Here is a 57,219-nt window from a genome sequence, read left to right on the forward strand (position 1 = left end):
CTGTCGTTAGTTCCTCGGAGATCCATCGCAGCCTCCATTCGACAGGAATCCCACAACTAACTGATTCTCTGAGACTTTAGTCCGTGACCTTCTGACTCAGTAATGAAAAACGAGTGGTTTATTGATAGAGGCAGGGAATGTTTCCTCAATGCCCGCCATCTCGTAGACGGTCGGATACAGGGAATTACAGGGAATTACAGGGAATTTTCGCAAAAACGGCAACAGCTCCGAAGAAAATCCAACTCTGTCAAAGTCTTGAGATTTTTGCATCGCCAGGAACAGGGAATTCCGTTTCGCTGCTACAGGGAAATATCCAAGCGGGGCTTGCGGATTTTAGGTTCGTCATAATTTCCTAGACATCTGCTTTAAACTCACAGGCCCGCGCGGGACGAGGCGCTTCGCTCAGTGGCGGCACGCATCAGTCGATCATGGATTTTTCCAAATCGCACGGCCTGGCCCGCAATCGCAAGGGTCTAATGCGCCGCGAAGATCCCGCGCGCGGCGCTGGTGACGTCACTGATGCCGGTGAATTTATCGGCTTCGATAATAAGCCGGTGTGCCAGGGTCAGCGCCTTGATCTCGCATCTGGCGCGCCTTGCCTCGTCCTGAATGCTTTCGAGATCCTCCGTATGGGCGAGGCCTAGTATGCGGCGGATCATCTTGATGCCGGCAAAGGAGACCGAATCGACGAAGAGCGCGCGCATGAAGCGGTCCTTCTCGGCGGCGAAGGCGGCGGCTCCCGGCGCATCGGTGAAGAGCTCGGGCATATAGGCATCGCCCGATTTGCTGGCGTCCCACAGCTCGCGGAAGCGCTTGGCGAAGAGCCGCCAGACCTGCTCGGTCTGGACCAGGATCCAGTGCCGGTAGGAGGTGCGTGATCCCGGTCGTCCCTCATGGCCTTCCTGCGAATAATAGGCGATCAGCAGGTTGCCGAGCACGGCGCCGACATCGAAGCCGATCGGGCCCATGAAGGCGAATTCCGGGTCGATGACGCGCGTATCCTCAGGGGTGAGCATGATCGAGCCGGTATGGAGATCGCCATGGATCATCGCCTCGGGCGAGGTGAGGAACTGCAGCTTGCGCCTCTGGACGGCGACCTTCAGCGCCGCATCGGCGCGGAACCGGGCAGCGATCTCGTCGAGATAGGGCGCCGTCCAGCGGTTGAGCTTCGCCACGCGATAGGGATCGGTGAAGACCAGGTCCTCGGTGATCTTGCACAATTCGATATTGTCGGCGAAGGCCCAGATGCGGCGCTTGTGCTCGGCCGCCGGCACCGCGAGGGCCGATGTCTTGAACAGGGTCTGCGCCATGAATTCGGCGATATGGCCGGCGAAACGCGGATATTCGATGCCGCGGATGAGGCCCTTGCGCATGATGATATGCGGGGTGAGATACTCCATCACGATCAGCGCCAGGTTGCGGTCGTAATGAAAGATCTTCGGCACCAGCTTCGGCACATGCTTGGTCTGCTCGACCAGCGCCAGATGCTCGTAATAGGACCGCGACAGCGGCAGAGGCCAGGAATCGCCGACCAGGCGCACATAGGGCAGAGCCTGCTTGACGATGACGGCACCCCGCGGGCCCCCGACGATGAAGACGAGATTGAGATTGCCGTCGCCGACCTCCTGCACCGACCATTGCGAGAAATCGCCGCCCAGCCGCTCGCTCACTTCTTTCAGCGGCGCCAGCACGCCCGGCAAGGTGCCGTCATTCAGGGGACGATAGGCTGTCGACATGGGCTCTCAGTCAGTTTCTGCTGCTGGGACGGAATGTGCGGCAAGGCCGGGAGATTCGGCAAGAGGTCTGAACCCGCCGGATCCGGCTCGGATTCAGGGCGCGGCCGAGCGCGAGACGCGCAGGCGCTCGGCATAGATGTTGATGATGAGGGCCGCCAGCAGGATGAGACCGCGGATCAGGATCTTGAGGAAGCTGTCGATATTGATGTGATCGAGGCCGTTATTGAGGACGCCGAGCACGAACAGGCCGATGATGGTGTTGCCGATGCCGCCGCGCCCGCCGAACAGGCTGGTGCCGCCGACCACGACGGCGGCGATGGCATCGAGCAGGTAGGTGCCGAACTCGTTCTGCTGGGCGCTGCCGAAATAGGCGACACCCAGCATGCCGGCCAAGCCTGAGCAGAAGGCCGAGATCATCAGGACGGCGGCGATGATGAGCTTGACATTGACGCCCGAATATTCGGCCGCCTCGCGATTGCCGCCCACCATATAGATATAGCGCCCGAAGCGGGTATAGGTGAGCACGACATGGCCGATGAGCAGCGCCAAGGCCGCGACGATGATCAGCCAGGGAATGCCGAAGATCGAGCCTGCACCCAGCTTGCCGATAAGCCAGGGCACGTTATAGGCGATCTGGCCCCTGACCAGCATGGCGCTGATGCCATCGCAGATCTGCATCATGGCGAGCGTCATGATGAAGGAGGGGATGCCGATCCGGGTGACGCCCATGGCGGTGATGCCGCCCAACGCCAGGCAGGTAAAGATCGCCAGGATGATGGCGAAGCCGCCGGCCAGCGGGATATTGGCGATGTTGACGCTCGCATCCTGCAAGGTGAAGAAGGCGACGACGATGCCGGTCGCATTGGCGACGCTCGCCACGCTCAGATCGATCTCGGCGGTGAGGATGACGAAGGTCAGGCCGACGGCGATGATGGCGGTGATCGACACCTGCTGCAGGATGTTCTGCATGTTGCCGAAGGACAGGAAGGACGACGAGGCAAAGCTGAAGAAGACGACGAGGAAGAGCAGCGTCAGGAAAGGCGCGATATTGCCCAGCTGGTTGCGGAACCAGTGGCCGGCCGTCAGCCGGGGCGCCTTTACTTCCGAAGTCGACGTCATGAACTCATCCTTCCAAACTCAGTCATCCCTACTGTGCGCCCAGGCGAGCCTTTTACCCTCGCCCTGCAAGCGAAGCGCAGCGGGGAGAGGGTAGGGGCCCACCGCGTAGCGGTGGGAAGGGTGAGGGGCAATGGGCGGCGCAGAACTGCATTTTCTTCTTGATCGAAGGATCGAGCCCACTTCCCAGCGGGCCCCTCACCTTCCCATTGCTTCGCAATGGGCCCCTTCCTCTCCCCGCTGAAGCGGGGCGAGGGGAGGGCGGCAATCCCGATACGATGTGCAACTTGCATGTAACAGTCTTCAATCATTCCAGATATCAAGCTGCCGCCAGCAGCTTGTCCTTGCTGATCGTCTCGTCGGCGAATTCCTGCGAGACCGTCCCTTTGCGCATCACGATGACCCGGTCGGCGAGGGAGAGCACCGTCTCGGGCTCGGTCGAGATTACTATGATCCCGACGCCCTGGTCGCGCAAATTCTTGACGATCCTGACCACATCCTCCTTGGCGCCGACATCCATGCCGCGGGTCGGCTCGCTGAGGATCAACACCTTGGGCAGGTAGGTCAGCCATTTGGCGACGGCGACCTTCTGCTGGTTGCCGCCCGAGAGATGGCCGAGCAGCGCCTCGGTTCCCGGCGTCTTGATGCTCAGCCGGTCGATATGACCGCGGGCGATCTCACGCTCGGCGTCGGGCTTGAGCCACAGCCTCGACAGGCGGTCGAGAATGGCGATCGAGACGTTCTTGTAGATGGGCTCGTGATGGAACAGCATGCTGCGCCGGCTTTCCGGCACATAGGCGATGCCGGCCTCGGCCGCCTGGGCGGTGTTCCTGAGCTTGCGCGCTTCGCCTGCGATGGTGAGGGAGCCATTGTCGCATTTGAGCTTGCCGAACAGAGCGCGGGCGAGCTCGATCTGGCCACAACCCATGAAGCCATAGATACCGAGAATCTCGCCTGCCTTGACGGTGAGGCTCACATCCTGGAAGCTGCCTTCCTTGCTCAAGCCCTGCGCCTCGAGAACGGTCTTCGCATCCTTGGGACTGGCCAGAGCGACATCGCCCAGATAGCTCGATTCCAGCTCCTCATGGCCCTTGCCGATCATGCGCTGGATGACCCAGGCCTTGTCGATCTCAGGCGTAACCTGCGCGGTGACGACCTTGCGGCCATTGCGGAAGACGGTGACCTGGTCGGCGATGGCGAGCACGTCCTCGAGGAAATGCGAGATGAAGATGATGCTGTTGCCCTCATCGCGCAATTTGCGCAGCGAGCGGAACAGGCGTTCGATCTCGGGCGGCGAGAGGGCCGAGGTCGGCTCGTCCAGGATGATGATGCTGGCGCCGGAGAACAGCACGCGCGAGAGCTCGACGAGCTGCTGGATGCCGATGGGGAGCTCGCCCAAAGTGATCCGGGGATCGAGCTCGAGGCCGAGCTTCTTCAATTGCTCGCGCGCACCCCTGGCCATTGCCGGCCAGTCGACGGCGCCGAGCCTGGTGACGGGCTGGACGCCGAGATAGACATTTTCCGCGACAGTGAGCTGCGGCACGACGCTCAATTCCTGATGCACCATGCCGATGCCGTGCCTGAGCGCATCGCGGGCGGAATGGAAATGGACGGGTGCGCCATCGAGCAGCATTTCGCCCTCGAAGCCCGCATGCACGCCGGCGATGATCTTCATCAGGGTGGACTTGCCGGCGCCGTTCTCGCCGACCAGCGCATGGATCTCGCCACGGCGCAAAGTGAAATCCACACCCCGAAGCGCTTCGACACCGCCGAAGGACTTCGAGATGTGGGACATTTTCAGCCTTATGTCGGCTTCAGTCATTTCCTACCTCCAGCATTCTCCTTCTCCTGCGCGGAGCGTGGGAGAAGGTGGCCGAAGGCCGGATGAGGGCTCTTTCGCGCAAAGTGTACTGATCTCAACGATTATTTCCTGCTGAAACAAAGAGCCCTCACCCACCCTCTCGCCTTCGCGAAGCCCAGGTTTCGACCCGACAGAGCAGATAATTTCTGCTTCGGCGGAGCAAGGTCGGGCACCCTCTCCCATTGCTTCGCAACAGGAGAGGGGGAAAATCGGAGAGGGCTCGCGCAATCCTCAGATCAGGAACTGCTCCTCCATCCAGGCCATGCCGGCGGCATTGTCCTTGGTGACGACCGGGCCGTCGGTGATGATGTGCTTCGGGATGCCTTCGCCGGTCTTGGTGCCATGCACGACGGCGGAGACGCCGGCAATGATGGCGCCGCCATGGATGCGGCAAGACGGGTTGCGCACGGTCGCGTACATGCGGCCGTCGGAAACCGCGGCGATGGCGGGCGGCATGGCATCGACGCCACCGATGAGGATGCCCTCACGGCCCTTGGCCTTCATCACATTGTGGGCGGCGAGCGCCATGTCGTCATTGTGGAAGAAAGCGGCATCGATCTGGGGATGCTTGGTAAGCAATGTCTCCCAGATGCGGGCGACCTTGGTCACGTCCCAATCGGCCGGCTGCTCGTCGAGAACCTCCATGTCGGGGAATTTCTCGATCACCGACTTGAAGCCCTTGGCACGGCCCTGCGCACCCGTATGCCCGAGCGCGCCCTGGGTCATGATGATCTTGCCCTTGCCGCCCAGCTTGTTGACGAGAGCCTGGGTCACCGAAGCGCCCATGAACTCGTTGTCGGGGGCGAGGAAGGTGTGGACATTGATCGTGTCGAGCGGGGCGATCAGCGTATCGAGATCCATGACCGGAATGCCGGCGTCGATCATCTTGTTGACGGGCGCCGTCAGCGTGCCGATGCCGAAAGCCTGGATGGCGACGAAATCCCACTGCTGGGAGGCCATGTTGTCGATGGCGGCGCGCTGCTTCACGGCGTCGAGCTGGCCGTCGAACCAGGTGACTTCGACATTGAAGAGCTTGCCCCAATATTCGGCCGCCTGCTTGCCCTGCGCGCACCAGGTGGCCTGGAGGCCGGCATTGGAGAAAGCCGCCTTCAGCGGCTTCTCGGATTTGCCCGCTTCCTTGGCGAGAGCCGCGAGAGACGGCGAGAACAGCCCGGCAGCACCCGCTACCGTGGCATATTTCAAGAGATCGCGACGGGACTGCACTGTTTTGTCCGACATAGGGGTTCCTCCATTTGGCGTCAGGGACATATTTGTCATACTTATTGTTTTGGTGATTTTATAAAGTGAGATTTCGGCTTTGCCTAGAGCGCGATGAGAAAAAAGAGATTGCCTGTTTTGGCGGCAATTCCGCGTCCTGCGCGATGAGTGCACACAATGCATGCGCGCACAAAGTCGCTCTTGAAAATCCTGACGCATTGGTCTATCTGTTCTGTAACTTTGTTTGTTACAAATTGGAGAGACCAGTGGCTGCGACGGAAAATGCACGCATTGCCGCGGGAACGCGCATCGGCCATGTGCATCTGAAAGTGGCGAATATCGACCGCGCGTTGCAATTCTATTGCGGCGTGCTCGGTTTCGAGCTCATGCAGAAATATGGCAGCCAGGCCGCCTTCATCTCGGCCGGCGGCTATCATCATCATATCGGCCTCAATAGCTGGGAGAGTGCGGGCGGATCGCCGCCGCCCCCCGGCACCACGGGCCTCTATCATCTTGCCATCCTCTATCCGACGCGCGCCGATCTGGCCGATGCGCTGAAGCGGCTCGCCGCTCATGGCATCGCGCTCGACGGGGCTTCCGATCATGGCGTCAGCGAGGCGCTTTATCTGCGCGATCCGGATGAGAACGGTGTCGAGCTCTATGTCGACCGGCCAGCCGACCAGTGGCCGCGCAATCAAGACGGCTCGCTCGCCATGGGAACACGGCGGCTCGACCTCGAAGACCTGCTGCGTTCCGCGAAGAACTGAATTTCAATCCAAAGGGGTTACAATGACCAAAGTCCTGGTGCTCTATTATTCCGCCTATGGCCATATCGAACAGATGGCCTATGCCGCCGCCGAAGGCGCCAAATCGGCCGGTGCAGAAGTCGACGTCAAGCGCGTGCCGGAGCTGGTGCCCGCCGATGTCGCCAAGTCATCCGGCTTCAAGCTCGACCAGAAGGCGCCGATCGCCTCGGTCGACGATCTGCCGAAATACGATGCCATCATCTTCGGCTCGGGAACGCGCTTCGGCAATGTCACCGCGCAACTGCGCAATTTCATGGACCAGACCGGCGGCCTGTGGGCCAAGGGGGCGCTGATCGGCAAGGTCGGCTCGGTCTTCACGTCCTCCGCCACCCAGCATGGCGGGCAGGAATCGACGATCCTCTCCTTCATCCCCACGCTCATGCATCAGGGCATGGTCATTGTCGGCCTGCCTTACTCCTTCGCCGGACAGTCGGGTGTCGATGAGATCAAGGGCGGCTCGCCCTATGGCGCCTCGACCATCACCCATTCGGATGGCAGCCGCCAGCCTTCGGCGGTCGAGCTCGAAGGGGCGCGGTTCCAGGGCCGGCATGTCGCGCAGATCGCGGCCAAGCTCGCGAAGTAAGCAGGCAAATCCTTGGTTGGCGCGTGATCGGACGGAAAACCGGCATCCACTTTTCCTGATCACGCGCTCTATCTCATCTCTTTGTTTGCGCATCGGGTTATCCGAAAACCGCTTCGCACTTTTCGGCCCGATGCTCTAAGGGTTGACCTCGGCGGTCAACCCCATGAAACTCGCCTCTCAAAAAGGGGAGTTTTTTTCATGGCGTCATATCTGCTTGCCGTCGACCAGGGCACCACATCGACGCGCAGCATCCTGTTCCGGCCCGACCTCTCGGTTGCCGCCGTCGGCCAGCAGGAATTCGCCCAGCATTTTCCGACCTCCGGCTGGGTGGAGCATGAGCCCGAAGACCTGTGGCGGACGACGGTCGAGACGATCAAGGCGGCCATCGCCAAGGCTTCGGCGCGGCTGGAAGAGGTGGCCGCCATCGGCATCACCAATCAGCGCGAGACTACGCTCATCTGGGAGCGCAAGACCGGCAAGCCCATCCACAAGGCGATCGTCTGGCAGGACCGGCGCACCGCCGATTTCTGCGCCGGTCTCAAGAGGGAAGGGCATGAATCAAGCTTCACGGCCAAGACGGGACTGCTGCTCGATCCTTATTTCTCCGGCACCAAGATCGCCTGGCTGCTCGATAACGTGCCCGATGCGCGCCGGAAGGCGGAAGCGGGCGAGCTGGCCTTCGGCACCGTCGACTGTTTCCTGCTGTGGCGGCTCACCGGCGGGCGCGTGCATGCGACCGATGCGACCAATGCCTCGCGCACTCTTCTGTTCGATATCCATCGCGGCCAATGGGATGACGAATTGTGCCGCCTGTTGCGGGTGCCCAGGTCGCTGCTGCCGGAGGTGCGCGATTCCTCGGGCGATTTCGGCGCGACCGAGGCTTCGCTCTTCGGGCGCTCCATTCCGATCAAGGGCATTGCCGGCGACCAGCAGGCGGCGACCGTCGGCCAGGCCTGCTTCACGCCCGGCATGCTCAAATCGACCTATGGCACGGGCTGCTTCGCGCTTCTCAATACAGGGGCTTCGCCCGTCGCGTCGCGCAACCGGCTCCTCACCACCATCGCCTATCAGCTCAACGGCAAGCGCAGCTATGCGCTCGAAGGGGCGATCTTCATTGCCGGCGCCGCGGTGCAGTGGCTGCGCGACGGGCTCAAGATCATCGACAGCGCGCAGAAGACCGGCACGCTTGCGGCGCAAGCCGATGACGAGCAGCAGGTCTATCTGGTTCCTGCCTTTGTCGGCCTGGGCGCGCCTTACTGGAAGCCCGAGCTGCGCGGCGCGCTCTTCGGGCTGACGCGCGCCACGGGGCCGGCGGAACTGGCCCGCGCCGCGCTCGAAGCCGTGTGCTACCAGACACGCGACCTCCTCGAAGCGATGCAGGGCGACTGGGGCGGCAAGGCCAGCACGATCCTCAGAGTCGATGGCGGCATGGTCGCTTCCGACTGGACCATGCAGTGCCTGGCCGACATCCTCGATGCGCCGGTCGACCGGCCGCAAGTGCTCGAGACGACGGCGGTGGGGGCGGCCTATCTCGCCGGCCTTGCGCAAGGCCTGTGTCCGGTCCCCGAAGAGTTCGCCAAGGGCTGGAAGCTCGAGAGGCGGTTCACGCCGAAGATGGCGGCAGGACTCAGGGAACAGAAATATGGCGGATGGAAAGAGGCGGTGCGGAAGCTGTTGAGCTAGCGCCGCATCTATCTGCCTCTCCCCCTGAGAGGAAAAATATCATAAGAATCATATAGTTGCGGTGGGATTCGGAGTCCCGCCCCGCGTCTTATACAGGTTGCTTGCAATCTCCTGATTTGAATAATATATTCTCCTAAACAGGAGAATATCAGATGGCTCTCGACTATGACTACCCGGCAACCGGTTACAAACTCTCGCCACTGGTGGACCTTACCGCAAAGTCGGAACGCGAAAGGCTGAGCCCATCGGCGGTGCGGGCCTTCTTCAACATAATGAACCGTTGGGGTGTCCGCGATGAAGACGCCCGGATGCTCCTCGGCGGTATCTCCAATGGGCCGTTTTATGAGATGAAGAAAAAGTCAGAGCGTGTGCTCGACATCGACCGGCTGCAGCGGGTTTCGTATCTCGTCGGCATTTTCAAGGCGCTCAATGTGCTCTATTCGGAGAAGCTGGCCGATGCCTGGATACAGCTTCCGAACAGCAATCGGATCTTCGGGGGCCAGACGCCGCTCGCCTATATGATCAGGGGTGGCCTTCCAGCCATGCAAATCGTGCGCCGCCTGCTCGATGCCCGTCGAGGCGGCATGTGAGCCTGCCTGCGATTTCTCTCCTTCGCCGGTACGACACGCACCGTCTAATCCCCTCCAAATACAGCCAGGGCGGCGACAGCGTACTGGCGCGGATCGCCGACGACGATGCGCATCTGCGCGATATCTTCGATCTCGATCATGCGACCAACGAGCGGCTTCTTGCGGAGAACGATCGTCTTCCCGGCATCGATACGCACGAACTTGTCTTTGGCGTGCCATATTATCGGATCGTCAATGCCGCCTTTTGTCATGCGCATCCTCTCGGCAGCCGGTTCAATGATCCCGATCGCGGTGCCTGGTACGCGGCATTCGAAGTGGAGAGCGCACGGGCGGAAGTGGCCTTTCACAAAGCGGTGGAGCTTGCCGAAGTCGGCTGGTTTCACGAAGAAGCGACATATGACGACTATCTCGCAGACTTCAGCGCTGACTTCCACGACATACGGGATGACAAGGCGTTTGCGGATTGTCTTGCGGCCGACAGCTATGTCGCGTCGCAAGGACTTGCGCGGCAGTTGCTCGCCGCCGGCTCCCTCGGCGTGGTCTATCCAAGCGTTCGAAAGCAAAGTGGAACCTGTCTCGCCTGCTTCCGCCCGGCGCTCGTCATGAATGTACGCAAGGACGCCACTCATGTTTTTCGTTGGGAAGGCAGGGCGGAGCCTGTCATCTCCACTGCGAAAGGGTGACGTAGCTTCTCTGTCATATGCCAGTCATGGAAACGCAGCATAGGCTTTTGCGGATCTGATGCCATGACGGAGAGAATCAGCGATGACTGCCATAACCGCCGACAGTGAGCTTTCCTCTGCCGACGCCCTCAAAGCAGCCGTCCACCAGCACCGGGCCATATCGCTCAATGGCATGCTCGAAAGGCTGTTCACCATGGCCTTTGGCGGGCTCGTCTATCCGCAGATCTGGGAAGACCCGGTCGTTGATCTCGATGCCATGGAGCTTCAGGAGAACCACCGCATCATCACCATCGCGTCGGGCGGCTGCAACGCGCTTTCCTACATGACCGCCAGGCCCGAAAGCCTCATCGCCGTCGATCTCAATCCCGCCCATATCGCGCTGACCCGGCTCAAGCTCGCCGCGGCCCGCCATCTGCCCGTCTATGAGCAGTTCCGCCGCTTCTTCGCCGATGCCGACAGCCATGCCAACACCTCCGCCTATCGCACCTGGCTCAGGCCCCATCTCGATGCCGACACGCAGCGTTATTGGGACAAGAAGCGGGTCAATGGCCGCCCGCGCATCGACATGTTCGCCAAGCGCTTCTACCGCCATGGCCTGCTCGGCCGCTTCATCGGCGTCGCCCATCTGGTGGCGCGCCTGTATGGCGTCCGCCCCGAGACCATCCTCAACATGGCCGATCTGGCCGAGCAGCGCATCTTCTTCGACGATCACATCGCGCCCATCTTCGACAAGCGCCTGGTGCGCTGGCTCACCGGCCGCAAGCTGTCGCTCTATGGCCTCGGCATCCCGCCGGCGCAGTATGAAAAGCTGGCCGGCGGGCGCACGATGTCGGAAGTGCTGATCGAGCGCCTGCGCAAGCTCGCCTGCGATTTTCCGCTGAACGAGAATTATTTCGCCTGGCAGGCCTTTGCCCGGCGCTACGATACGGGTGCGGAGGCGGCGCTGCCGCCCTATCTGCAGCGCGAGCATTTCTCCGCCATCAAGCGCGGCGCCGAGCGGATCACGCCCTTCCTCGGCTCGTTCACGGCCTGCCTTCAGGCCCATCCCGCTGAAAGCCTCGACCGCTATGTGCTGCTCGATGCGCAGGACTGGATGACGGACGAGCAGCTCACCGAGCTCTGGGGTGAGATCACCCGCACGGCGCGTCCCGGCGCCCGGGTCATCTTCCGCACCGCCGGCGAAGCGACGATCCTGCCCGGACGGGTCACGGCGGATATCCTCGACAAATGGACCTACGAGGCCGAGCGCTCGCGCATCCTGGGCTTCATGGACCGTTCCGCCATCTATGGCGGCTTCCATCTCTATCAGCTCAAGGCGCAAGACTGACATGGACGTCCGGCATGGCGACCTGATGGACCGCATCTATCGCCACCAGCGGCATATCTATGACCTGACGCGCAAATACTATCTGCTCGGGCGCGACGAGCTGATCGCGGCCCTGACGCCACCCGGCCAGGGCAGCGTGCTCGAGATCGGCTGCGGCACGGGACGCAATCTTCTGGCCGTGCGCCGGCGCTACCCGAAAGCGCATCTCTATGGCCTCGACATCTCGGAAGAGATGCTGGTCACGGCGCGGCAGAATTCTCTTGGCCGAAACATCGCCTATGCCAAGGCCGACGCGGCCGATTTCGACCCGATGGAGCTCTTCGGCGAGGCGAGCTTCGATCGCATCTTCATTTCCTACGCGCTATCGATGATCCCGTCCTGGCAGGCGGTGCTGGCCTCGGCCGCCAAGATGCTGGCGCCGGGGGGCGAGTTGCATGTGGTGGATTTCGGGCAACAGGAAAAGCTGCCGCGCGCGTTCCGTACCGCCTTGCGCGCATGGCTCGCCAAATTCCACGTGACGCCGAGAGCGCATTTGCGCGAGGTGGTCGAGCAACTGGCGCGGCAAAGCGGGGCCAAGGTCGAGTTCGCAGTCCTCAGGGGCGGCTATGCCTGGCGGCTCGTGCTGAGGCGGGCGACGATCGAAGAGCGTAGCGCGGCCTGAGGGGCACTCTCCTTAATTTCGTCACCCCGGCGAAAGCCGGGGCCCATTAAATGGGTGAAGCGCGGGCAGCGCCGCCCGGCTGATTCCAGTCAATGGGTCCCGGCTTTCGCCGGGATGACGGCACAAGTGCCGTCACTTGTAACTTCTCGCGAATTCATCTCTATTTGCCCCGCATGTGGGTGTTCAGCGGCACGATCGACAGTTTTCTCATCGCCTTTCCGGCGCTGTTCTCGATCGTCAATCCGCTCGGCATCGCGCTGATCTTCCACCAGGTGACGGCGGGCGCGAGCCCGTCCGAGCGGCGGGCGCTGGCCTGGCGGGTGGCGGCCTATTCACTGGGCGTCATGCTGGTCTCGCTGTGGGCGGGAGCGACGCTTATCGGCTTTTTCGGCGTGTCGCTTGCCGCACTCAGGGTCGCGGGCGGCCTCGTCGTGGCGGTGAGGGCCTGGGAGATGCTGTCGGCGCCGGAGCAGAATGAGGGCCGCAAGCAGGAGCAGGCGGCGAGCGCGCGCGGCACCAGCGATGAAGCCTTCTTTCCGCTGACCATGCCGCTCACCACCGGGCCCGGCACCATCTCGGTCGCCATTGCGCTGAGCGCCAACCAGCCCAAATACGCCCACACATTCGATCTCATACCGTTCTTTGCCGGCGTGTCCGGCGGCGCGCTGGCGGTCGCCCTCACTATCGGGCTCGTCTATGCTTCGGCCGACCGGGTCGTGTCACTGCTCGGCCAAGGCGGCTCGCGGGTGGTGACGCGCATGTCGGCCTTCCTGCTTCTGTGCATCGGCGTGCAGATCTGCCTCACCGGCGTGCAGGAGGCGCTGACACCGCTGTTCACCGCGCGCATCATGCCATCCCATGTGTAGGAGAGATGAATGATGTTTCCGGCCGTCACCGATTGGGATGATGCCTACACGAATGGCGCCCATATTGCGGGAGGCGACAGCTATCCGCCGCGCTGGGCGGAAGCGGCCGAAGGCTTCCGCCGGACCATGGCGGCGAGCGGACGGGCGCGGCTTGACCTCGCCTATGGTCCGAAGCCCCGCAACAAGCTCGATCTCTTCCTGCCGGAGGCCGCGCCGCGCGGTCTGTTCGTCTTCGTCCATGGCGGCTACTGGATGCGCTTCGACAAATCCTCCTGGTCGCATCTGGCCAAAGGCGCCGTCGAGCGCGGCTTCGCCGTGGCGATGCCGGCCTATACGCTGTGCCCGGAGATCCGCATCGGCGGCATCGTCCGCGAGATCGGCGATGCGATCGGCTTTGCGGCCAGGGAGATCGCAGGCCCGATCCATCTTGCCGGTCATTCGGCCGGCGGGCATCTCGTCTCGCGCATGCTGGCGGTGCCGAGCCCGCCTGGCGAAGAGGTCAGCTGGCGCATCGCCCATGTCGTGTCGATCTCGGGCGTGCATGATCTGCGACCGATCATGAAGACCCAGATGAACGCGACGCTGAAGATCGATGCGACAGAAGCCAAAGCGGAAAGCCCGTGCCTGCTCGAGCCCCGCCCCGATGCGAAGCTCACCTGCTGGGTAGGGGCGGGCGAGCGCGCCGAATTCATCCGGCAGAATGCGCTGCTGGCCAATGTCTGGCGCGGGCTGGGGGCCCAGACCGCCACCGTGGTCGAGGACAACCGCCACCATTTCAATGTGATCGACGGGCTTGCCGAAGCGGGCTCGCCGCTGACAAGAGCCTTATTCGCAACGTGATTGCCGCTTACACTGGTTTTCAGGAGGCGTTCATGACCAGCAACCCCAAACCGCAGGGCGTGCCGCCCAACGAGCCGCGCCCGATGCCGGCACCTGAGCCGCCGCGTCCTTCGCCCATACCTGGCAGCCAGCCGGAAGAGCCCAAGCCGCGGCCGAATTGAGCTTCGACCATTGCCGGGGAAGGCCCGGCAGGCCATTGCCTTTGCCCATTTCCTTGTTGTACATTCGTTCAACAAGGAAATGGCATGTTCAACCCCCGCTATGCAAGGCTGTTCGATGAGGTGAGGATCGGGCCGAAGACGGCGCCGAACCGCTTTTTCCAGACGCCGCATGCGAGCGGCATGGGCTGGCGGGCGCCCAAGGCCTCAGCCGCTCTGCGCGGCATCAAGGCAGAGGGTGGCTGGGGCGTGGTCTCGACCGAATATTGCTCGATCCACCCGTCGTCCGATGACTTTCCCTTCGGCTATCTCTCGCTGTGGGACGAGGACGATGTGCGGGCCCTGGCCAGGATCGCCGATGCCATCCATGAGCATGGCAGCCTCGCCGCGGTCGAGCTCTGGCATGGCGGCTTCCATGCCAATAACCGGCTGACGCGCGAGCCCTTGCTCTCGCCCTCCGGCCAGCGCGCCCATTTCATCCAGCCGATGGCGGCGCGTGCCATGGACAAGGCCGATATCGCCGAGTTCCGCGCCTGGCAGAGCGAGGCAGCGGCGCGCGCCAGGCGGGCAGGCTTCGATATCGTCTATGTCTATGCCGGCCATGATTATCTGCCGCTGCAGTTCCTGTCGCGGCGCACCAACCGGCGTCTCGACGAATATGGCGGCTCGATCGAGAACCGCACGCGGCTGATCAGCCAGATGATCGAGGATACGCGGGACGCCGTGAAGGGCGATTGCGCGGTGGCGCTTAGGCTCGCGGTCGATGAGCTGCACGGGCCCCGGGGCATCACCCATGACGGGGAAGCGCGCGACATCGTCGCCACGCTCGCCGAGCTTCCCGATCTCTGGGATGTGAATGTGGCGGGGGCACTCGGAAATGATTCCAGGAGCGCCCGCTTCTCGGATGAAGGTTTCCAGGAAAGCTATGTCGCCTTCGTCAAGAAGCTGACCACGAAGCCGGTCGTAGGCGTCGGGCGCTTCACCTCGCCCGACATGATGCTGAGCCAGCTCAGGCGCGGCATCCTCGATTTCATCGGGGCGGCGAGGCCCTCGATTGCCGATCCGTTCCTGCCCCTCAAGATCAGGGAGGGACGCGAGGACGAGATCCGCGAATGCATCGGCTGCAATATCTGCCGGGCGGCGAACAACGAGGCCGTGCCGATCCGCTGCACCCAGAATCCCACCATGGGCGAGGAATGGCGGCGCGGCTGGCATCCCGAGCAGATCGCGCCCGGACGCTCCGACAAGAGCGTGCTGGTGGTGGGCGCAGGTCCAGCCGGGCTTGAATGCGCCCTGGCGCTTGGCCGGCGCGGCCATCAGGTGGCGCTGGCCGAGGCCGGCCGGGAATTGGGCGGCCGCGTCCTGTTCGAGGCGCGCCTGCCGGGCCTCCAGAGCTGGATCCGGGTGCGCGACTGGCGCCAGCACATGATCGGCAAGCTCGCCAATATCTCGGTCTATCGCGAAAGCCCGATGACCGCGGGAGACATCGCGGATTTCGGGGCCGATCATGTCGTCCTCGCCACAGGCGGAAGCTGGCGGCGCGACGGCATTGGCGGAGCCGGCGAGGAACCGCTCGCGCTTGCCGATGATGAGATGATCTTCACCCCCGATGATCTCGACCGGCTGCCGGTGAAGCCTGCATCGATCGTCATTTATGACGATGATCACTATGCGGTGGGCAGCGCTTTGGCCGAGATGCTGCGGGCGAGGGGCCACAGAGTGACCTATGCCACGCCGCTGCCGGTCGTCTCGTCCTGGACGCAAATGACCGATGAGCAGGGATTCATCCAGGCACGGCTGATGACGATGGATGTCGGGCTCGTCCTGTCGCATCGTTTGATGGGTGTCGCCGGCGGAAAGCCGCAATTCGCCTGCATCCACACGGGACGGCCTTTGGAGCTTTCCTGCGATGCGCTGCTGCTGGTGACGGGCAGGGTGCCCCAGGATGCGCTCTATCACGCGCTCGCAGGCTTGATGCCCGACGGCGCGGTGAGCCGCATCGGCGACTGCCTGGCGCCGTCCCATATTGCCGATGCGGTGTTTTCCGGCCATCGCTTCGCGCGCGAATTCGGCGAGGACCGGACAGCCGTCCCCAGACGAGAAAGGCCAGAGCCATGAGCACGCCTGTGTCACGCCGCCGGCCGCGTCCGCAGCGGGTTCCGGGCGCGCTTCACCAGCGGCCCTGGAAGCAATTCACGCTGCCCTACCGGCCGATCGAAGTGCTGAGCGCCGACCAGGTGGAAGCGATCCATGACACGGCGCTCACCATCCTCGAAGAGATCGGCATGCGGGTGCTGGAACCCAAAGCGCGGGCGCTTTACGCCTCCGCCGGGGCGACAGTGGACGAGGCGGAGCTGCGTGTGCGCTTCGATCGCGCCATGATCACGGGGCTCGTCGCCAGGGCGCCGGCCGAATTCTCGCTCAAGGCGCGCAATCCCGCCAAGAATGTCAGGGTCGGCAACCGGCATGCGATCTTCTCCTCGGTCGGGGGACCTGCCTTTGTGAGCGATCTCGAGCGCGGCCGGCGCGCCGGCACCTATGCCGAGATGTGCGATTATCTCAGGCTCATCCAGTCGCTCGACATATTGCATCAGGAGGGCGGCGGTCCGTTCGAGCCGCTCGATCTGCCGGCCGAGACGCGCCATCTCGATCTCTACTATGCCGAGATCACTTTGCTCGACAAGAACTGGCAGCCGCAGGGGCTGGGCGCCGATCGCGCCATCGATGCGCTCGAAATGGCGGCGATCTCGTTCGGCACCACGCGCGAAGGGCTGATCGACGATCCGGTCTTCACCTGCGTGATCAACACCAACTCGCCGCTGCAACTCGACATACCGATGGCGGAAGGTCTCATGACCTTCGCCGAGCATGGGCAGTGCGTGATCGTGACGCCGTTCACGCTGGCGGGCGCCATGTCGCCGGTGACGCTGGCGGGCGCGCTCGCGCAGCAGCATGCCGAGGCGCTGGCCGGCATCGCGCTCACCCAGATCATCCGCCCCGGCGCTCCCGTGATGTATGGCGGCTTCACCTCCAATGTCGACATGAAGTCGGGCGCGCCCGCCTTCGGCACGCCCGAATATGCGCAGGCCGCGCAAGCCTCGGGCCAGCTGGCGCGCTTCATCGGCGTGCCCTTCCGCTCCAGCAATGTGACCGCCGCCAATGACGTCGATGCGCAGGCCGCCTATGAGAGCATGATGGCGCTGTGGGGCTCGATCATGGGCGGCGCCCATCTCGTGCTGCATGCGGCGGGCTGGCTCGGCGGCGGCCTCACCGCCTCCTTCGAGAAGCTGATCCTCGATGCCGACCTCCTGCAGATGATGGCGGCCTATTGCGAGCCTTTCCCGGTGACCGCCGAAACGCTGGCGCTCGATGCGGTGCGCGAGGTCGGCCCCGCCGGCCATTATTTCGGCACCGCCCACACGCTCGCGCGCTACGAGACGGCCTTCTACCAGCCGCTCATCTCGAACTGGGACAATCACGACACCTGGATCGAGCGCGGCCGCGAAACGGCGCCCGCCAAGGCCAACCGGATCTGGAAGCAGATGCTGAAGGAATATCAGCAGCCCGCCATCGACCCCGGAATAGACGAGGCGCTTCGCGAGTATGTAGCTCGACGCAAACGCGGATAGGACGAATTCCCGCCCTGATACCGCCCGCAAGTTCATTCAGATCCGGCCTGAACCCGGCGTGAACACGGCATAAATTCGCTGTTCATCGGGATTGCCGTATTGTCATGTTGTCCATTTGAAACATAGTGGAGAACGGTCGATGATTATCGCCATTTCCGGCGATGCCGACGGCGATGGCAATTCGGATTTCCGTATCGAAGCAGCGGAGTATTCGATCCCCATCGCGACAGATTTCGTCTTGTAACGCCTGTATGAGCGTTGCTCGTCCAGGCCCTCCGACGCGTCACTTTGGCTGCTAGCAACAGGAGGCAGACATGCTCGTGCTTGGAACTCCTACTGAAGGCCATGACTGGCTCATTGGCGATGAGGCGCCTGATTTCATTGGCGGTTGGGGCGGCGATGATCTGATCATGGGCGGTGGCGGCGATGACCTGCTGCTCGGCAATCACGGCAATGACATCATCGTGCCGGGCGCCGGCCTCGACAGCATCTGGGGCGGGTTCCTCACCGTCGATTCCGGCAGCGATACAGTATCCTACGTGTTCTATGGCAGCGGCGTCTTCGCCAGCCTCGAGCTCGGCTATGGCTACGAAATGTCCGCCGGAATGGCCGACAAGGACACCTATCACGGCTTCGAGAATCTCTCGGGATCAAGCCATAGCGATATTCTCGTCGGCGATGGCGGCGCCAACCGGCTCTATGGCAATGGCGGCGATGACTGGATCGTCGGCCGGGCGGGCGCAGATACGATGAGCGGCGGCACCGGCAATGACTTTCTCCATGGCGGCGCCGGCGGCGACAATCTCGATGGCGGCAGCGGCATCGATACCATCACCTATAGCGACTCGGCGTCCCATGTGCTCGTCAACCTGGCCAGCGGGACCGGGCTTTATGGCGATGCGCAAGGCGATGTCATCGAGGAAGTCGAGAATGTCCAGGGATCCGGCTACGATGATACGCTGATCGGCAATTCCGGCGCCAACAGGCTCATGGGCCTCAATGGCAGCGATACCCTGAACGGCTCGGGCGGCGATGACCGGCTCGAAGGCGGAAACGGCGCCGACACGCTCAATGGCGGTGCCAACAATGACACGCTGATCGGTGGCGCCAATCGCGACGTGATGACGGGCGGCAGCGGAGCCGACAAGTTTGCCTATTTCAGCACTAGCGAGACCGGCATCGGGCCCTCGGCGCGCGACCTGATCACCGATTTCAGCCGCGCTCAGGGCGACAAGATCGATCTTTCCGGCATCGATGCCAATGTGAACCTGGCCGGCAACCAGGCCTTCGTGTTCATCGGCGATGACGGTTTCAACGACGTTGCCGGCGAGCTGCATTATGGCCATGACGACGGCAACACCATCATTTCCGGCGACACGGATGGCGACGGCAATTCGGATTTCCGCATCGAAGTGGCGGGGATCTTCGATCCCATCGCATCAGATTTCGTCTTGTAGGTTGGCTGCTAGCAACACAGGAGGCAGATATGCTCGTATTCGGAACTCAAACGGAAGGCGCCGATTGGCTGATCGGCGATGACGCCGATGATTTCATCGGCGGCTGGGGCGGCGATGACCTGATCATGGGCGGCGGCGGCGATGACCTGCTGCTCGGCAATCACGGCAATGACGTGATTGTTCCGGGCGCCGGCCTCGACAGCATCTGGGGCGGATTCCTCAATGGCGATTCCGGCAATGACTCGGTGTCCTATGGCTTCTATGGCAGCGGCGTCTACGCCAATCTCGATCTTGGCTATGGCTACGAAATGTCGGTCGGAATGGCCGACAAGGACACCTATCACGGGATCGAGAATATCACCGGTTCCAACCATAACGACATCCTCGTCGGCGACGGTGGCGCCAACAAGCTGTGGGGCAATGGCGGCGATGACTGGATCGTCGGTCGCGGCGGCGCCGACAATCTGAATGGCCAGGGCGGCAATGACTTCCTCCATGGCGGCGCCGGCGCCGACAATATCAATGGCGGGTCCGGCACCGACACGGCGACGTATAGCGACTCGGCTTCCTATGTGGTCGTCAACCTGGCCAGCGGATCCGGGCTTCATGGCGATGCGCAAGGCGATGTCCTCGCCGAGGTGGAGAATGTGCAAGGGTCGGCCTTTGACGATACCCTGATCGGCAATTCCGGCGCCAACAAGCTCATGGGCCTCAATGGCAGCGATACCTTGATTGGTTCAGGCGGCGACGACCGGCTGGAAGGCGGGAACGGCACGGACACGCTCAATGGCGGCGCCAACAATGACATACTGGTCGGCGGCGCCAATCGCGATGTGATGACGGGTGGCACGGGTGCCGACAAGTTCGTCTATTTCAGCACCAGCGAGACCGGCATCGGGCCCTTGTCGCGCGACCTGATCACCGATTTCAGCCGCGCGCAGGGCGACAAGATCGATCTCTCCGGGATCGATGCCAATGAGAATCTCGCCGGCAACCAGGCCTTCGTCTTCATCGGCGATGACGGCTTCAACGACGTGGCCGGCGAGCTGCATTACGGCCATGACGACGGCAATACGATCATCTCCGGCGACACGGATGGCGACGGCAATTCGGATTTCCGCATCGAGGTGGCGGGGATTTTCGATCCGGTCGCGGCCGATTTCATCCTGTAGGGCCGGCGCCAAGCGAGATCAGGGGCGGGACATGGCCAGGACTTCCAGCAACCAGGATCACGGACGGCACCGCTCCTCTCTTGCGGCGGTGCTGTCCGGCTTCCGCAGCGCTCTTATCGGCATCGGGGCGATGAGCGGGGTGGTGAATATCCTCGCCCTCACCGGCTCGTTCTTCATGCTGCAGGTCTATGACCGGGTGGTGCCGGGGCGCAGCGTGCCGACACTTGTCGGCCTCATCCTCCTCGCAGGCCTGCTCTTCGCCTTTCAGGGACTTCTCGATTTCATCAGGTCACGCCTTCTGGTGCGCATCGGCATGGCCGTCGATGCCCGCATCAGCGCGCCGGTCCATGCCATGCTGATGCAGCTGCCGCTGCGGCAGCGATCGAGCGGCGACGGCCTGCAGCCGCTGCGCGATCTCGACCAGCTGCGCTCCTATCTCTCGGGCGCCGGACTCACGGCGCTGTTCGACCTGCCCTGGATGCCGCTCTATCTCGTCATCTGCTTCCTGTTCCATGTCTGGATCGGCGTCGCGGCGCTCCTCGGCGTGCTCCTCCTTTTCGGCCTTACGCTGCTTGCCGAATTGCGCACGCGGGAGCCGACGAAGATCGCCAATGTCCATTCGGCGGGCCGCAGCGCGCTTGCCGAGGCGAGCCGGCGCAATGCCGAGGCCGCCCGGGCCATGGGCTTTGCCGGCCGGATCGGCGAGCGCTGGGCGGCGATCAATGACGACTATCTCGCGGCCCATGCCCAGGCGAGCGATGTGGCGGGATCGCTCGGGACAGTCTCGAAGACCGTGCGCATCGCGCTGCAATCGGCGATGCTGGCGGTCGGCGCCTATCTCGTCATCCTTGGGGAAGCGAGCGGCGGCATCATGATCGCGAGCTCGATCATGATGAGCCGGGCGCTGGCGCCCATCGAGCTCGCCATCGCGCATTGGAAGAGCTTCATCTCGGCGCGCCAGAGCTGGGGCCGGCTGGCCGGCCTCGTGGCGGCGGCGCCGCAAAGCGAAGCGAGCGTCGCGTTGCCAGCGCCGCAGGCGACCCTCAGCGTCGAAGCTGTCAGCGTCACGCCGCCGGGCGACCGCCGCCTGGTGGTGCAAGAGGTGAGCTTCAGCCTCGCCAAAGGATCGGGACTCGGCGTCATCGGGGCCAGCGCCTCGGGAAAATCCTCGCTCATCCGCGCCATCACCGGCCTGTGGGTGCCGGCCCGTGGCGCCGTCCGGCTCGATGGTGCGGCCCTCGAGCAATGGGATGGCGAAGCGCTCGGCCGTCATGTCGGCTACCTGCCGCAGGACGTGCAGCTCTTCGACGGCACGATCGCCGAGAATATCGCGCGTTTCGAGACCGACGCGCCGGCCGAAAAGGTCCTGAAGGCGGCGCAGATGGCCGGCGTCCATGACCTCGTGGTGCATCTGCCCGAGGGCTATGGCACGCGGATCGGCGAGGCGGGCTCGCTGCTCTCGGCCGGCCAGCGCCAGCGCATCGCTTTGGCGCGCGCCCTTTATGGCGATCCCTTCCTGGTCGTGCTGGATGAGCCCAATTCCAATCTCGACGGCGAGGGCGAGGCGGCGCTGGCGCGCGCCATTGCCAGCGTGCGCGAACGACAGGGTATCGTGATCGTCGTGGCGCACCGGCCAAGCGCGCTGACGAGCCTCGATCAGCTGCTCGTCATGGCGCAGGGCCGCGCCCAGGCCTTTGGCCCAAAGGATGAGGTGTTGAGCCGGATGGCGCGGCCGAGGCCCGCCCCGATGTCACTGGTGGTCAATCCCGAACAGGAGAGGGCTGCGTCATGAAAAGATCCGTGCATCATGCCGAATGGGCGATCAGGCGGTATCTGCTGGCTGGCGTCGCGAGCCTCGGCCTCCTTGTCGGCGGTGTCGGCGGCCTTGCCGCGATGACCGAGCTTTCCGGCGCCGTCATCGCGCCGGGCCTCCTGGTGGTCGACACCAATGTCAAGAAAGTCCAGCATCCGACAGGCGGCGTCGTCGGCGCCATCATGGTGCGTGCCGGCGACCATGTGAAAGCCGGGCAATTGCTGGTCCGGCTCGACGCGACAATTACGCGAGCCAATCTCGCCGTGGTGGCCAAGAGCCTCGATGAGCTCGGCGCCAGGCTGGCGCGGCTCGAGGCCGAAAGGGACGGGGCGGCAGCCGTCATGTTTCCGGCAGCGCTGCTTGCCCGCCAGGATGATGCGAATGTGGCGCGCATCCTCGCCGGCGAACGCTCGCTCTTCGAGCTGAGGCGCAAGGCGCGCGAGGGCCAGCGGGCGCAGCTCAAGGAGCGCATCGCCCAGCTCGATGACGAAGTCGCGGGACTGACCCAGCAGAAGACCGCCAAGGCGCGCGAGATGGCACTGATTGCCGATGAGATCGACGGCATCCGCAAATTATGGAAGCAGAAGCTCGTCTCGATCGGACGGATCACGCTCCTGGAACGCGATGCGGCGCGCCTCGAGGGTGAGCATGGCCGCCTCGTCTCGGCGATCGCCCAGTCGAAAGGCCGCGCCAGCGAGATCGAATTGCAGATCCTGCAGATCGACCAGGATCTGCGCAGCGAGGTGGCGGGCGAGCTGCGCGAAGTCCAGGGCAAGATCTCGGAACTGGTGGAGCGCCAGGTGGCGGCCGAGGACCAGCTCAAGCGGATCGATATCACGAGCCCGCAGGACGGCGTCGTGCACCAGCTCGCCGTGCACACGATCGGCGGCGTGATCCAGGCGGGCGAGCCCATCATGCTGATCGTGCCGGTGAGCGATGATCTCACCGTCGAGGCGCGCGTGGCGCCCCAGGATATCGACCAGATCACCGCCGGGCAGAAGGCGACCCTGCGGCTTTCCGCCTTCAACCAGGCGACGACGCCCGAGCTCAATGGCCTGCTCGCGACCGTGGCGGCCGACCTCACGGTCGACCAGAAGACCGGCATCGGCTTCTACACCGCGCGCGTCACCTTGCCGAAGGCCGAGGTGGCGAGGCTCAAGGGGCTTTCGCTCACGCCCGGCATGCCGGCAGAAGTGTTCTTCCCGACGCATGAGCGCACCATCCTCTCCTATCTCGTCAAGCCATTCAGCGACCAGGTCGAGCGCGCCTTCCGGGAGGACTAAGCCGGCTGGATTGGCACGATGACGATGATGTGCGACGGCTATGCGAGCCCGGGATTGGCTCAGCGCTTGAGCGGCCCCAGTCGTGCTTCCAGCACATCAAAGACGGCGGCGCGCGCGGTGTCGCGGTTGACGACGGAGGAATCGAGGCACCATTCGATCCACAGGCCGTCGATGAGCGCGATGACGGTCATGGCGAGCGCCTCACTGTCGAGCCTGACCTTGCGGGTCTTGGCGATCTCGCTCAGCGCATCGCCGATCGCCTTGCGATAGGCGTCGTAGGATTTGCGGTGCGAAGCCTTGAGCTTAGGATTGGTGGCGACCTCGCCCCACAGCGCCAGCCAGGCCCGCAAGCTTGATTTGGAGAACATCGGCGGGCGGAACATGGTGTCGATGACGGCGGCAAGGCGATCCTCGGCGGTGCCTTCGAAGAACAGGGTCTCGCGGCCCGCCGCCAGCATCGACTGGGTCATCGCCTCATAGACCTCGATCAGGAGGCCTCCGATGCCGTCGAAATGATGGTTGATGAGCCCGCGCGAGACTTTCGCCTCGCGCGAGATGCGATCGACAGTGAAAGCCGCGATCCCGCCTTCGGCCAGGCAGCGGATCGCGGCATCGATGAGCATCTGCCGGCGCAGATCGGCCTCCACGCGCACGAAGCGCGGTTTCCTCCGAGCGGCAGTCGTCATGTCACCTCACAGTTTCTTGAAGCCGACGGGATTGGGATAGCCGTCGGCCAGGATTTCCGGCTCGAAAGTGTTCTTATGGATGGCGACGAAAGGCTCATGGCAGACGAAGATGAAGCCGCCCGATTCCTCCATCAAGTCTTCCATGCGGTTATACATCTCCTTGCGTTTGGCCTGATCGGGCTCCGACAAGGCCTTGTTGTAGAGCTCCTCGAACTCCGGGCTGTCGAAGGCTGACCAGTTATAGACGCCGATCTGATCGGGCCGGAACCAGACGAGATTCTCGGACGGGTCGATGCCGCCGGCAAAGGCCATCAGCACCAGCTCCAGGTTCTTGTAGCCATCGCCCTGGGTCTTGTCGCCCAGGACCCAGTAAGCGCCTTCATCATAGGGCTGGATCTCGATCGTTATTCCCGCCTGCGCCATCGTCGCCTGGATGACCTGGCAAGCGGTCATGTAGCGCGAGTCGTTGAGGGTGGCGAGGTTGAGCTTGAGGTCGCTCGCGCCCGCCTCGGCAAGAAGCGCCTTGGCCTTCTCATAGTCGGGCTTGTCGATGATGTTCTTCGCCCTGGTGAAAGCGGTGCCCGGCTGCACCACGCCGGTCGAGCGCGGCACCAGGCCCTCATAGGTGCCGGCGATGACCTGCTCGCCATCGAAGGCATATTGCAAGGCCTGGCGCACCTTGGGATCCTTGAGCCTGGGATTGTCGATATTGATGGTGAGCCAGACATAGCGGGTCGACTGCGCCTCGATGAGCGTCGTGTCGGGCAGGGGCTTTTCCTTCAGGCCCTTGGCGGCGGCGGCCGAGACGCGGCAATAGTCGAAGGCCTTGGCCTCATAGGCGAGCTGGGCGGCCTGGTCGTCCTCGACGATATTGACCTCGACGCTGCCGAATTCGGGCCTGGGGCCGGGCCAGTCGGGATTGGCCTTGAAGGTCATTTTCTGCTTGGGCTCCCATTTGTCGAGCAGATAGGGCCCGCATTGCGCCGGGATCTCGGTCGTATATTTGCCGCCGGCCTTCTCGACCGCCGCCTTGCACACGACATGGCCGCCATAATAGGGCAGCGACGCCAGCCAGATCGGCTGGAACGGCTCCTTCAGATGGATGATGCCGGTGCGCTCGTCCTTGACCTCGACCGAATCGAGCTTCTCGAACTGGTATTTCCACGGCGATTCATTCTTGGGATCGGCGATGCGCTCGAAGGAATATTTGACGTCTTCCGGCGTCACCGCGCCGAAGCCGCCGGTCCATTTGAGGCCCGGCCTCAGTGTAAAGGTGATGGTCTTCGGATCGGTCTGCTCGATCGTCTCGGCGCCCCAGGGCGAAATCGCATTGCCCTTGCGCATATCGGACAGGCGCACCAGCGAGATCAGCACGCAGCGATTGGTGATGTCCTCGAGATTGCCGATCTCGAAAGCGGGATCGAGCCTGGTGATGTCGCTGTCGCTTCTGATGCGCAGGAGATCGCCCTCCGCCGCGAAACTCAGGCGGGATTGCGGCAGCACCATTCCGGCGCTGAGAAAGGCCGAGAGCTGCAGGAAGCCACGCCGGTCGAAATGTCCTTTGATTTTCATTTTTAGTCCTCCCTTGTTTAGAGTTGGCGCGTTTCCTTGTCGCCAAAGTCGGACAACTTTGGCGGGAAACGCTCGTTGAGTGGAAAATGGCAGCGCACGCTGCGACCGCCTGTAGATTTGGTGAGAGATGGCGCCTCGCTGCGGCAGCGCGCTTGCGCATGCGGGCAGCGGGTGTGGAATTCGCAGCCCGAAGGCCTTCTGAGGATGCTCGGCACCTCGCCGGTGATGGCGAGCGATTGCCGGCGCCGGCGTGGATCGGGAATGGGCTCGGACGCAATGAGGGATGCCGTATAGGGATGGCGGGCGCCGGCGAAGACTTCCGCCGTCGGGCCCTCCTCGACGATGCGGCCCAGATACATGATGGCGATGCGGTCGGAGACGTGGCGGATCATCGCCAGATTGTGGGTAACGATGATGTAGGACAGCGAGAGCTCGGCCTTGAGCCTCGTCATCAGATTGAGAATCTCGCCCTGGATCGACACATCGAGGCCGGCGGTCGGCTCATCGGCGATGACGAGGGCGGGTCGCAGCGCCAAGGCGCGCGCCACGCCGGCGCGGCGCGCCTGGCCGCCCGACAATTCATGCGGATAGCGGCTGGCGAATTCCTTCGGAAGCCCGACCAGCGCCAGCAATTCCTCGGCCGCGGCACGCCGCGACGTCATGGCGACGCCGTGAATGAGGAAAGGCTCGGTGATGGCCGAGCCGATGGCAAGCCGCGGGCTCAGGGAGGCGATCGGATCCTGGAACATCATCGCCGTCTTGCGCCGCAGCCTGCGGAAACTGTCGACCGGCCTGCCCTCGAAGCGGATTTCCCCCCTGGCGCGCGACACGAGGCCGAGAAGGGCGCGCGCCAGGGTCGTCTTGCCCGATCCCGATTCGCCCACCAGGCCGAGCGTCTTGCCCGGGCGCACCGACACCGACACGTCCTCGAGGATGGCAAGACGATGATGGCCAAGGCCGAGGAAGCCGCCGGGGGCGCGGAAATTCACCGCCAGACCTTCGGCTTCGATGAGGGGCGTCATCGGGGCCTCGCCTGCATGAATGTGGCGCGCTCAGCATCGGTGATGACCGGCAAATAGCCGGCTCGCTCATGCAGCCGGGCTGGGTCGCAGGCGAGAAGGGCGCGTGTATAGGGGTGACGAGGCTCGTGGAAGATGTCGTCGACCGCGCCTTCCTCCACCACTTCGCCACGATACATCACATAGACGCGGTCGCAGAGCTCGGCGACGACGCCGAGATGATGGGTGACGATGAGGATGCCGCCGCCATAATCCTGGCGGAGCTCACGGAACAGATGAATGATCTGCGCCTCCATCGTCACATCGAGCGCTGTCGTCGGCTCGTCCGCGATGAGCAGGCTCGGATTGACGAGGAGGGCTGCGGCGATGGCGGCGCGCTGGCGCATGCCGCCCGACATTTCATGCGGGTAAGAGTTCGCCCGCAAGGCCGGATCGGGGATGCCGACGCGGGCCAGCATGGCGACGGCGCGGGCATATTTCTCGCGTGCCTTGCCCGGCATGCGGCTCTGGAAATCGACGAGCTGGTCGCCAATGGTGAGGACCGGATTGAAGGCGGTCATCGGGTCCTGAAACACCATGGCGATCTCATCGCCGCGCAGGATCTGCTGCGCCTGTTTGCGCCCGCTGGTGACGCTTTCATTCTTGAAGGCGATGTCGCCGCCGAGAATGCGGGCACCGATCGGCAGCAGGCCGGTGATGGCCGAGGCGAGGGTCGACTTGCCGCTGCCCGATTCGCCAACAAGGCCCACCGCCTCGCCCAGATGGACATCGAGATTGGCGCCGCGCACCGCCTGGACGTGGCCGGCGTAGTCGATGGTGAGGTCGCGGATGCTGAGGAGGGCCGTCATGAAGCTCTCCGCCCTTTGAGCTTGGGATCGAGCGCGTCGCGCAAGGCTTCACCGAAGAAGGTGAAGCCCAGTGTCGCTATGACAAGCGGAATGCCGGCGGCGATGACCAGCGAGGGATTGGTCCGCAGCGACACATAGCCGTCATTGAGGATGGTGCCCCAGCTCGGCGTCGGCGGCTTGACGCCCAGGCCCAGATAGGAGAGGGCCGCTTCCAGGGCAACCACGGTCGGAATGTCCATGCTGACCAGGATGACCAGCGGACCCAGTACATTGGGCAGAAGATGGATGCCGACGATGCGCGGCAGGCTGGCGCCCATGGACTGCTCGGCCAGGATGAATTCACTGCGCCTGAGAGAAAGTGTCTGAGCGCGCACGAGGCGGCCGTAGACGGGAATGGAGATGAGCGCGATGACGAAGATCAGCGTGCCGGTGCCTGGTCCCAAGATGACGATGACGGTGAGAGCGAACAGAATGAGCGGGATAGCGCTCAAGGAATCGAAGAAGAAGATCAGGACCGCATCGAGCCAGCGCGGCCCGTAGCCCGCCAGGATGCCGAGGATGAGGCCGATGAAGGCGCCGATGCCGATCGAGAACACCGCGATCCCCATGGCGACGCGGGCGCCATGGATGATGCGCGACAGCGTATCGCGGCCAAGCTGGTCGGTGCCGAGCCAGTGGGCGGCGGAGGGGCCCTGCAGCTTGTTGAGCACATCGATCCTGGCCGGATCATAAGGCGAGATCGCATCGGCGAAGAGGGCGGCGCCGATCACGATGACGACCAGCACCAGGCCCAGAAGGCCCAGGGGATCGCGCGTGACGCGCTTCAATATCTCAAGCACCCCGGAAGGCATCCCTGATCCTCGGATCGATCCGCGCGATCAGCAGATCGGCGGCAATGGTGAGCGTGACATAGATACCGGTCATCACCAGCACGGTGCCCATGACGACCGGATAGTTGCGCAAATTGACGGCGGCGGTGACGAGCTTGCCGATGCCGGGCCGGGAGAAGATCACCTCGACGAAGACGGCAGAGGAGATCAACCCGCCGAGGCTCACGGCCAGCAGCGAGAGCGTCGGGATGAGGGCAATGCGCAGGCCATATTTGGTGACGATCTTCCATTCCGGGACGCCGAAGGCGCGCGCGGTGCGGATATGGGGCTCACCCATGACGTCGAGCATGGAGGCGCGGACCAGGCGCGCCAGATACCCCACCCAGGTGAAGCCGATGGCGAAAGCAGGCAGGATCAGCGCACGGATTTGGCTGCCGATATCGCCCGGATCGCCATCGCCAATGGCGGGAAGCCAGTTGAGCTGCACCGCGAAGATCAAAAGCGCATAGATGGCGACGACATAATAGGGAAGCGAGATGACGCTGACCGAGAGCAGGCTTGCGGCGCGATCGACCCAGGTGCCGCGCTTGAGCACGGCGAGACAACCGAGCGGGATGGCAAGCAATGTCGCCCAGCCGAGGCCGACGAGGCACAGGATCAGCGTATTGGGCAGGACTTCCCAGATCTCGGTCGCGACCGGACGGTTGGAGATGACATCGATGCCGAGATTGCCCGACAGCACATTGACGAAGAAGTTATAGACCTGGACCAGATAGGGCTGGTCGAGGCCCATCTCGCGGGTCAGCCGGTCGATCATTTCCTGGGTGGCGCGGGGACCGAGGGCGGCGCGCGCCGGATTGCCCGGCACGATGAAGACCGCCGCATACATCGCGAACATCACACCGATGAGGATCAGAAGACCGAGACCTATGCGTTTGATCGTGTAAGCGAGCATGGCCGGTTCCTGGGCTTCAACAGAAATCGCGTTTTATGACGCGGGTGTCGCCCCTGCTGTGGACGAGGCGGCCCCGCTCGCGCGCCTCGATCAGCCAGGTGAGATAGAAATGGTCCTGATCGGCGGTAAGCTCGGTGCGGCTCTTCGCTTCCACGTCGCAGGGACCGCTTCTGATCGCCCAGGCATATTCGGTGACGATCTTGGCGGTCAGCGGATCATCGGGATGGATGGTGAAAGTGTCGGTGTTCCAGGAGGATGTCGTGATGGCGCGGTCATCGATCGAATGGGTGCCGTTATCGGTCCTGAGCCGGATCGTGCGGATGCCGGTTGCAAGGTCGTCCTCGACGGTTTTGGCCGTGCTGCCGGCAATGACCTCGGTCGATGCCACGGGCATCGAGATCTCCGCCGGCCCGAAGGCAACATGGCGGTCTTCATCGCCTGGCGGGCGGACCGGCAACTTGATTGTACAGACCCCGCTCCGGATCGTCGCGGTGGCGAGCGTCGGCTGCGGCCACAGAATGAACCAGTGCTGGGTGGCGAGCGCCAGCCTGATGCGATGGCCCTTGGGGATCGTCCTGGCGAAATCATTGAGCCTGATCGTTACCTTGAAGGGCTCATTCACCGGGCAAGCGGCCGGGAATTCGTGGCTGTCGCGATGGCTGAGATTGAGCACGCCATAGGTCATGAGCGCCGACGTGCCGTCCGGATAGACATCGCACAGGCGCGCGGCGAGATTGACCTTGGGCACATCGACGCTGAGCTCGAGCGTGATCTCGGGCGCGCCGACAAGCGTCAGGTCCTCGGCCAGCGGCTCGGTGTCGAAGCACAGAGCCTGGCCATCCTCGCGGCGCTGATCGATGGCGAGATCGGGCGAGGTGCCGCCATAGCCGCCCCAGCGGCCGCAATCAGTGCCGGCCGTGGCGGGCGACCGCACCGAGAGGATCGATCCGGTCTCGGGCCTGGCGCCCAGGCTGTTCGGGTTGAGCCAGCGCGTCTGCCACTGGATGCGCGGGCTTGGCCATGAGGCTTCGGCGATCCAGCGTCCTTCATGTGATTTGTACCAGGGACGCGGCCGCTCCTCGCCGATCGCATAGAGGCGGTATTGCGGCTCGTCCATGATGCCCGTCGCTTCACCGGCCAGCCAGTATCTCCACCAGCGCAGCGCCTCCTGCAGATAGCCGATCTGCGGGCCCGGATCGCCGCGGCACGGGAAGGCATGCGTCCATGGACCCATGATGGCAAGCCTGGGCGAGGTCAGTCCTTCGAGAAGGCGCGGCACCGAGTTCGAATAGCTGTCCTCCCAGCCGCATACCGCCAGCACGGCGCATTCGATCGCCGAGAAGTCCTCTGAGACCGAGCCTTGCTTCCAATAAGCATCGCGGCGCTGATGCAAAAGCCAGTGCTCCGACCAGGAGCGGTTGGCGTCAAGGCGCTTCAGCCACATGTCGCGCCAGGCACGCCCTACGATCTGCGGGTCGGGCGGCATGGCGTTCTTCACCAGCATGAAATTCGACCACATCTCATTCTCGGTGATGAGGGCGCCGCCCATATAGTGGACGTCATCGGCATAGCGGTCATCGCTCGAGCACAAAGTGATGATCGCCTTGAGCGCCGGGGGACGGCGTGCCGCCACCTGCAATGAGTTGAAGCCGCCCCAGGAAATGCCGGTCATGCCGACATGGCCGTTGCACCAGTTCTCGGCGGCCAGACGGGCAATGATCTCGCAGGCATCTTCCTGCTCGCGCGGAAGATATTCATCGGCAAGGAGGCCGCCCGAGTCGCCCGAGCCCCTGATATCGACGCGGCAGCAGGCGATGCCATAGCCCGCCCAATAGGGATGCATATCGAGATCGCGGAAGACGGTGCCGTCCCGCCTGCGATAGGGGATCATCTCGACGACGACCGGCACAAGGTCTTTCGTCTTCGGCTTCCACAAGGTAGCGGCGATGCGTGTGCCGTCGGCGAGCGTGATCCAGAAAGGATCGACGACCTCCACCGCGAAGGGGAATTCCTGCCTGATGACCGCCATGGCGTTTCCTTGTTGAACAATCGTACAACAAGGAACAAGATGCTTTCAACGGTTTTTGCGGATTATTTTTCCGTAGAAAAGTCAGTCGTATCGTCGGTGACGGGCTTCGCTGGGTGAGGGGGACGTGTGGATCTGCCCAGATCGATGTCCTTCAGCATGTGGTCATTCAGGCGGTGGAGGCGCGGATGCCGCGCGCGCGGCGGCCTGAGCCAGGTGACAAACGCCCGCAACAACCGCCGGATCGGGGGCTCACCGGAGACTGCCGGGGCGTCTGTCGTCCCCTGCCGGTCATCACTCCGGCAGGGAGACTCGCAAAGATCGCTCACAGGTAGAAATAGGGATCCAGAACGCGCACTTCGCTGATGCGGTCGACCGGCAAGCCGTTCTTCTCGGCAACCTTGCGGATCGCTTCGGGCGACGGCCCGTCATAGACGCAGAAGGTCTTCTTCTTGTCCTGGGTGACATAGGAATGGACCCAGGTGACGCCTTCCTCGGCATTGCGACGGACGACTTTGCGGGTGACTTCCGATCCTGTCGCATTCATCGGGATTGCGAGGCCGTCCGGAAAGGTTCTTTCGATGACATAGCGTGGCATTTGTGTCTCCTATGCAGTGAAGGCGACACCCTAGAAGAGCCGGCGCGACCGCACATCGGAGGCTCTCCCTATTTTGCCATCGGCGCTTCCCTATATTGGCCAGTCTGACCAATGAGGCCCTGCGCCATGGCGCGCGCGGCGGCCTCGCCGCGGGATTTCACGGCAAGCTTCGCCAATATGGCTGAAACGTGATGATCCACGGTCTTGGATGAAATATGAAGCCGCGCGCCGATCTCGCCATTGCTGAGGCCGGAGGCGAGGCAGCCCAGCACACCCATCTCGCGGCTGGTCAGGCCATGCGGGTTGGCCTGCGTCGAGGCGCGCGGGCCGCGCGGAATGCGTCTTGTGCCGGCATCGCGCATCTGCCGGCGCAAATGCGAAGCCGCCGGCGCAGCACCCAGCCGATCGAATATTTCGAGCGCCTTTATCCGTGCCGGCTCATCGCCTTCGGCCAATGCGCGCGCCTCCTCATAAGGACAGTCCAGCGCCCGCCAGGCTTGGGCGGCTCCCTGCCAATCGCCGGCGATCTGCAGGGCGAAAGGCTCGGCGCACCATCCGGGAAGAGTGACATCCTCGCCGGACCGCTTCAGCCAGAAGGAGAATTCCCCGACATGCCAGCGGTGGCGATGATCGACGGCGAGCTGATACGCGGCCCTGGCTTCGGCGACGACGCGCGCCATATCGCCCGCGAACCACGCCGCCTCGGCGCGGGCGGCGCGCACCGGCGCCAGGCGCTGCAAGGTGTTGGTCCTTGTCGCGAGCTCAAGTGCCTCATCGAGCACCGCCATCGTACCCGGATCGCCGCGCCTCGCCCGCAAGCGGCCGAGCGCCACCAGCGCCATGATCTTGCTGACGAGCGAGAAGTTGGGGCAATCGACGACCGCGAGCGCCTGATCGCCGGCTTCCGCCCAGCGGCCCTGATAGAGGAGCGTCAAGGCAAGCCAGGCCGACATGTAGTTGTTGGAATGATCGAGATCGCAGTCTTCGGCATAGGCGATGCCCCGGGTGAGCGCCGCCTCGGCCCTGGCGAATTGGTATTGCTCGCCATGGGAGGAGCCGAGATTGAGGTAAGCGAGCCCGACAAGGTCATCCATGCCATGAGCGCGCGCCAGCTCGAGGCAGCGGTTGAAATGGGCGAGACCCTCCTCATCGCCACTCACCAGCATCGCGGCACCCACCACCATCTCGGCCGAGGCGATGGTTGCCTTGTCGTCGAGGCGGGTGGCGAGCTCGATTGCCTTCGAGCCCCAATGCACGGCGGGGGCACGGTCACGATCGAGCATGCGCAAATGGGCCTGCATGCGATAGGCGGCCGCCAGCGCACGCGAAGGCGGCAAGGCCTCCAGCAATTCGATCGCCCGCCAGCTCGCGGCTTCCGCTTCGGCATTCCGGCCACTCCTGACGAGAGGCCAGGCGAGGCTCGACAGATTCTCCGCTTCCTTCACGCGATCGCCCGTCTCACGCCAGAGATCGATGGCGGCGCGATGGGCTTTGATAGCTTCGGCCTGGTCGTCAATGATGGCGCATTGCTGCGCATAGGCTTCGAGAAGGGCTGCGCGTTCGGCGGGCGATGTCGCGCCGGCGACAGCGAGGCTGCGGCGATATTGCGCCACCGCGGCGCGATGGGCGCCGGCGGCCGCCGCTTCCTCCGCTGCGGCCGGCCCATAGGTGAGGATGGCCTCGGTATCGCCGGCCCCTTCGGCGAAATGCGCCAGTTGCGCCAGGTCCTTCTGGCGCGTGGTGCATGACTTGAGGACGTTCAGCGCCGCGCGGCAGAGCTCACGGCGCCGGCCGGCGTCGATATCGGTCAGGATGGCGTCACGCACCAGCTCATGGCGGAAGGCGATCGTCTTCTCCGTCAGCTCGAGGAGACCGGATTGCAGGCAACCGGCGATGCCCGCTCCCTCGCCGCCGCCGATCATTTCCAAAAGCGCGTGATCCATGCGGCTCGCCAGAACGGCGGCGGTTTCGATCGCCCGGCGTCCTTGCGCGTCAAGACGGGCGACGCGCGCCAGCACGGAATCGCTCACCGTGCGGGGCACGCCGTGGTCCGTGCAGCTCAAGATCTCGGTAATGAAAAAGGGATTGCCCGAGGTCTGGCGATGCAGGGTTTCGGCATCGAAAGCGCGGTTGGCAATGAGCTGGCGCACCGCCGCCAATGTCAGCCGGGGAAGGTCGATGCGGATCGTCGCCGGCGAGGTGGCGAGATCGCCCAGCAGCGGGCGCAGGAGATGCCGGCTGCCGATCTCGTCATCGCGGTAGCTCAAAACGACCAGCGCATGGGTCTGGGCGATACGCCGGCCCAGATATTTGAGGAGATCGATGGTTGCTTCATCAGCCCAATGCATATCCTCGAAGACGATGATCGTTGGGCGCCTTCCGTCGCGCAGAAGATCGAGCATTGTGGAGAAGAGCTGGGCGCGCGGCGCCTCATTCTCGAGCTGCGCCAGGAGACGTCCGCCAAGGCTGCGCGCGATGTCATATAGGGGGCCAAGGGGGGAGGGTGTGAAGAGCGAATCGCAATTGCCGATGAGTACGCGGGCGCTCTTGCCATGAAGGCTGAGGAAGTGGGTGACGAAGCTGGTCTTGCCGATGCCCGCCTCGCCGGCAATGAGCGCAATCCGGCCCTGGCCGGCGGCAACCGCGGCGAGGGCTTCTGTGAGCGTGGCAAGCTCGGAGTCGCGTTCGAGCAGTTCCATCCGTCAGTCCTGATGCAGGCGGGCCAAGTCCATCGGCCCGGCGAGGTGCGGCGTCAATGGGTCAAATACGGAAGGAAACCTGCCGTTATTTCCCGGATCGGGAGCGGAATTTGTGTCTTCGCTCGGCGCCAGGAATGATTGCGCATGAAGCATGGGAGCGTCCATTGGTCATGTCTCGGAAGCAACTGTAACCCATGTCTCCGGAACGAGTTGTAACCTATGTCTTCGGAACAGCCCTCCTTCGCTAGCTTCGGAGGACTCCCTGCTTCGCGTGAAGCAGGATACCAATCCGGCGAGGTGTCTGAGCGATGTGAGCATTCTTTGCCGAGCGAGAACTAACGCCAGTTCCTCCTGATAAGACGTTTGAGGGCGATGGCCTTTCCGGAACCGGATTTGAAATAAATCTCAAGCTCTCGCGCGTGTTCTTCCGTCTCAACGGCGACATAAGATCTCAGCAAGACCGGTAAATGGGCCTTTGTTGAAAGAACGCGTCCTGCCTGGTGCGATGAAAGACGTCGCTTCAGGTCGTTAGTCGAGCCAACGTAGATATCGCGATTGTTCAACTGAAGAAAATAGACGTACCACACCCTGCGCCAGTCTCCCTGCGCTGCTTCGCAGCTCCGGGAGATCACCCTACGCCCCTCCGGCCTTAGGGTGGCAAAGCCACCCGAAGCCCCGGAGGGGCGTAGGGTGGCGACCCCGAGAGGATTCGAACCTCCGACCCCCAGATTAGGAATCTGGTGCTCTATCCTGCTGAGCTACGGGGTCACTTGGGGGCTGCTTATATAGGGTTCGCGCCGGGAACGGAACCCGCAAAAAGGGGTGGGTGCGTTACCTCGCCGGGCGCTGGCCGAAATCGCTGGTGCTTCTCTCGTAACGCTCGGTCCAGCTTTCCAAGGCGCCGCTCTCGACATGTTCCTGGCGATGGACCCATTGGGTGAGGGGGCGGGCAGGCTGGCTCAGGAAGTCCTGCAGGGCCTCGGCACTTCCCGGTACGGACAGGATCTTGAGGGCCTTGAGCTTGGTGATTGCGTCGGCGACGCGGTCATAGCTTTCGCTGGTCTTGGCGATGTGCAGGACCGGCCAGACCATTTCCCGCCGCAAGGTCGCAAGGGCCTGGCGGGCCTGCGGCGTGTCGATATCGGCGAGCTCCCTTTCGGCCGAATCCGGGATCACCTCGAGCTTCAGCCGGTTCAGCGCAGATCGCAGGACGGGCGCGACAGAGGCGGTCCGGAATTCCTCCCACGCATTCCTCGCCTCGGGCGTGCCGATCGTGGTGAGGAGGTTTTCCAGCCAATGGCAATGGCCCGTGGCGCCGAGCTCGCGCAAAGCCGCGGCGACGATCGGCATGAGGGCGATGCCATGCCGGGGATGACTGAGAACCGTGACGAGATAGTGCTGGAGCTCATAGGTCGATTCATGGTCGAGGAATTCCGCAAGTGCCGCCGAAATGCGCGGATCGGCCGATTGCGCCAAGGCTTTCGCGGCCGCGATGGCCATTCCATTGGGCTGCTGGCGGCATTGGCGCACGACACTTGCGAGACAGGCGATGATCTCCTCGCTCATCGCCTGCCGGCCAAGCTCCCGGATCGCTTCCAGCCGCCGCGGATTGCCTGCGTCGGTGGCCGCACGAACCAGACGCTGCGTGGTCGTTGCAGCAAACATGGGAGCGGTTGCCGTCCAAGTGAGTCGGCCGCTATTTTACCTTTAGTCAGGCTCCGGGACTAGAAGCGAAAAAAAGCGGCCCGGCGAACCGGGCCCAAGGTCTCGGGGAAGCGCATCCCGGCGAAGTGGGGTCACTTCGCCGAAATGTTTTGGCGAATTCTACATTTTCGGCAGCCCTCCTTCGCTGAAGCTTCGGAGGGTCAAGCGCCTCGCGTGAAGGAGGATGCTCTACATTTTGGGCAGCAGGACCTTGTCGATCACGTGGATCACGCCGTTCGACTGGTCGACATCCGCGATGGTGACATTGGCGATCGTGCCGTTCTCGTCCTTGAGCATCACCTTGTCGCCCTCATACATGGCCGTCCAGGTGCAGCCCCCCGCCGTCTTGACCGGGTGCATGCCCTTGTCGTCGTCGACCATCTTCCTGACGTCCTTGGCGAAGGCTTCCGCTCCCACCACATGGCAGGTCAGGATCTTGACCAGCATGTCCTTGTTCTCGGGCTTGAGCAGGTTTTCGACCGTGCCGGCGGGGAGTGCCGCGAAGGCTTCGTTGGTGGGCGCGAAGACGGTGAAGGGGCCTTTGCCCTGCAAGGTCTCGACAAGGCCCGCCGCCTTGACGGCCGCGACCAGCGTCGTGTGATCCTTGGAATTGACGGCATTCTCGATGATGTTCTTTTCGGGGAACATCTCGCCGCCGCCGACCATCGGATTGGCCGCAAAGGCCAGACCTGCGGCGCCAATCGACATCGTCATCGCCAGAACCGCGCTGTGGAACTTGTTCATCGGTTTTCCTCGCTCATGGGTTATGCATGTGGATGCACAGGGAGTTACGAGGCTTGGCCGATATCGGACGCACCGGGGAACGTCACAATGAATTGAGGACGCGCGGTGAAACCAAAAAGCGCGTCGGCGAGTACGGCGGAGCGCAAACAAGCCTGCGCGGCCGTCCGCAAAAGCTGCGCTATTCTCCGGCTCGGTCGTAAAGAACAACGGATAGCCCTGGCTCCTGCCGAGTTCGGTCGCCTCCTTCGCCTTGGTGTCGACGACCGGACTGTCTCGCCTTCATTCCATACCGGGTCGATCAACCCCAGTCGGAAAGCTTCCTGGCTACCTTCGGCTGGCCTTCGTGCAGACGGATGAGATGATCGGATTCCGATGCGAACCACACAAATGAACCCCATGCAAGCGAATCAACGGTTTTCTTGAACGCCGCGTCGCTTCGGTCGAGATATGCTGTCGCAAACACAACATGATTGAGTGGGAAGCCTGCGCCTTCCGCGATCTGGGCAAGAGTCTGCTTGCGCTCGCTTGTCATCGGGCCGTCGGTAGCGACAACCTCCACAAAAACCAGGAGTGGATGCTCAGGGCCGAGATCAGCGAGGACAATGTCGGGGAGGCTCTTTTCGGCTTTGATTTGCAGGCCGATCGATTTCGCCAAGTCGTCGTCCCGGCTCACAACCTTGTTCTTGCTTTCACTGAGAAACACCACTCCCGGCAACTGGAGAAATCGAGGGGCAAAGACTTCAATGACCGCTTTTGAGATGATGGAACTTGGCCCGGGAGCCAACCGGCGTGTCTCGCCGCTTGGAAACTTTACCAGTATGTGCTCGCCACCGGCGACGGCGCCCTTGCGGACCATGGTGATGCGAGCGAGTGCGCCCGCGGTCAGATTTTCCCCCTGCCAACGAACGATCGTCTCGTCGAGCAGCTTGCCGGCAAGTTGCGGGTCGAACAACGCGGCGAAGCTCCTCTTGAGCGCGTAGCGCGGCGCAGGCGATGTTGTCGCAAGTCCTTCGCGCTCGACGACGACGCCGTTCGCAACCAGACCGGCGCGGATCGTATCGTCCCGGATAGACTCGCGTGTATTGACCGCATACCAGCGGCTTCGAATTTCACCCTTGCTGCTCGTCAGAGACTTGCCTGTCCAGGCAAGACGTTGACTATCGCTGACCCGTTCGGCCTGTTTGTCGGTCATGCGCGTAACCTGGTCGGGACGTAGCCAAGTTCCGCCACCCTCGACAGCGCCAATATAAAGCATGACAAAGACTGTCCGTGCCGCGATTTCCCATGTGCAGTTCGCACGATTGGGGCTGCCTTCGGGAAAGATCATTTGCAGCCGCTTGTGAAGCTCCGGCAAGGCCGGCAGGGCAGGCAGCGTCATCAGCCAGCCTTCCCGCCATAGAGTCGCCACGCTGCCAGCTCGACCGCCGTCCTGTCTTTCCGCCGTTCGACGAGCGCTTCAATCGCCGCCATATCCTGCGGCGAAGGCAAGGGGAGCGCCTCCAGTTCATAAGCCGAGACAGCGACGCTGCCATTGATGCAACGGAATAACTCGTCGACAACGGCGGTGTTCAGCAGCGCAGAGAGCGCGCGCCGTGACACAAGTGGCGGTGTTTCGTCTATTGGCCGGATCATATTGAGGTGATTCTCGACAACTACGGCACCGTGGCTCGCAACGAACGAAGACGGCATTTCCGCTGCTATGAGCCGTCGCGTCTGTTCCTTCGCCGTGGTGCGCTGCAACAACACGCAAGGGAAGTTGGTCAGGACCCAGGTTTCGGAAGGCAGCGGTTCAAAGTATGGCATGTGGTTTCGCTTGTGGGCGCGAAACTCGAACGTACCGTCGGGGCGCACGGATTCTGCCCAGATCAACGGATAACGTTGCCTTGCCGGCCGGGACTTCAAGCCTGATTTGTGCCGATTCCACACCAGCGGTCCGGTGCTGACCCTATAACCGTAATCCACCAGTCGATGGGGCATACGCTGGGCATTGCGGACCAGTTTGTCATGTGTCCTTGTACGCGGCACCAGCCAAGCCTCTTCCGGCCTTGCCGGCAAGGCGAACGATCCGGCAGAAGTCACAGTGACTCGACCCTTGGCGGGCTGGGAAATGAAGTTGACCTGTCCGATACGGGCTTTGCCGTCCCGGCGGTATACGGCAAGCAGTGTCTCTTGCAGTACGTCGGCAAAAACGCCCTTGCGTTCAGGAATGAAATCGATGCTTGCCGGCGGAGCTTCGCGCCCAAGCAGGCCGCGCAGCGACTTGAAATACTCACCGGAGAGGAAGCTTGTGGGCGTTACATAAGCGATTACACCGCCTGGTCGGGTGAATCTCAATGCAAGGTCGGTGAACAAGCCATACAGGTTCGCATGTCCATATAGGCTGCGGCGGTATTTTTCCCGCTTGTCCGGCGAAAGCGTGGTGCGACCATAGGGCGGATTGCCGATGACCAGATCGAAACCATCATCGTGACAGTTACGTTCAAGGGTGTCGCACACTTCCACGATGTCCGGAAGTTGTGTATCGGCGGCCCGGCAGAAATCATAAAGCGCGTTCTCGAGGAAAACGCGAGACATCCACGCAGCGAAAGGATCAAGCTCAAATCCGCGAAGACGATGGAGGATGTTCTTGAGAGCTATTTTCGGACTGCAGTCGTCAAGGCTGCGCAGCATGCGTAGCGCGACTGGGGTGAGAAATGCTCCTCCGCCGCATGCCGGATCGAGGACACGGGCCGTACGCCAGTCAATGCCGGCGGCGGAAGCCAAATCCAGCAAGCGCTCGCAAAGTACGGGTGGTGTATAATAGGCTCCGAGTCCGGCTCTGTCCTTCTCCGGCATGCTTGTCGTGTACAGTACACCAAGCCAGTAGTTGGCTTCCATCACGTCGAGCGTCGCGGCCGCCGTGCCTATGTTGTCTGCCAGAGCGCTGTCGGCGGGCGACAGTTGCGCCATCGAAATTATCTTCGGCAGATCCGGCACCGTCCATCGTTCCGCACCCGTCTTCGGCGCTGCTTTCAGATAGGCTTTGATGGCGGCGAAAGCCATCGCGCGCGCGAATCCAAGGCGGTCATCCTTGCTCTCCGCCGCGATAGCCAATGAACGCGCGGTCTCCAGTCCTTCGTTCATTGCGATGACTGCCGGCAATGCCGTCATGTCTGTCGCGGCCGGTATGGCCGTGGTCTGCTGCTTTTTCTGGATTGGCTGCGCCATTTTCCGTTCTGCATTCTGCCAAGCTGGTCTGGAACAAATTAGGAACACAATAGGCCAAGTCCTAATCCCTTACTAGCCCAGAGCCGAGGATACTATGCTCGTCCGATTCGGTGGAGATTGGCCATCCTGGCCTTTTTTGTGCATGACGGTGGAGGCCAGCGTCCTGCTCGCGCCAGGCAGGCGTAATAATGAGCTGAGAGCGCGGTGCAACCAAACGGCGCTCTGCGGAGTAGCGGCCTACTCTTCCGGCTCGGTCGTGAAGAACAGCGGATAGCCCTGGCTCCTGCCGAGCTCGGTCGCCTCCTTCGCCTTGGTGTCGGCGACGTCCCTGGTGAACACGGCGATGACGCAGGCGCCCTTCTGATGGGCCGTCATCATCACGCTATAGGCGCGCGCCTGGTTCATGCGGAACACGGCCTTGAGCACCGTCACGACGAAATCGCGCGGCGTGAAATCGTCGTTGAGCAGGATCACTTTCCAAAGCTTCGGACGCTCGACCTTCGCCCTGGTCCTGGTGCGCGGCTTGACGGTGGTTTGCTGGCTCATGATGACCTGCCAGGGTTCGGCGAATTCTACCGCGGATGGGGCGCCGGGACCACCATGCGCAAACAAAAAGCCCGGCACGAGGCCGGGCTTTCACAGGTGCTGCAGAGAAACTTTAAAGTCTTATGCGGCTTCATCCGCCGGCACGGCGTCATCCGCCTTGATGTTGCGGTGCGCGTTCTTGGCGAGGAAGGCTTCGATCTCCTTGATCGCCATGTCGTCGTCGATCTTCTTGACCGCGGCGATCTCGCGCGCCATGCGCTCGAGCGCCTGCTCGAAGAGCTGACGTTCGGAATAGGACTGCTCGGGCTGACGTTCGGAGCGGTAGAGGTCGCGCACGACCTCGGCCACCGCGATCAGGTCGCCGGAATTGATCTTCGCTTCATATTCCTGGGCGCGCCTGGACCACATGGTACGCTTGATGCGGGCGCGGCCCTTCAGCACCTTCATGGCATGATCGATGAGCGGCTTGTCGGCGAGCTTGCGCATGCCCTTCGCTTCCGATTTGGAGGTCGGCACCTTGAGGCGCAGCTTCTCCTTCTCGAAATCGACGATATAGAGCTCAAGCTTGATGCCGGCGATCTCCTGCTCCTCGATCTGGACGACGCGGCCGACGCCATGCGCCGGATAGACGATCAGCTCATTGACCTTGAACAGGAGCTTCTTGGCGGCAGGCGTCGCCACCACCGGCTTGTCGGCCATGTTGGTGATGGGCTGCGGCACGACCGGACGGGCGGCCTGGGGCGCCGGCTGGGCCGGGGCAGGCTTGTGCACCTGATGGGCCTGCGGCTTCACCGGATGAGCCGGCTTGTGGGCCTGGGCCTGATGCGGAGCCGCATGGGGCTTCGCACCCTGGGCGGGCTTGTGGACCGGCTTGGCGGCGGGTTTCGCCGTGGCCTTGGCCGCATGGGCGGCGGGCTTTGCGACTTTCTTGGGGGCGGCAACAGTCTTGGCCTTCACGGCCGGCTTTTTCTTGGCAGTGGTTTTCACGATCTTCTTCTTCGCTGCAGGTTTATGGGACTTGGCTTTGGCCTTGGTCTTCGATTTGGTCATGGCTTTCCTTCGCCTCGCAACCTATCGATGGCGCAAGCGAAATGGCCTGCACCTTTGGCAAACGGCCGATCGTCTGATCTCGCCTCGCAGCCCAGCGGATGAGGATCTCGAGCCTCTTTCCTGCGGTGGACCGGCATTCCTGGCGAAAAAAATCCGAGCTTTGGGGGCCCGGGATCGTTTCCGTAAGTCTTGTTTACATCATGGGAGAATATAGCACGGCTTTAATGAAAATTAAAGTCCGACCTGTCCGTGTACGGTATAATTCTGTGTAACAAGGGATATTTGCGGGGAAAAAGGTTAATGGTCCCGCAATACCATCCCGGCGAAGTGGAACCACTTCGCCGAGAAGGATTCGCGCCAAATCAATATGTTGGAGCAAATCCTTATCGCCAAAGTCTGCAACTTTGGCGGGATTTGCTCTAATCGCCCTCGCCAGGTTCGGGTGAGAAAAATTTCTCAAGCTTGCCCTCGACGCCGTCGAATTCCTTGGCATCGGGCGGCGCATCGCGCTTGACCGTGATATTGGGCCATTTCGGCGCATATTCGGTGTTGAGCTGCAACCATTTATCGAGACCAGGCTCCGTATCGGGCTTGATCGCCTCGGCCGGGCATTCGGGCTCACACACGCCACAGTCGATACATTCGTCCGGATGGATGACGAGCATGTTCTCGCCTTCATAGAAACAGTCGACCGGGCAGACTTCCACACAGTCCATGTACTTGCATTTAATGCAGTTTTCCGTGACGATATAGGTCATTCGCGACAATCCGTTCTTTATTCCGAACGCTCTATAGCAAGGCTTCAGCGGTAGAGCAAATCCCGCCAAAGTTGAAGACTTTGGCGACAAGGATTTGCGTCAACATATTGTTTACGCATCGGATTGTCCGAAAACCGCTGCGCACTTTTCGGTCCGATGCTTTAGCGCAGCAGCTTTTCCGACGCAGCGGGGGGTGCTTCGGACTGGTCTGCTATGTCCTGGTAAAGGGTCTGGGCCTCACTCGCCGGACCCCGCCTCGACCCGATGGCCAAAACCTGGATAACCCGGACCCGGCCATGAAGAGCGAGGGTGAGGACATCGCCGGGCCCCACCTCATGGCTGGGCTTGCCAAGCTTGACTTTGTTCAGCCGGACCTGCCCCCGCGACACTATGGCCGCGGCCAAACTACGCGTCTTCACCAGCCGGGCAAACCACAACCATTTGTCGATCCTTTGCCGCGTCACGACTTATTGGCGAACTGCGCCTTCAGGGCGCCGAGCACGGCAAAGGGCGAATCGGGGTCGATGGGCTTTTCCGGCTTGCGCTCGGGCCGGGGCGGGCGCTGCGGCTTGCCCGCCCTGTGCCGATGCGGGGGCTTGCCGGCTTCGGCGGGCTTGCCCTCCGCCTCCACCGGCCTGGCGCCTGGTTCCCCCACCTTCTGTTCGGGACGTTCGCGGCGCTTGTGGCGGTGGTGCTGGGAACGCGCCTCGGGCTTCGGCTTCTCGCGCCGGAAGGGACCGGTGTCCTTGGGCCACCAGACGTCGATCTCGATCTCGTCCGCGGCAATATCGGCGGCGACCTCGCCAGGAGCTGCGTCGGCGGGCACGCTCTCATCAGATCGTATTTCGGCCGTGGTGGGGGCGGGTTCCGTTTCGCCGTGAAGATCCGCCGGCGCAGCATCGGCGGCGATGACGGGCGTTTCGGCCAGGGGTTGCTCGTCAGCTGCCGGTTCGGGGACCGGGGCCGGAGCCTCGGCAACGGTTTCAGTTTCGGCTTCAGATGGCGCCTCGGCCACCATCACGGCCTCGGCAACAACCGACTCGTCCGGGGTGGCTGAGGTCTCGGCTGCGGCGGGCGGCGGCGCGGCTATCACGGCGCGCTTCACCTTGCGCTTCTGCATGCGGAAATCGAGGCTGCGCAGGATCGCCTGGAACTCCTCGCCCGAGCAGCCGACGAGCGACATCATATCGGGGACGATGGTGAAGCCGCCGCCCTCGACCGAGCCAACCGGGCGCGGCTCTTCCGGGAAGCGCGGGCGCCAGAACACCCGCTCGCGGATCATGTCGGCGAGGCGCTCCAGCATGTCGATGCGCACGACGCGCGGGCCGCAGATGCGATAGCCGCAAATACCATAGAAACCGCGCGGCGTCGTACGATCGAACGGTGCGGAGGTCAGGCCCTGGCCCGGCGACTCCGGCAGTTTCTCGACATCGAACTTGCCGTCCTTGGATTTCTCCAGCGCCCATAGCAGCAGGCGCAATTGCGTGGCGGCGGGCTTGAGAAGCAGCGGCACGAAGATGTTGAAGGCGCCGAAGCGCACGCCGAGCTTGCGCAGGCTGGCGCGTTCTTCCTGCGCCAGGCTCTTCACCTCCTGCACCACCTGGTCGCGCGGCAGGACGCCCAGGGTCTCGACGAGGCGGAAGGCGATGCCGCGGCTCGTGCCGGTCAGGCCTTCGCCTTCCTCGAGCTTGACCAGCGGCTCCGCCACATTGGCGATATGGCGGGAGAGAAATTTCTCGAGCCTCGCCTGCACTGTTTCGCGGTCCGGTCCCGACAGCTGATTGTCGGCAATGATGGTGATGCGCGGCTTGAGCAAGGATGCGCCGGCCTCGAGCTTGGCGATCGTGGCGCTCTGCCAGACGATCTGGCCGAGCCGCGTCAGCGACAGGTCGGGATCGGGACAGGCCGCGACCGTCTGGGCGCGCGCCTGGATCTCGGAGGCCACCGCCTTGAGGGAGGCCGCCTTCAGCGTCTTGCCGGAGGCGCCGTCGGCGCCATCGGGGATGAAGTGGAATCCCTTGATGCGGCCCACATATTCGCCTTCCACATGGAGCGCGCCATCTTCCTCAACCGTCGACATCAACTCTTCCTTTTGGGCCAGGCGCCGCATGAGCACGCTCGTGCGGCGGTCGATAAAACGCTGTGTGAGCCTTTCATGCAAGGCATCTGATAATTTGTCCTCAATTTCGCGGGTGCGCGACTGCCAGAAGAGCGGCGCTTCCAGCCAGTCGGTACGGTTTGCCACAAAAGTCCAGGTCCGGACATGGGCAATGCGGTTGGACAAGGTGTCGATATCGCCGTCGGAGCGGTCGCAGTGGCTGAGCTGGCGGGCGAACCAGTCCTCGGGGATGCGGCCATTGTCGCGGCACAGGAACTCGAAGATTCGCCCGACGAGGCTCGCATGCTCACCCGAGCTGATATTGCGATAGTCGGGAATCTGGCAGACATCCCACAGAAGCGAGACCTGGGCGGGGCCTGAAGCCAGCCGCGCGATCGTCTCGTCGCGCGACAGGGTGTCGAGCGCCACGACATCGGGCCCCGCTTGCGCGCGCGTCAGTCCTTCGCCGCGCGGAAAATGGCCGAGGCTGCGCTTAAGGTCCTCGAGCGAGCGGAAATCGAGGTCGCGATTGCGCCACTGCAGCACATGCACATTGTCGAATTTGTGGGTCTCGAGCCGCTCCACCGTCTCGGCATCGAAGGGATCGGCCTCGCCCGTGGTGCCGAATGTGCCGTCATTGAGATAGCGCCCGGCACGGCCGGCGATCTGGCCGAGCTCCGAGGGCGTCAGGTTGCGATAATGGAAGCCGTCGAATTTGCGCGTCGCGGCGAAGGCGACATGATCGACATCCATATTGAGGCCCATGCCGATCGCGTCCGTCGCCACCAGGTAATCGACATCGCCCGACTGGAAGAGGGCAACCTGCGCATTGCGGGTGCGCGGCGAGAGCGCGCCCAGCACCACCGCCGCACCGCCGCGCTGGCGGCGGATCAATTCGGCGACCGCATAGACGGTCTCGGCCGAGAAGGCGACGACGGCCGAGCGCCGGGGCAGGCGCGACAGTTTCCTGGCGCCGGCATAAGTGAGCTTGGAGAAACGCGGGCGCGCGATGAAGGTGGTGCCGGGCACGAGGCGCTCGATGATCGGGCGCATGGTGCCGGCACCGAGGAGCATCGTCTCCTCGCGGCCGCGCCGGTGCAGCAGGCGGTCGGTGAAGATATGGCCGCGCTCGAAATCGGCGCAGAGCTGGATCTCGTCGATGGCGAGGAAGTTCACATCGACATTGGAGGGCATAGCCTCGACGGTCGCCACCCAGAAGCGGGGCGTCGCCGGGATGATCTTCTCCTCGCCGGTAACGAGCGCCACCGCGTGATCGCCGACCCTGGAGCGCACCCGGTCATAGATCTCACGCGCCAGCAGGCGCAAAGGCAGGCCGATCATGCCGGTCCCATGGGCCAGCATGCGCTCGACGGCGAGATGGGTCTTGCCGGTATTGGTGGGGCCGAGAACGGCCGTGACGCTGCGGGAGGCGGGCATAATCCGATAACTATTGCCCCCTCACTTGATGCCCGCCGGCGGCCCGGTCAAGGGGGCGGAAAATAAGGAAAGCGCCGCCGGTTTTAACCTCCGGATTCAAAGGCGAACAAAGCCTGTCCGAATCACTGACTCGCGGCCGATTCAGGCTTTGTTCCGTAGGCTGATCATTAAGGACGCTGGGTCAATTTCGACAGGTCCGTGACAGGGCCTGGGGACGGTCCGGACAAAGCGGGCCTGGAAATGTTAACGGCACCCATCCGGCGACGGCCTGTGGTTGATAAAGTGTGAGGCCCAGGGAGACAATTTGCGTGCCGGCGTTAAGGATCTGTTCCCCTTCCGGAACAGAGCGTGTCCGAATCGCTGATCTGTCGATTTTCCTCATATGTTCCAAGGTCTTAGCACAATATCTTGTGACTTTCCGAGGTCCCGGCACAAGAGCGCTCCCTTCTGTTAACCCGCGGAACGTAGCGGTGCCGTTTCGGCGTTAACTCATTGCCCCAAAATGGGAATGGTGTATGCGATTGTCGGCCCCCGGAATGATGGGCTCAAGGGGAGCCATAAGCTTGACTGGCAAGGCACTTTCCCCTTATACGACCGGCCTCTTTCCATCGATTTTGAGTTTGGAGCAGTGAAATGGCTCGTCGTTGCGAGTTAACGGGCAAAGGCGCCCAGGTTGGCAATAAAGTCAGCCATGCCAATAACAAGACCAAGACACGGTTCCTGCCGAACCTGTGCAATGTCAACCTGATCAGCGATGCCATGGGGCAGGGCTATAATTTCCGCGTCAGCGCCATCGCGCTGAAGTCGGTCGAGCATGCCGGCGGCCTCGATGCCTTCCTGGTCAAGGCGCATGATGAAAATCTCTCGCTCAAGGCCCGGCGCCTGAAGAAGAGCGTCGAGAAGCGCGTCGCCGCCGAAAAGGCCGCCTGATCGTCAAGACGATCTTTGCGTTCGTGAAAGCCGCTCTGTCCGAGCGGCTTTTGCATTATTGTAAGTGACATGACCAAGGCCGGCCATCCGAAGCGGCATTCGCCGAAAGCCTCGCGCGACGGCGAGCCCGTCATTCATCCTTCCGCGCAATTGCGCAATGCGAAGCTCGGCCGCTTCACCGCCATCGCCGAGCGCGTGTCGTTCAAGGATTCCGAGCTCGGCGACTACTCCTATGTCGAGCGTCATGCCGAGATCATCTATGCGACGATCGGCAAATTCTGCGCCATCGCATCGGATGTGCGCGTCAACGCGCTCAACCATCCGATGGAGCGGGTGAGCCAGCACAAGATCACCTATCGGCCCAATGAATATTTCCTCGACAAGAAGCTCGATGTGGATTTCCGCGAAGAGCGCATGACCGAGAAGGTGACGATCGGCCATGATGTGTGGATCGGCCATGGCGCGATCCTGCTGCCGGGTGTCAGCATCGGTCATGGCGCGGTGATCGCCGCGGGTGCCGTGGTGAGCAGGGATGTCGCCCCCTATATGATCGCCGCCGGCGTCCCGGCGAAGCCCTTGCGGCCGCGCTTCGCTGCCGAGACGGCGGCGCGAATCGCGGCTCTCGCCTGGTGGGACTGGCCGCATGACCGTCTCGCCGATGCGGTCGAGGACATGGCGAAGCTCAGCGCCGAAGCTTTCGTCGAGAAATACGAGACGTGATGCAGATTTACCCTCCCCCTTGCGGGGAGGGTCGACGCGAAGCGTCGGGGTGGGGGGCTGGGTGGTGCTTCAATCAGCTTCCAGCAGTAAAAATGCCACGTGGTGAAACACTGCCCAGACCCCCACCCCTAACCCCTCCCCGCAAGGGGGAGGGGAATGAGATCAAGGCTTCAGCGCGAATTGCAGGAGCAAGGTGCGCTGATACTCCGGCCGGTAATTGTTGTCGGAGATGATCGTCACGCGCGTCTCGCCATTGAGGCGCGACACGGCGATGCCTTCCATATTGTCGATCCGGTAGAAGGGCATGCGGCCCGAGAAGACCAGGCTCGGCGCCACCGAGCCTTTGGCGACGATATCCTCGGTCCTGAGGCGGCGGACCGCCATGCCGGGAAGCGACGCGCCGCCAAAGCTTCGCTCCACCGTCAATATGTCGCCATCGGGCAGAATGGCCAGATCGGTGATCGCATAATCCTCGTACTGCTTGATCGAGAAGTCGAAGGCCTTGCGGCGGCCGCCCCAGACCCAGGCGCGGATATCGCCATTCTCGTCCGTGTTCAGCTCCGAAATGGCGATCATCGAGCCCGCCAACGGACCCGAAGTCAAACGGCCGATCGCTTCGAGCTCCTTGTTGGGCGGTCCCTTGGCCACGTCCTTGGGAAGCTTCAGGTCGCGAAAGCGCGCCTTGAAACCGTTCTTGCCCAGATCGTAGAGGCCGGCGCGGGCGCGGCTCTCGAAGCCGACGATCACCTTGCCGTCGATGCGGCCCGGCTCCCAGCCGGCAAGCGCTTCGGCGTCGTTCCTGACCTTGCCTTTGTAGGGCTTGCCGTCGGGGCCGAGGATCGGCGCCATGACGGCGTTGTGGAGGCCGGAGAGATGGTCATCGGTGTAAGCGACATCGGCCTTGAACCAGAAGCCCTTGTCCGACACCGCGAGAAGCCCGGTGCCGTCCGGGGAAAGCTCGAGCGAGGACAGGCCGCCGAAACGCTCGTCATCGCTCGTAAGCTCGAGGCCGCCGCGCCATTCGAGCCCGCCGAAGGTGACGAGCTGCGAGAACAGGTTGAAGGATTTGACCGGCGTCGTCCTGACGCTCAGGCCTTCTTCCTGGGCATTCGCCGGCAGGACGACGAGAAGGAAGGCGAGAAGGAAGGCGAGAATCCAGCGCCAGCTCATCAATTGAGCCGGCGCTTCGGTGGCGGCTTCACAGCCGGCTTGCGCGTCCGCTTCTCGGCCTTCTCCTCGAAGAGCTCGGCCAGCTTCTCGGTCATGGCGCCGCCCAGCTCCTCGGCATCGACGATGGTGACAGCGCGCTTGTAGTAGCGCGTCACGTCATGGCCGATGCCGATGGCGATGAGCTCGACCGGCGAGCGGTTCTCGATGTCGGTGATGATCTGGCGCAGATGCTTCTCGAGATAATTGCCGGAATTGACCGATAGCGTCGAGTCATCGACGGGCGCACCATCGGAGATCACCATCAGGATGCGGCGTTGCTCACTCCTGGCGAGCAGGCGGTTATGCGCCCAGATCAGCGCCTCGCCGTCGATATTCTCCTTGAGCAGGCCTTCGCGCATCATGAGGCCCAGATTGCGGCGGGCCCGGCGCCATGGGCTGTCGGCGGATTTGTAGATGATGTGGCGGAGATCGTTGAGGCGGCCGGGATTGCCGGGCTTGCCGGCGGCGAGCCATTTCTCGCGCGCCTGGCCGCCTTTCCAGGCCCGGGTCGTGAAGCCGAGGATCTCGACCTTGACGCCGCAGCGCTCGAGCGTGCGGGCGAGGATATCGGCGCAGGTTGCGGCGACGGTGATCGGCCGGCCGCGCATCGAGCCCGAATTGTCGAGGAGCAATGTCACCACCGTGTCGCGGAACTGCATGTCCTGCTCCTGCTTGAAGGAGAGCGCATGCAGGGGATCGATGATGACGCGGGGCAGCCGCGATGCATCGAGAAGGCCTTCCTCGAGATCGAAATCCCAGGAGCGGTTCTGCTGCGCCATGAGCCGGCGCTGCAAGCGGTTGGCGAGGCGCGCCACGACGCCCTGAAGATTGGAAAGCTGCTTGTCGAGATAGTTCCTGAGCCTCGTCAGCTCTTCCGAGTCGCAGAGATCCTCGGCGGCGATCTCCTCGTCAAACTGGTTGGTGTAGACTTTGTAGAAATCCTCGTTCGAGAGCGACGAGAAAGGCAGCTGCGGGCGCCACGGCTCCTCGCCGTCCGGGTTCTCCTCGCTCTCCAGGTCGTCGGGAATGTCGTCGATGTCGAGCTGCTGGGCGTCCATCTCGGACGCATCGGTCTCGCCCTCGGCATCCTGCAGCTCTTCCGAGGCCGATTGCTGGCTTTCCTGCTCCTCGCCCTCGGGCGTCTCCTGCTGGTCGCCGGAATCAGGCTCGGCTTCCTCGCTCTCGTCGCTGTCGTCGGTCTGGTCGGGGTCTTCGCCCAGCTCATCGGCCATGTCGAGGGCCGCGATGATGTCGCGCGACATGCGCGCGAAAGCCGCCTGGTCGGTCAAGGCATTGGTCAGGTGGTCGAGCTGGCTTGCCGCTTTCTCCTCGACCCAGGGGCGCCAGAGCTCGACGAGCGCACGCGCTTCGTCGGGCGGCGCCTCGCCGGTCAGGCGCTCGCGCACCAGGAGCGCCACGGCTTCCTCGAGCGGCGCATCCTTCTTGGTCGCCGGCCGGCCGGCGAATTTCTTCTGATAGCGGTCCTGCAGCATGGCCGCGATATTGCGGGCCATGCCCGGCATGGCCCGCGAGCCGATGCATTCGACGCGCGCCTGCTCCACCGCTTCGAACATCGCGCGGGCGTTCTTACCCTCCGGGCGGTAATGGTTGTGGACGCCATCGTCGTGATTGGCGAGACGCATGGCGAAGGAATCGGAGATGCCGCGGGTGATCGCGACTTCCTGGCGGTTGAGCTCGATCGAGACCTGCGGCAGCTTGACCTTCTTGCCCGCGAGGCTCGGCGCCTCGGCGCCGAAGGTGACCGACAATTCCGGCTCGCCGGAGATCGTCTTCATCGCCAGCGTCAGGACATTACGGAACTCGCCTGCCGGTCCTTCGCGGTCCTGGGCCATGGCCCATCAGCCTCTCATGACAGAGCGACATGCGCCGGCGATTCAGGCAGCTCTTCGCCGAAGCAGCGCTGATAGAATTCAGCCACCAGAGCGCGCTCGAGCTCATCGCATTTGTTGAGGAAGGTGACGCGGAAGGCGAAGCCCAGATCGTCGAAGATCTCGGCATTCTGCGCCCAGGTCATCACCGTGCGCGGGCTCATGACGGTCGAGAGGTCGCCCTGCATGAAGGCGTTGCGGGTCAGATCGGCGACGCGCACCATGTTGGCGATGACCTTGCGGCCCTTCTCGTTGTCATAGCTCTTGGTCTTGGCCAGCACGATGCCGACTTCCTGCGCATGCGGCAGGTAGTTGAGCGCGGTGACGATCGACCAGCGGTCCATCTGCGCCTGGTTGATCTGCTGGGTACCGTGATAAAGGCCGGTCGTGTCGCCGAGCCCGATCGTGTTGGCAGTCGAGAACAGGCGGAAGGCGGGATGAGGGCGGATGACGCGCGACTGGTCGAGCAGCGTCAGCTTGCCGGATGATTCGAGAATGCGCTGGATCACGAACATGACATCGGGGCGGCCGGCATCATATTCGTCGAAGACGAGCGCCACATTGTGCTGATAGGACCAGGGCAGGATGCCTTCGCGGAATTCGGTGATCTGCTTGCCGTCTTTCAGGACGATGGCGTCCTTGCCGATCAGGTCGATGCGGCTGATATGGCTGTCGAGATTGATGCGGATGCACGGCCAGTTGAGGCGCGCGGCGACCTGCTCGATATGGGTCGATTTGCCGGTGCCATGATAGCCGGTGATCATGACGCGACGGTTGTAGGCAAAGCCGGCCAGGATCGCGAGCGTGGTCTCGCGATTGAAGAGATAGTCCTCGTCGAGATCGGGCACGTGCTCGCTGGTGCGCGAATAAGCGGGAACTTCCAGGTTCGAATCGAAGCCAAACAGCTGCCTGACCGACACCTTCATGTCGGGGAGGGGGGCTGCTTCGCCATTAACGGTCGCGGTCATCTGTTTGTAGCCAATATATGGGGTCCGGGAGTGCGGAGGTTCTAGACGGTCAAAGGGGCCTGAGCAAGGCTCGAAAACCTCTGGACAAGCGAGGCTTTAGCAGAAACCGGTCGAGCGCAGATAATCATAGGCCTGGATGACCGCCTTGAGGGTGTCCTCATTGGCCCGGCTGCCATTATTGGCGTCCGGGTGAAGCCGTTTCACCAGGGTCTTGTACTGGGCCCGCACCTTTTCCTTGGTCGCCTTCTCATCGAGGCCAAGCGTATGCAGGGCCTTCAACTCTGCATTGCGAACGGGGCGGGCGCTCGTCCCGGCTCGCTTACTCTCTTCACCCTCGCCCAGGAGATTGAACGGGTCGCGGAAGCTTCCGGGCTTCGCACGGCGGCCCGCGCTGTTCATGGTGCTCGAATTCTGGCCGAGCTTCCAGGTGGGGCGGTGGCCGGTCTGGGCTTCCTTCTGATAGTCGCGGACGGCGTCGTCCTTCATGCCGTCAAAATAATTGTAGGTCTTGTTATATTGCTGGACGTGTTCAAGGCAGAAGGCGTGGAACTGGCCTTCCTGGTTGCGGCCCTTGGGCGCCTTGTGGCGCCCAGGCCTGGTGCAGCCCGGCCATTCGCAATTGGGGTGCTTGTCGCGCACCGTGCGCTCCTCGCCGGGCTTCACGCGAATCTTGTCGAAATATTTGGAATCGAGTTTCATCACTACCAATTATGGTCATCAGTTGAGCAAGGAGCAAGCCATGGCGCTCGGACCGACAGGCACAAACATCAAGGACAAGCTTACCCGCGCCTTTCAGCCGCAGCTTCTCGATGTGATCGACGAGTCGCATCTGCATGCGGGCCATGCCGGATCGCATCCCGATGGTGAAAGCCATTTCCGCGTCAAAATTGTGTCTGAGGCCTTTGCCGGCAAGAGCCGGGTCGACATGCACCGCATGGTAAATGCGGCGCTCGCCGACGAACTCAAGTCGCGCGTTCATGCGCTCGCCATCCAGGCCTCAGAGCCAAAGTGATCACACCGAGCTTCTGATGCGTTGCTCGAAAGCCTCAAGGCTGTCGCCGAGCGCGGCGCGGCGGTGGAAATAGACCTTGCGGGCGAACCAGTTCATCACCGGCGTGCCGATGGCGAGATCATAGAGCCAGTTGGGCGGCGGCGCATCAATCACCCGGCGCAGCAGCAGCTTGCGGCGCATGGAGGGGATTTCGCGCTTGAGCACGCTCTCAGGCGGCGGGCCATGACGGGTCAGATGATCGGCGATCAATTGCGCGGCGCGCCGGCCATAGCGGAAGGCGAGCCTGATGCCGCCACCGGTCAAAGGCGACACATGGCCCGCGGCATCGCCGATGAGGAGAACGCGCGGCGCCGCGAAGGGCGAGACCGGGCCGCCGCAGGGTATGCGGCCGCTGCGGCGCTCCTGCACCGCCATCTTCGAGAATCCGAAAAGTCTCTCCGTATGGGCGAGGAAGGCCCTGAGATCGGGCTTCGCACCCTCATTGGCGGCGAGGCCGACCTGGAAGAAGCCGGGCGCCGGCGCCACCCAGGCGAGATAGCCGCGGGCGAGGTTCGAATCGAGGAAGCAATGCAGGAAGTCCGGATTGGCCATCGGCAATTCGGGATATTCGACCTCGAGCCCGGTGAGGAAGCGGCTGTTGCGGCCGAGGCCGAAGAGCTTCGCCACGGTCGAGCGCGCACCGTCGGCCCCGACCAGAAATCGGGTGCGCAGACCGAGCTGCGGCAGGAAGATCATCTCGCCCTGGTGCAGCGCGCGCTGCAGCTTCACCGAGCAGCGTATATGGGCGCCGGCATTCTCGGCCTCGCGCGCCAGCCAGCGCAGCAGATCGGCGGTGCGGCTCGACAGGAAATAATAGCCGGGTGCGAAAAGATCGACGGAGCGCAGCGAAGGCGAGTAGAGCCTCACCCCATGGACGGTGCGGGTAAGATGGGGCGGGATGTCGACTTCCTCCGCCGCCTCCTTGACGAGAATGCCCGTGGTCGAGATGCGGGCGCCTGGATCGCGCTTGGCTTCGAGGACGAGAGTGCGAAGCCCGCGCATGGCGGCGGCCCTGGCGCAGACCAGCCCGGCAAAGCTCGCCCCCACGATCACAAGGTCATATGCCGCGGTGTCCTTCATGATGACGCAAGGAAAGCGAGCAAGGTGGTTATTTGAAGGCAGCGCCTGTGCAGGGATCTACTCGGCCGGCGTGACCCTGAGCGTGGTGATCTGATGGCGGCGCTTGCGCATCACTTCGAAGCGGAAGCCGTGGAAAGTAAACGCCTGGCCGGTATCCGGAATCATACGTGCCTCATGCACGACGAGGCCCGCGACCGTCGTCACTTCCGCATCGGGCAGGCGCCAGTCGAGCGTGCGGTTGAGGTCGCGGATCGGCACGGCGCCATCGATGATCACCGAGCCGTCCTTCTGCTTGCGGATGCGCGGACGCTCGGCATCATGCTCATCGGAAATGTCACCGACGATTTCCTCCAGAACGTCCTCGAGCGTCACGAGGCCCATGACCTCGCCATATTCATCGACCACCAGCGCAAAATGCGTCTTGCGCCGCAGGAAGGCGGCAAGCTGATCGGACACGCGGCGCGTGTCGGGCACGAACCACAGCGGCTTCAGGATCGTCTCGATCATGATCTTCGCGGCATCGCCCTCATTTTCGAGAAAAGCCGCGAACAGATCCTTCACATGCAGGATGCCGATGATGTTGTCGGGCCGTTCCTTCCAGACCGGCACGCGGCTGTGTCCGCTCTTCAGCACTTCCTTGATGATCTGATCGCGCGGCATTGCCGCATCGATGGTCGTCATCTTGGTGCGGTGGACCATGACGTCGAAGACTTCGAGCTCGGAGAGATCGAGGATGCCGCCCAGCATGTCGCGGTCCTTCTTCACGAAGGCGCCTTCCTTGTGGTGCTGGTCTATGGCGCCGCGCAGCTCTTCCTGCGCGGTCTGCGCCTCGAGGAGGCCGAGCCGCTCGAGAAGTCGTCCGAAGCCTCTGGCGAATGCCCTCATTGCTCCTTCTGTTCCCCGGCCAGGAAAGCGAGCACGTCCTTCTCCTCGACATCGCGGGTGATGAAGGCCTCGCCAATGCCGCGCGCCAGGATGAAAGTGAGCTTGCCGGCGACCGCCTTCTTATCCTGGCGCATGATGTCGATGAGCTTTTCAGGTCCTGGCAGCTCGCCTGGAATGTCAGCGAGGCGGGTCGGAAGGCCGACCGATTTGAGATGCGCCTCGACGCGCTCTGCTGTTCCCCCGGCGCACAGGCCTTGCCGTTCCGAGAACCGGAAGGCCTGCGCCATCCCGATCGCGACACCCTCGCCATGCAGCAGGCGCGATGAATAGCCGGTCGCGGCCTCGAGCGCATGGCCGAAAGTGTGGCCGAGATTGAGCAGCGCCCGGACGCCGGTTTCGGTCTCGTCCTCGGCGACGATCCGGGCTTTCATTTCGCAGCTCCTGGTGATCGCCTTGATACGCGCCTGGGCGTCGCCGGCGAACAAAGCCGGCGCATTGGCCTCCAACCAGGTGAAGAACTGCGCATCGCCGAGGAGGCCGTATTTCGCCACCTCGGCATAGCCCGCGGCGAGCTCGCGCAGGGGCAGCGTGTCGAGGAGGGCTATGTCGATGAGGACGCTGCGCGGCTGGTGGAAGGCGCCAATGAGATTCTTGCCATGCGGTGAATTGATGCCGGTCTTGCCGCCGACCGAACTGTCGACCTGGGCGAGGAGCGTCGTCGGGATCTGGATGAAATCGACGCCGCGCCTGAGCACCGATGCGGCGAAGCCGGCGAGATCGCCAATGACGCCGCCGCCCAGAGCGATGACCATGTCACGCCGCTCGACGCCCGCGGCCAGCAGTCCGTCGCAGGTTTCGGCCAGATGCTTGTAGCTCTTGGTCGCCTCGCCCGCCGGCAGAACGAGGGCGGTGGCGGTGATGCCTTCCCTGGCCAGACTGTCCTTGAGCCGATCGAGATGCCGGGCGGCGACATTGCTGTCGGTGACGATGGCGACCTGTGGACGCTTGAGAAACGGCTTGATGCGCTCGCCGGCGCTGGCGATGAGACCCTCGCCAATGGCGATCTCATAGCTGCGCGAGCCCAGATCGACGGCGACGGTGGTGTGCGGTGCTTCAGGCTTGTGCATTGTTCAAACGATCCCAACCCGGCCAGCGCGCCAGGGTCTTGATGATGCTGTTGACGATCGATGTATGAGCCACATCGCGGCTGTCCACCGTGATGTCGGCTTCGGCATAGACGGGATAGCGCTCATCCATCAGCTTGCGCATGACCGCTTCCGGATCGTCATTCCGCAGAAGCGGCCGGTTGGAGCGGCGGCGCACCCGGCGCATCAGCAGATCGAAATCGGCCCTGAGCCAGATCGATATGCCATGGCGCCTGATCGCGGCCCGGGTCTCGGCATTCATATAGGCGCCGCCGCCGGTGGCCAGCACCTGGGCGCCGTTCTCGAGGAGGCGCGCGATCACCTTGCGTTCGCCGTCGCGGAAATAGGCTTCGCCATGCCGGGCGAAGATCTCGGGGATGGTCTGGCCGGCGGCGAGCTCGATCTCATGGTCGGCATCGACGAAAGCGAGGCCCAGTTTCTCGGCCAGGCGCCGGCCGACCGTCGTCTTGCCGGCCCCCATGAGGCCGACCAGCACGATCGGGTGGCCATCGAGACGCTGGCGGACGGCGGTCGTATCCTTGCTGAGCGAGCGACGGGCCATGTTACCGGTAGGTCGATTTCATCAGTTTTCGCGGGTCTCGCATAGCGGGTTATCTGTTCAAGGGGAATTGTTTCGCATTCTGCATCGTAACGACACAGGTTAGCTTATATTTATCCTTATAATGGGAATCTGAGGCGCCTGAAGCACTTGGCGTTGGGCAAGCAATCAGGCAAAAGGACTGCCGGGTGAGGAAGGACGTGTCGTGCCTGATACTGTTCGCTTTCTGTTAATCATCGCGTGCTTGGCTGGGGCCGTCTATGGAGCTGCCTGGGGATTGGCGAACTATCCCCCGGAACAGTCCGAGATCGTCAAGGCGCTGCCCCATGAAAAACTCAGACAGCAATGAGCCCGCCCGCCGCGACAGCCGACTGATCGAGCGGTTCCTGGAAATGATGAGCGCCGAACGGGGCGCGGCGCAGAACACGCTTGCCGCCTATCAGCGTGATCTTTCGGCCTATGCCGACTTCCTCACGGCGGAGGGGGCGGATCTCAGGGGGGCACGTCCGGAACATATAAGGAAC

Annotated in this window: 50 protein-coding genes, 1 tRNA gene and 1 pseudogene (1 of these 52 only partly in view); 20 read left to right on the forward strand and 32 right to left on the reverse strand. The window is 63.0% G+C overall.

All coding sequences use genetic code 11. The annotated features are described in order from the left end of the window. Positions 1-473 precede the first annotated feature (473 nt). The 4 genes from mtnK to DT068_RS26075 all read right to left on the reverse strand — a co-directional run bounded on the left by mtnK (position 474) and on the right by DT068_RS26075 (position 5,952). Positions 474-1,736, reverse strand: coding sequence for an S-methyl-5-thioribose kinase (gene mtnK / locus DT068_RS26060; protein ID WP_119392834.1), 1,263 nt, complete (start codon positions 1,734-1,736; stop codon positions 474-476). A gap of 93 nt (positions 1,737-1,829) precedes the next feature. After that, the gene (locus DT068_RS26065; protein ID WP_119392835.1) at positions 1,830-2,855 is read right to left on the reverse strand and encodes an ABC transporter permease; all 1,026 of its coding nucleotides are present in this window, start codon (positions 2,853-2,855) and stop codon (positions 1,830-1,832) included. A 316-nt stretch (positions 2,856-3,171) separates the two neighbouring features. Then, on the reverse strand, positions 3,172-4,674 hold the full coding sequence (locus tag DT068_RS26070; RefSeq protein ID WP_162914471.1) for a sugar ABC transporter ATP-binding protein: 1,503 nt from the start codon (positions 4,672-4,674) through the stop codon (positions 3,172-3,174). Positions 4,675-4,944: 270 nt separating this feature from the next. Next, complete coding sequence (locus DT068_RS26075) at positions 4,945-5,952, reverse strand: sugar ABC transporter substrate-binding protein (RefSeq protein WP_119392836.1); 1,008 nt, start codon at positions 5,950-5,952, stop codon at positions 4,945-4,947. 245 nt (positions 5,953-6,197) lie between these two features. On the opposite strand from DT068_RS26075, the gene DT068_RS26080 reads away from it, so the two are divergent. The 16 genes from DT068_RS26080 to DT068_RS26150 all read left to right on the forward strand — a co-directional run bounded on the left by DT068_RS26080 (position 6,198) and on the right by DT068_RS26150 (position 23,482). Further along, positions 6,198-6,698: a VOC family protein gene (locus DT068_RS26080; RefSeq protein WP_368905226.1), complete on the forward strand. Its 501-nt coding sequence runs from the start codon at positions 6,198-6,200 to the stop codon at positions 6,696-6,698. A gap of 22 nt (positions 6,699-6,720) precedes the next feature. Further along, on the forward strand, positions 6,721-7,320 hold the full coding sequence (gene wrbA / locus DT068_RS26085; protein ID WP_119392838.1) for an NAD(P)H:quinone oxidoreductase: 600 nt from the start codon (positions 6,721-6,723) through the stop codon (positions 7,318-7,320). Positions 7,321-7,518: 198 nt separating this feature from the next. Next, positions 7,519-9,003, forward strand: coding sequence for a glycerol kinase GlpK (gene glpK, locus DT068_RS26090; protein ID WP_119392839.1), 1,485 nt, complete (start codon positions 7,519-7,521; stop codon positions 9,001-9,003). 152 nt (positions 9,004-9,155) lie between these two features. Further along, entirely contained in the window at positions 9,156-9,593 is a 438-nt protein-coding gene (locus DT068_RS26095) for an antitoxin Xre/MbcA/ParS toxin-binding domain-containing protein (protein WP_119392840.1), read from the forward strand. After that, positions 9,590-10,276: an RES family NAD+ phosphorylase gene (locus DT068_RS26100; RefSeq protein WP_119392841.1), complete on the forward strand. Its 687-nt coding sequence runs from the start codon at positions 9,590-9,592 to the stop codon at positions 10,274-10,276. Before DT068_RS26095 ends, DT068_RS26100 begins: the two co-directional genes overlap by 4 nt. Positions 10,277-10,358: 82 nt before the next feature. Then, complete coding sequence (locus DT068_RS26105) at positions 10,359-11,603, forward strand: BtaA family protein (RefSeq protein WP_119392842.1); 1,245 nt, start codon at positions 10,359-10,361, stop codon at positions 11,601-11,603. A 1-nt stretch (position 11,604) separates the two neighbouring features. After that, entirely contained in the window at positions 11,605-12,264 is a 660-nt protein-coding gene (locus DT068_RS26110; protein ID WP_119392843.1) for a class I SAM-dependent methyltransferase, read from the forward strand. A gap of 173 nt (positions 12,265-12,437) precedes the next feature. Beyond that, on the forward strand, positions 12,438-13,130 hold the full coding sequence (locus DT068_RS26115) for a MarC family protein (protein WP_119392844.1): 693 nt from the start codon (positions 12,438-12,440) through the stop codon (positions 13,128-13,130). A gap of 9 nt (positions 13,131-13,139) precedes the next feature. Further along, the gene (locus tag DT068_RS26120) at positions 13,140-13,970 is read left to right on the forward strand and encodes a hormone-sensitive lipase (protein ID WP_119392845.1); all 831 of its coding nucleotides are present in this window, start codon (positions 13,140-13,142) and stop codon (positions 13,968-13,970) included. Positions 13,971-14,002: 32 nt separating this feature from the next. Next, positions 14,003-14,131 (forward strand): hypothetical protein, encoded by a 129-nt coding sequence (locus DT068_RS28465; RefSeq protein WP_368905230.1) that lies wholly within the window; start codon positions 14,003-14,005, stop codon positions 14,129-14,131. Between the two features lie 84 nt (positions 14,132-14,215). Beyond that, positions 14,216-16,246, forward strand: a complete 2,031-nt coding sequence (locus DT068_RS26125) for an oxidoreductase (protein WP_119392846.1) — start codon at positions 14,216-14,218, stop codon at positions 16,244-16,246. Next, the gene (locus DT068_RS26130; RefSeq protein WP_119392847.1) at positions 16,243-17,757 is read left to right on the forward strand and encodes a trimethylamine methyltransferase family protein; all 1,515 of its coding nucleotides are present in this window, start codon (positions 16,243-16,245) and stop codon (positions 17,755-17,757) included. The genes DT068_RS26125 and DT068_RS26130 overlap by 4 nt, the downstream gene beginning before the upstream one ends. A 314-nt stretch (positions 17,758-18,071) precedes the next feature. Next, positions 18,072-19,214 (forward strand): calcium-binding protein, encoded by a 1,143-nt coding sequence (locus DT068_RS26135; protein WP_119392848.1) that lies wholly within the window; start codon positions 18,072-18,074, stop codon positions 19,212-19,214. A 29-nt stretch (positions 19,215-19,243) separates the two neighbouring features. Next, a complete protein-coding gene (locus DT068_RS26140; protein WP_119392849.1) occupies positions 19,244-20,386 on the forward strand; it encodes a calcium-binding protein in 1,143 nt (380 codons plus the stop codon). 31 nt (positions 20,387-20,417) lie between these two features. Next, a complete protein-coding gene (locus tag DT068_RS26145) occupies positions 20,418-22,178 on the forward strand; it encodes a type I secretion system permease/ATPase (protein WP_119392850.1) in 1,761 nt (586 codons plus the stop codon). After that, a complete protein-coding gene (locus tag DT068_RS26150) occupies positions 22,175-23,482 on the forward strand; it encodes an HlyD family type I secretion periplasmic adaptor subunit (RefSeq protein ID WP_119392851.1) in 1,308 nt (435 codons plus the stop codon). The genes DT068_RS26145 and DT068_RS26150 overlap by 4 nt, the downstream gene beginning before the upstream one ends. 59 nt (positions 23,483-23,541) lie before the next feature. On the opposite strand, the gene DT068_RS26155 is transcribed toward DT068_RS26150, so the two are convergent. The 20 genes from DT068_RS26155 to DT068_RS26250 form a co-directional block, all read right to left on the reverse strand. Next, a complete protein-coding gene (locus DT068_RS26155; RefSeq protein ID WP_119392852.1) occupies positions 23,542-24,168 on the reverse strand; it encodes a TetR family transcriptional regulator C-terminal domain-containing protein in 627 nt (208 codons plus the stop codon). 6 nt (positions 24,169-24,174) lie between these two features. Continuing rightward, entirely contained in the window at positions 24,175-25,740 is a 1,566-nt protein-coding gene (locus tag DT068_RS26160; protein WP_119392853.1) for an ABC transporter substrate-binding protein, read from the reverse strand. Between the two features lie 17 nt (positions 25,741-25,757). Beyond that, positions 25,758-26,762, reverse strand: coding sequence for an oligopeptide/dipeptide ABC transporter ATP-binding protein (locus tag DT068_RS26165; protein ID WP_119392854.1), 1,005 nt, complete (start codon positions 26,760-26,762; stop codon positions 25,758-25,760). Further along, entirely contained in the window at positions 26,759-27,607 is an 849-nt protein-coding gene (locus DT068_RS26170; RefSeq protein WP_119392855.1) for an ABC transporter ATP-binding protein, read from the reverse strand. Before DT068_RS26170 ends, DT068_RS26165 begins: the two co-directional genes overlap by 4 nt. Next, positions 27,604-28,446, reverse strand: coding sequence for an ABC transporter permease (locus DT068_RS26175; protein WP_368905235.1), 843 nt, complete (start codon positions 28,444-28,446; stop codon positions 27,604-27,606). The genes DT068_RS26170 and DT068_RS26175 overlap by 4 nt, the downstream gene beginning before the upstream one ends. Further along, a complete protein-coding gene (locus DT068_RS26180) occupies positions 28,439-29,392 on the reverse strand; it encodes an ABC transporter permease (protein WP_119392857.1) in 954 nt (317 codons plus the stop codon). The genes DT068_RS26175 and DT068_RS26180 overlap by 8 nt, the downstream gene beginning before the upstream one ends. 16 nt (positions 29,393-29,408) lie before the next feature. After that, positions 29,409-31,421, reverse strand: a complete 2,013-nt coding sequence (locus DT068_RS26185; protein ID WP_119392858.1) for a CocE/NonD family hydrolase — start codon at positions 31,419-31,421, stop codon at positions 29,409-29,411. Positions 31,422-31,743: 322 nt separating this feature from the next. Next, entirely contained in the window at positions 31,744-32,016 is a 273-nt protein-coding gene (locus tag DT068_RS26190; RefSeq protein ID WP_119392859.1) for a DUF4242 domain-containing protein, read from the reverse strand. A gap of 68 nt (positions 32,017-32,084) precedes the next feature. After that, positions 32,085-34,715 carry an ATP-binding protein gene (locus tag DT068_RS26195; protein WP_119392860.1) on the reverse strand — a complete coding sequence of 877 codons (2,631 nt, stop codon included), beginning with the start codon at positions 34,713-34,715 and terminating at the stop codon, positions 32,085-32,087. Positions 34,716-35,050: 335 nt separating this feature from the next. After that, on the reverse strand, positions 35,051-35,347 hold the full coding sequence (locus tag DT068_RS26200; RefSeq protein ID WP_368905238.1) for a GIY-YIG nuclease family protein: 297 nt from the start codon (positions 35,345-35,347) through the stop codon (positions 35,051-35,053). A 59-nt stretch (positions 35,348-35,406) separates the two neighbouring features. After that, positions 35,407-35,483, reverse strand: a tRNA-Arg gene (locus DT068_RS26205). A 63-nt stretch (positions 35,484-35,546) separates the two neighbouring features. Further along, complete coding sequence (locus DT068_RS26210; protein WP_119392861.1) at positions 35,547-36,380, reverse strand: hypothetical protein; 834 nt, start codon at positions 36,378-36,380, stop codon at positions 35,547-35,549. Positions 36,381-36,608: 228 nt separating this feature from the next. Next, positions 36,609-37,163, reverse strand: a complete 555-nt coding sequence (locus DT068_RS26215; protein ID WP_119392862.1) for a fasciclin domain-containing protein — start codon at positions 37,161-37,163, stop codon at positions 36,609-36,611. 298 nt (positions 37,164-37,461) lie between these two features. Beyond that, positions 37,462-38,541 carry a BsuBI/PstI family type II restriction endonuclease gene (locus DT068_RS26220; protein ID WP_119392863.1) on the reverse strand — a complete coding sequence of 360 codons (1,080 nt, stop codon included), beginning with the start codon at positions 38,539-38,541 and terminating at the stop codon, positions 37,462-37,464. Then, positions 38,541-40,370 (reverse strand): HsdM family class I SAM-dependent methyltransferase, encoded by a 1,830-nt coding sequence (locus DT068_RS26225; protein ID WP_368905241.1) that lies wholly within the window; start codon positions 40,368-40,370, stop codon positions 38,541-38,543. Before DT068_RS26225 ends, DT068_RS26220 begins: the two co-directional genes overlap by 1 nt. Before the next feature lie 237 nt (positions 40,371-40,607). Continuing rightward, positions 40,608-40,916 carry an ATP-dependent Clp protease adapter ClpS gene (gene clpS / locus DT068_RS26230; protein WP_119392957.1) on the reverse strand — a complete coding sequence of 103 codons (309 nt, stop codon included), beginning with the start codon at positions 40,914-40,916 and terminating at the stop codon, positions 40,608-40,610. Between the two features lie 120 nt (positions 40,917-41,036). Further along, entirely contained in the window at positions 41,037-41,966 is a 930-nt protein-coding gene (locus DT068_RS26235) for a CarD family transcriptional regulator (protein ID WP_119392864.1), read from the reverse strand. Between the two features lie 419 nt (positions 41,967-42,385). Continuing rightward, positions 42,386-42,724 carry a ferredoxin FdxA gene (gene fdxA, locus DT068_RS26240; RefSeq protein WP_119392865.1) on the reverse strand — a complete coding sequence of 113 codons (339 nt, stop codon included), beginning with the start codon at positions 42,722-42,724 and terminating at the stop codon, positions 42,386-42,388. Between the two features lie 161 nt (positions 42,725-42,885). Then, entirely contained in the window at positions 42,886-43,188 is a 303-nt protein-coding gene (locus DT068_RS26245) for an RNA-binding S4 domain-containing protein (RefSeq protein ID WP_119392866.1), read from the reverse strand. Next, on the reverse strand, positions 43,185-46,259 hold the full coding sequence (locus DT068_RS26250) for a helicase-related protein (protein ID WP_119392867.1): 3,075 nt from the start codon (positions 46,257-46,259) through the stop codon (positions 43,185-43,187). Before DT068_RS26250 ends, DT068_RS26245 begins: the two co-directional genes overlap by 4 nt. A gap of 633 nt (positions 46,260-46,892) precedes the next feature. Between DT068_RS26250 and rpmB the strand changes: the two genes are divergently transcribed. Beyond that, on the forward strand, positions 46,893-47,189 hold the full coding sequence (gene rpmB, locus DT068_RS26255) for a 50S ribosomal protein L28 (protein WP_119392868.1): 297 nt from the start codon (positions 46,893-46,895) through the stop codon (positions 47,187-47,189). A 69-nt stretch (positions 47,190-47,258) separates the two neighbouring features. After that, positions 47,259-47,909, forward strand: coding sequence for a DapH/DapD/GlmU-related protein (locus DT068_RS26260; protein ID WP_119392869.1), 651 nt, complete (start codon positions 47,259-47,261; stop codon positions 47,907-47,909). Between the two features lie 162 nt (positions 47,910-48,071). On the opposite strand, the gene DT068_RS26265 is transcribed toward DT068_RS26260, so the two are convergent. The 4 genes from DT068_RS26265 to DT068_RS26280 form a co-directional block, all read right to left on the reverse strand. Further along, positions 48,072-49,079, reverse strand: coding sequence for an esterase-like activity of phytase family protein (locus tag DT068_RS26265; RefSeq protein ID WP_119392870.1), 1,008 nt, complete (start codon positions 49,077-49,079; stop codon positions 48,072-48,074). Next, positions 49,079-50,971 carry a cobaltochelatase subunit CobT gene (gene cobT / locus DT068_RS26270; protein WP_119392871.1) on the reverse strand — a complete coding sequence of 631 codons (1,893 nt, stop codon included), beginning with the start codon at positions 50,969-50,971 and terminating at the stop codon, positions 49,079-49,081. Before cobT ends, DT068_RS26265 begins: the two co-directional genes overlap by 1 nt. Positions 50,972-50,985: 14 nt before the next feature. Then, the gene (gene cobS / locus DT068_RS26275) at positions 50,986-51,975 is read right to left on the reverse strand and encodes a cobaltochelatase subunit CobS (RefSeq protein WP_119392872.1); all 990 of its coding nucleotides are present in this window, start codon (positions 51,973-51,975) and stop codon (positions 50,986-50,988) included. A gap of 96 nt (positions 51,976-52,071) precedes the next feature. Next, positions 52,072-52,674, reverse strand: coding sequence for a J domain-containing protein (locus DT068_RS26280; RefSeq protein ID WP_119392873.1), 603 nt, complete (start codon positions 52,672-52,674; stop codon positions 52,072-52,074). Positions 52,675-52,714: 40 nt separating this feature from the next. Between DT068_RS26280 and DT068_RS26285 the strand changes: the two genes are divergently transcribed. Continuing rightward, a complete protein-coding gene (locus tag DT068_RS26285) occupies positions 52,715-52,987 on the forward strand; it encodes a BolA family protein (protein WP_119392874.1) in 273 nt (90 codons plus the stop codon). Here the strand turns inward: DT068_RS26285 and DT068_RS26290 are convergent, their stop codons facing one another. The 4 genes and pseudogenes from DT068_RS26290 to DT068_RS26305 all read right to left on the reverse strand — a co-directional run bounded on the left by DT068_RS26290 (position 52,988) and on the right by DT068_RS26305 (position 56,698). After that, a complete protein-coding gene (locus tag DT068_RS26290; protein ID WP_119392875.1) occupies positions 52,988-54,106 on the reverse strand; it encodes an NAD(P)/FAD-dependent oxidoreductase in 1,119 nt (372 codons plus the stop codon). It abuts the gene before it with no gap. A gap of 57 nt (positions 54,107-54,163) precedes the next feature. Continuing rightward, a pseudogene (locus tag DT068_RS26295) lies at positions 54,164-54,919 on the reverse strand (HlyC/CorC family transporter); the annotation flags it as partial. Between the two features lie 68 nt (positions 54,920-54,987). Then, positions 54,988-56,118 carry a 3-dehydroquinate synthase gene (gene aroB / locus DT068_RS26300; protein ID WP_119392877.1) on the reverse strand — a complete coding sequence of 377 codons (1,131 nt, stop codon included), beginning with the start codon at positions 56,116-56,118 and terminating at the stop codon, positions 54,988-54,990. After that, positions 56,105-56,698, reverse strand: a complete 594-nt coding sequence (locus DT068_RS26305) for a shikimate kinase (RefSeq protein WP_119392878.1) — start codon at positions 56,696-56,698, stop codon at positions 56,105-56,107. The genes aroB and DT068_RS26305 overlap by 14 nt, the downstream gene beginning before the upstream one ends. A gap of 323 nt (positions 56,699-57,021) precedes the next feature. Here DT068_RS26305 and xerD point away from each other — a divergent pair, with 323 nt between their 5' ends. After that, positions 57,022-57,219: the 5' end (the start) of a site-specific tyrosine recombinase XerD gene (xerD, locus tag DT068_RS26310; RefSeq protein WP_119392879.1), read on the forward strand. It continues 756 nt past the right edge of the window; only the first 198 of its 954 coding nucleotides appear in the window; the start codon lies at positions 57,022-57,024; the stop codon falls past the right edge of the window.

Source organism: Taklimakanibacter lacteus (assembly GCA_003576695.1).
Lineage (GTDB): Bacteria > Pseudomonadota > Alphaproteobacteria > Rhizobiales > Aestuariivirgaceae > Taklimakanibacter > Taklimakanibacter lacteus.

What these genes read in the sequence shown, in the direction of transcription:
- DT068_RS26160 (WP_119392853.1), bottom strand. Translation starts at nt 25,740, where the DNA reads ATGAAAATCAAAGGACATTTCGACCGGCGTGGCTTCCTGCAGCTCTCG.
- DT068_RS26135 (WP_119392848.1), top strand. Translation starts at nt 18,072, where the DNA reads ATGCTCGTGCTTGGAACTCCTACTGAAGGCCATGACTGGCTCATTGGC.
- cobT (WP_119392871.1), bottom strand. Translation starts at nt 50,971, where the DNA reads ATGGCCCAGGACCGCGAAGGACCGGCAGGCGAGTTCCGTAATGTCCTG.
- DT068_RS26120 (WP_119392845.1), top strand. Translation starts at nt 13,140, where the DNA reads ATGATGTTTCCGGCCGTCACCGATTGGGATGATGCCTACACGAATGGC.
- DT068_RS26265 (WP_119392870.1), bottom strand. Translation starts at nt 49,079, where the DNA reads ATGAGCTGGCGCTGGATTCTCGCCTTCCTTCTCGCCTTCCTTCTCGTC.
- DT068_RS26095 (WP_119392840.1), top strand. Translation starts at nt 9,156, where the DNA reads ATGGCTCTCGACTATGACTACCCGGCAACCGGTTACAAACTCTCGCCA.
- DT068_RS26250 (WP_119392867.1), bottom strand. Translation starts at nt 46,259, where the DNA reads ATGCCCGCCTCCCGCAGCGTCACGGCCGTTCTCGGCCCCACCAATACC.
- glpK (WP_119392839.1), top strand. Translation starts at nt 7,519, where the DNA reads ATGGCGTCATATCTGCTTGCCGTCGACCAGGGCACCACATCGACGCGC.
- DT068_RS26180 (WP_119392857.1), bottom strand. Translation starts at nt 29,392, where the DNA reads ATGCTCGCTTACACGATCAAACGCATAGGTCTCGGTCTTCTGATCCTC.
- DT068_RS26065 (WP_119392835.1), bottom strand. Translation starts at nt 2,855, where the DNA reads ATGACGTCGACTTCGGAAGTAAAGGCGCCCCGGCTGACGGCCGGCCAC.
- DT068_RS26140 (WP_119392849.1), top strand. Translation starts at nt 19,244, where the DNA reads ATGCTCGTATTCGGAACTCAAACGGAAGGCGCCGATTGGCTGATCGGC.
- DT068_RS26145 (WP_119392850.1), top strand. Translation starts at nt 20,418, where the DNA reads ATGGCCAGGACTTCCAGCAACCAGGATCACGGACGGCACCGCTCCTCT.
- DT068_RS26170 (WP_119392855.1), bottom strand. Translation starts at nt 27,607, where the DNA reads ATGACGGCCCTCCTCAGCATCCGCGACCTCACCATCGACTACGCCGGC.
- DT068_RS26285 (WP_119392874.1), top strand. Translation starts at nt 52,715, where the DNA reads ATGGCGCTCGGACCGACAGGCACAAACATCAAGGACAAGCTTACCCGC.
- DT068_RS26155 (WP_119392852.1), bottom strand. Translation starts at nt 24,168, where the DNA reads ATGACGACTGCCGCTCGGAGGAAACCGCGCTTCGTGCGCGTGGAGGCC.
- aroB (WP_119392877.1), bottom strand. Translation starts at nt 56,118, where the DNA reads ATGCACAAGCCTGAAGCACCGCACACCACCGTCGCCGTCGATCTGGGC.
- DT068_RS26185 (WP_119392858.1), bottom strand. Translation starts at nt 31,421, where the DNA reads ATGGCGGTCATCAGGCAGGAATTCCCCTTCGCGGTGGAGGTCGTCGAT.
- DT068_RS26165 (WP_119392854.1), bottom strand. Translation starts at nt 26,762, where the DNA reads ATGACGCCCCTCATCGAAGCCGAAGGTCTGGCGGTGAATTTCCGCGCC.
- DT068_RS26290 (WP_119392875.1), bottom strand. Translation starts at nt 54,106, where the DNA reads ATGAAGGACACCGCGGCATATGACCTTGTGATCGTGGGGGCGAGCTTT.
- DT068_RS26105 (WP_119392842.1), top strand. Translation starts at nt 10,359, where the DNA reads ATGACTGCCATAACCGCCGACAGTGAGCTTTCCTCTGCCGACGCCCTC.
- mtnK (WP_119392834.1), bottom strand. Translation starts at nt 1,736, where the DNA reads ATGTCGACAGCCTATCGTCCCCTGAATGACGGCACCTTGCCGGGCGTG.
- DT068_RS26110 (WP_119392843.1), top strand. Translation starts at nt 11,605, where the DNA reads ATGGACGTCCGGCATGGCGACCTGATGGACCGCATCTATCGCCACCAG.
- cobS (WP_119392872.1), bottom strand. Translation starts at nt 51,975, where the DNA reads ATGACCGCGACCGTTAATGGCGAAGCAGCCCCCCTCCCCGACATGAAG.
- DT068_RS26070 (WP_162914471.1), bottom strand. Translation starts at nt 4,674, where the DNA reads ATGACTGAAGCCGACATAAGGCTGAAAATGTCCCACATCTCGAAGTCC.
- DT068_RS26125 (WP_119392846.1), top strand. Translation starts at nt 14,216, where the DNA reads ATGTTCAACCCCCGCTATGCAAGGCTGTTCGATGAGGTGAGGATCGGG.
- DT068_RS26305 (WP_119392878.1), bottom strand. Translation starts at nt 56,698, where the DNA reads ATGGCCCGTCGCTCGCTCAGCAAGGATACGACCGCCGTCCGCCAGCGT.
- DT068_RS26210 (WP_119392861.1), bottom strand. Translation starts at nt 36,380, where the DNA reads ATGTTTGCTGCAACGACCACGCAGCGTCTGGTTCGTGCGGCCACCGAC.
- DT068_RS26225 (WP_368905241.1), bottom strand. Translation starts at nt 40,370, where the DNA reads ATGGCGCAGCCAATCCAGAAAAAGCAGCAGACCACGGCCATACCGGCC.
- DT068_RS26215 (WP_119392862.1), bottom strand. Translation starts at nt 37,163, where the DNA reads ATGAACAAGTTCCACAGCGCGGTTCTGGCGATGACGATGTCGATTGGC.
- DT068_RS26220 (WP_119392863.1), bottom strand. Translation starts at nt 38,541, where the DNA reads ATGACGCTGCCTGCCCTGCCGGCCTTGCCGGAGCTTCACAAGCGGCTG.
- DT068_RS26280 (WP_119392873.1), bottom strand. Translation starts at nt 52,674, where the DNA reads ATGAAACTCGATTCCAAATATTTCGACAAGATTCGCGTGAAGCCCGGC.
- DT068_RS26190 (WP_119392859.1), bottom strand. Translation starts at nt 32,016, where the DNA reads ATGCCACGCTATGTCATCGAAAGAACCTTTCCGGACGGCCTCGCAATC.
- DT068_RS26130 (WP_119392847.1), top strand. Translation starts at nt 16,243, where the DNA reads ATGAGCACGCCTGTGTCACGCCGCCGGCCGCGTCCGCAGCGGGTTCCG.
- wrbA (WP_119392838.1), top strand. Translation starts at nt 6,721, where the DNA reads ATGACCAAAGTCCTGGTGCTCTATTATTCCGCCTATGGCCATATCGAA.
- DT068_RS26150 (WP_119392851.1), top strand. Translation starts at nt 22,175, where the DNA reads ATGAAAAGATCCGTGCATCATGCCGAATGGGCGATCAGGCGGTATCTG.
- DT068_RS26115 (WP_119392844.1), top strand. Translation starts at nt 12,438, where the DNA reads ATGTGGGTGTTCAGCGGCACGATCGACAGTTTTCTCATCGCCTTTCCG.
- DT068_RS26195 (WP_119392860.1), bottom strand. Translation starts at nt 34,715, where the DNA reads ATGGAACTGCTCGAACGCGACTCCGAGCTTGCCACGCTCACAGAAGCC.
- DT068_RS26235 (WP_119392864.1), bottom strand. Translation starts at nt 41,966, where the DNA reads ATGACCAAATCGAAGACCAAGGCCAAAGCCAAGTCCCATAAACCTGCA.
- rpmB (WP_119392868.1), top strand. Translation starts at nt 46,893, where the DNA reads ATGGCTCGTCGTTGCGAGTTAACGGGCAAAGGCGCCCAGGTTGGCAAT.
- DT068_RS28465 (WP_368905230.1), top strand. Translation starts at nt 14,003, where the DNA reads ATGACCAGCAACCCCAAACCGCAGGGCGTGCCGCCCAACGAGCCGCGC.
- DT068_RS26075 (WP_119392836.1), bottom strand. Translation starts at nt 5,952, where the DNA reads ATGTCGGACAAAACAGTGCAGTCCCGTCGCGATCTCTTGAAATATGCC.
- fdxA (WP_119392865.1), bottom strand. Translation starts at nt 42,724, where the DNA reads ATGACCTATATCGTCACGGAAAACTGCATTAAATGCAAGTACATGGAC.
- clpS (WP_119392957.1), bottom strand. Translation starts at nt 40,916, where the DNA reads ATGAGCCAGCAAACCACCGTCAAGCCGCGCACCAGGACCAGGGCGAAG.
- DT068_RS26260 (WP_119392869.1), top strand. Translation starts at nt 47,259, where the DNA reads ATGACCAAGGCCGGCCATCCGAAGCGGCATTCGCCGAAAGCCTCGCGC.